General features: G+C 64.4%; 34 protein-coding genes, 2 pseudogenes and 1 riboswitch. Of the genes and pseudogenes, 26 read left to right on the top strand and 10 right to left on the bottom strand.

From position 1 onward, the window contains the following. Positions 1–159 precede the first annotated feature (159 nt). Positions 160–969, bottom strand: coding sequence for a hypothetical protein (locus DYI42_RS13400; protein WP_244867907.1), 810 nt, complete (start codon positions 967–969; stop codon positions 160–162). Between DYI42_RS13400 and DYI42_RS13395 the strand changes: the two genes are divergently transcribed. Together DYI42_RS13395 and DYI42_RS13390 are read left to right on the top strand one after the other, a co-directional pair. Continuing rightward, positions 955–1,578 (top strand): recombinase family protein, encoded by a 624-nt coding sequence (locus tag DYI42_RS13395; RefSeq protein WP_213546495.1) that lies wholly within the window; start codon positions 955–957, stop codon positions 1,576–1,578. The genes DYI42_RS13400 and DYI42_RS13395 overlap by 15 nt on opposite strands. 301 nt (positions 1,579–1,879) lie before the next feature. Continuing rightward, a complete protein-coding gene (locus tag DYI42_RS13390; protein WP_244867906.1) occupies positions 1,880–2,785 on the top strand; it encodes a DMT family transporter in 906 nt (301 codons plus the stop codon). Here the strand turns inward: DYI42_RS13390 and DYI42_RS13385 are convergent. Then, positions 2,772–3,713 carry a LysR substrate-binding domain-containing protein gene (locus DYI42_RS13385; RefSeq protein ID WP_213546494.1) on the bottom strand — a complete coding sequence of 314 codons (942 nt, stop codon included), beginning with the start codon at positions 3,711–3,713 and terminating at the stop codon, positions 2,772–2,774. The two genes, DYI42_RS13390 and DYI42_RS13385, sit on opposite strands and share 14 nt — an antisense overlap. Before the next feature lie 191 nt (positions 3,714–3,904). Between DYI42_RS13385 and DYI42_RS13380 the strand changes: the two genes are divergently transcribed. The 10 genes from DYI42_RS13380 to DYI42_RS13335 all read left to right on the top strand — a co-directional run bounded on the left by DYI42_RS13380 (position 3,905) and on the right by DYI42_RS13335 (position 15,193). Beyond that, positions 3,905–5,407, top strand: coding sequence for an ABC transporter substrate-binding protein (locus DYI42_RS13380; RefSeq protein WP_213546493.1), 1,503 nt, complete (start codon positions 3,905–3,907; stop codon positions 5,405–5,407). Positions 5,408–5,470: 63 nt separating this feature from the next. Beyond that, positions 5,471–6,385, top strand: a complete 915-nt coding sequence (locus DYI42_RS13375; RefSeq protein WP_213546492.1) for an ABC transporter permease — start codon at positions 5,471–5,473, stop codon at positions 6,383–6,385. A 3-nt stretch (positions 6,386–6,388) separates the two neighbouring features. Further along, positions 6,389–7,303 carry an ABC transporter permease gene (locus DYI42_RS13370; protein ID WP_213546491.1) on the top strand — a complete coding sequence of 305 codons (915 nt, stop codon included), beginning with the start codon at positions 6,389–6,391 and terminating at the stop codon, positions 7,301–7,303. Beyond that, complete coding sequence (locus tag DYI42_RS13365) at positions 7,303–8,934, top strand: ABC transporter ATP-binding protein (RefSeq protein ID WP_213546490.1); 1,632 nt, start codon at positions 7,303–7,305, stop codon at positions 8,932–8,934. The genes DYI42_RS13370 and DYI42_RS13365 overlap by 1 nt, the downstream gene beginning before the upstream one ends. Next, positions 8,931–9,881 carry a 2-hydroxyacid dehydrogenase gene (locus DYI42_RS13360; RefSeq protein ID WP_213546489.1) on the top strand — a complete coding sequence of 317 codons (951 nt, stop codon included), beginning with the start codon at positions 8,931–8,933 and terminating at the stop codon, positions 9,879–9,881. Before DYI42_RS13365 ends, DYI42_RS13360 begins: the two co-directional genes overlap by 4 nt. A 7-nt stretch (positions 9,882–9,888) precedes the next feature. Continuing rightward, the gene (locus DYI42_RS13355; RefSeq protein WP_213546488.1) at positions 9,889–10,929 is read left to right on the top strand and encodes a DUF475 domain-containing protein; all 1,041 of its coding nucleotides are present in this window, start codon (positions 9,889–9,891) and stop codon (positions 10,927–10,929) included. Continuing rightward, positions 10,930–11,658, top strand: a complete 729-nt coding sequence (locus DYI42_RS13350) for a FadR/GntR family transcriptional regulator (protein WP_213546487.1) — start codon at positions 10,930–10,932, stop codon at positions 11,656–11,658. A 35-nt stretch (positions 11,659–11,693) separates the two neighbouring features. Then, entirely contained in the window at positions 11,694–12,743 is a 1,050-nt protein-coding gene (locus DYI42_RS13345; protein ID WP_213546486.1) for an Ldh family oxidoreductase, read from the top strand. 495 nt (positions 12,744–13,238) lie between these two features. After that, positions 13,239–13,571: a helix-turn-helix transcriptional regulator gene (locus tag DYI42_RS13340; protein ID WP_213546485.1), complete on the top strand. Its 333-nt coding sequence runs from the start codon at positions 13,239–13,241 to the stop codon at positions 13,569–13,571. Positions 13,572–13,630: 59 nt separating this feature from the next. Beyond that, on the top strand, positions 13,631–15,193 hold the full coding sequence (locus DYI42_RS13335) for a tyrosine-type recombinase/integrase (protein ID WP_213546484.1): 1,563 nt from the start codon (positions 13,631–13,633) through the stop codon (positions 15,191–15,193). 519 nt (positions 15,194–15,712) lie between these two features. Here DYI42_RS13335 and DYI42_RS13330 read toward each other — a convergent pair. Both DYI42_RS13330 and DYI42_RS13325 read right to left on the bottom strand, forming a co-directional pair. Beyond that, positions 15,713–17,077: an MATE family efflux transporter gene (locus tag DYI42_RS13330; RefSeq protein ID WP_213546483.1), complete on the bottom strand. Its 1,365-nt coding sequence runs from the start codon at positions 17,075–17,077 to the stop codon at positions 15,713–15,715. A gap of 88 nt (positions 17,078–17,165) precedes the next feature. Continuing rightward, positions 17,166–17,855 carry a GntR family transcriptional regulator gene (locus DYI42_RS13325; protein ID WP_213546482.1) on the bottom strand — a complete coding sequence of 230 codons (690 nt, stop codon included), beginning with the start codon at positions 17,853–17,855 and terminating at the stop codon, positions 17,166–17,168. A gap of 344 nt (positions 17,856–18,199) precedes the next feature. Here DYI42_RS13325 and DYI42_RS13320 point away from each other — a divergent pair, with 344 nt between their 5' ends. From DYI42_RS13320 to DYI42_RS13310, 3 genes are read left to right on the top strand one after another with little or no spacing between them, the layout of a single operon-like run. Next, positions 18,200–19,303: an ABC transporter ATP-binding protein gene (locus DYI42_RS13320; protein ID WP_213546481.1), complete on the top strand. Its 1,104-nt coding sequence runs from the start codon at positions 18,200–18,202 to the stop codon at positions 19,301–19,303. Continuing rightward, positions 19,300–20,304 carry an ABC transporter permease gene (locus DYI42_RS13315; RefSeq protein WP_213546480.1) on the top strand — a complete coding sequence of 335 codons (1,005 nt, stop codon included), beginning with the start codon at positions 19,300–19,302 and terminating at the stop codon, positions 20,302–20,304. The genes DYI42_RS13320 and DYI42_RS13315 overlap by 4 nt, the downstream gene beginning before the upstream one ends. A gap of 13 nt (positions 20,305–20,317) precedes the next feature. After that, positions 20,318–20,917, top strand: a complete 600-nt coding sequence (locus DYI42_RS13310) for a carbohydrate ABC transporter permease (protein WP_244867905.1) — start codon at positions 20,318–20,320, stop codon at positions 20,915–20,917. A gap of 275 nt (positions 20,918–21,192) precedes the next feature. On the opposite strand, the pseudogene DYI42_RS13305 reads toward DYI42_RS13310, so the two are convergent. From DYI42_RS13305 to DYI42_RS13290, 4 genes and pseudogenes are all read right to left on the bottom strand, one after another. Then, positions 21,193–21,501: pseudogene (locus DYI42_RS13305) on the bottom strand (ATP-dependent helicase); the annotation flags it as partial. 53 nt (positions 21,502–21,554) lie between these two features. Continuing rightward, positions 21,555–22,226: a UvrD-helicase domain-containing protein gene (locus tag DYI42_RS13300; protein ID WP_213546479.1), complete on the bottom strand. Its 672-nt coding sequence runs from the start codon at positions 22,224–22,226 to the stop codon at positions 21,555–21,557. After that, positions 22,223–24,163 carry an ATP-dependent nuclease gene (locus DYI42_RS13295; protein ID WP_213546478.1) on the bottom strand — a complete coding sequence of 647 codons (1,941 nt, stop codon included), beginning with the start codon at positions 24,161–24,163 and terminating at the stop codon, positions 22,223–22,225. Before DYI42_RS13295 ends, DYI42_RS13300 begins: the two co-directional genes overlap by 4 nt. Before the next feature lie 39 nt (positions 24,164–24,202). Next, positions 24,203–25,042: pseudogene (locus tag DYI42_RS13290) on the bottom strand (IS5 family transposase). A 249-nt stretch (positions 25,043–25,291) separates the two neighbouring features. Then, a riboswitch (cobalamin riboswitch) is annotated at positions 25,292–25,493 on the top strand. 119 nt (positions 25,494–25,612) lie between these two features. Between DYI42_RS13290 and DYI42_RS13285 the strand changes: the two are divergent. Both DYI42_RS13285 and DYI42_RS13280 read left to right on the top strand, forming a co-directional pair. Continuing rightward, positions 25,613–26,842, top strand: coding sequence for an aromatic ring-hydroxylating oxygenase subunit alpha (locus DYI42_RS13285; protein WP_213546477.1), 1,230 nt, complete (start codon positions 25,613–25,615; stop codon positions 26,840–26,842). Positions 26,843–26,847: 5 nt separating this feature from the next. Next, positions 26,848–27,924 carry a hybrid-cluster NAD(P)-dependent oxidoreductase gene (locus DYI42_RS13280; RefSeq protein ID WP_213546476.1) on the top strand — a complete coding sequence of 359 codons (1,077 nt, stop codon included), beginning with the start codon at positions 26,848–26,850 and terminating at the stop codon, positions 27,922–27,924. Positions 27,925–27,952: 28 nt separating this feature from the next. On the opposite strand, the gene DYI42_RS13275 is transcribed toward DYI42_RS13280, so the two are convergent. Next, a complete protein-coding gene (locus tag DYI42_RS13275; RefSeq protein WP_213546475.1) occupies positions 27,953–28,396 on the bottom strand; it encodes a MarR family winged helix-turn-helix transcriptional regulator in 444 nt (147 codons plus the stop codon). 105 nt (positions 28,397–28,501) lie between these two features. Here DYI42_RS13275 and DYI42_RS13270 point away from each other — a divergent pair, with 105 nt between their 5' ends. Then, positions 28,502–30,403, top strand: a complete 1,902-nt coding sequence (locus DYI42_RS13270) for an FAD-dependent monooxygenase (protein ID WP_213546474.1) — start codon at positions 28,502–28,504, stop codon at positions 30,401–30,403. Positions 30,404–30,413: 10 nt separating this feature from the next. Here DYI42_RS13270 and DYI42_RS13265 read toward each other — a convergent pair whose 3' ends face one another. Then, on the bottom strand, positions 30,414–31,340 hold the full coding sequence (locus DYI42_RS13265; RefSeq protein WP_213546473.1) for a LysR family transcriptional regulator: 927 nt from the start codon (positions 31,338–31,340) through the stop codon (positions 30,414–30,416). 114 nt (positions 31,341–31,454) lie between these two features. On the opposite strand from DYI42_RS13265, the gene DYI42_RS13260 reads away from it, so the two are divergent. The 8 genes from DYI42_RS13260 (at position 31,455) to DYI42_RS13225 (ending at position 40,656) form a co-directional block, all read left to right on the top strand. Next, on the top strand, positions 31,455–32,456 hold the full coding sequence (locus DYI42_RS13260) for a class 1 fructose-bisphosphatase (protein WP_213546472.1): 1,002 nt from the start codon (positions 31,455–31,457) through the stop codon (positions 32,454–32,456). A 14-nt stretch (positions 32,457–32,470) separates the two neighbouring features. Beyond that, the gene (locus tag DYI42_RS13255; RefSeq protein WP_213546471.1) at positions 32,471–33,343 is read left to right on the top strand and encodes a phosphoribulokinase; all 873 of its coding nucleotides are present in this window, start codon (positions 32,471–32,473) and stop codon (positions 33,341–33,343) included. 13 nt (positions 33,344–33,356) lie between these two features. Continuing rightward, positions 33,357–35,348 carry a transketolase gene (gene tkt, locus DYI42_RS13250; RefSeq protein ID WP_213546470.1) on the top strand — a complete coding sequence of 664 codons (1,992 nt, stop codon included), beginning with the start codon at positions 33,357–33,359 and terminating at the stop codon, positions 35,346–35,348. Further along, the gene (gene gap, locus DYI42_RS13245) at positions 35,349–36,350 is read left to right on the top strand and encodes a type I glyceraldehyde-3-phosphate dehydrogenase (protein ID WP_213546469.1); all 1,002 of its coding nucleotides are present in this window, start codon (positions 35,349–35,351) and stop codon (positions 36,348–36,350) included. It begins immediately after the preceding gene. Further along, positions 36,350–37,561 (top strand): phosphoglycerate kinase, encoded by a 1,212-nt coding sequence (locus DYI42_RS13240; RefSeq protein ID WP_213546468.1) that lies wholly within the window; start codon positions 36,350–36,352, stop codon positions 37,559–37,561. The genes gap and DYI42_RS13240 overlap by 1 nt, the downstream gene beginning before the upstream one ends. A 12-nt stretch (positions 37,562–37,573) precedes the next feature. After that, a complete protein-coding gene (gene fba / locus DYI42_RS13235) occupies positions 37,574–38,653 on the top strand; it encodes a class II fructose-bisphosphate aldolase (protein ID WP_213546467.1) in 1,080 nt (359 codons plus the stop codon). Positions 38,654–38,682: 29 nt separating this feature from the next. Next, positions 38,683–40,146: a form I ribulose bisphosphate carboxylase large subunit gene (locus DYI42_RS13230; protein WP_213546466.1), complete on the top strand. Its 1,464-nt coding sequence runs from the start codon at positions 38,683–38,685 to the stop codon at positions 40,144–40,146. Positions 40,147–40,236: 90 nt separating this feature from the next. Then, positions 40,237–40,656 carry a ribulose bisphosphate carboxylase small subunit gene (locus tag DYI42_RS13225; protein ID WP_213546465.1) on the top strand — a complete coding sequence of 140 codons (420 nt, stop codon included), beginning with the start codon at positions 40,237–40,239 and terminating at the stop codon, positions 40,654–40,656. Positions 40,657–40,733: the final 77 nt, after the last annotated feature.

The raw sequence follows: 40,733 nt of genomic DNA, 5'->3' as shown, positions 1-40,733 counted from the left end.
GGGGAGGGTCGGACCGGCCATGGGGGCTTTCTGCGCACGAAGCCACAATTGCGACCGGGGGTCGGATGCGGGGAAGGGAATGACTGATGGCGCAGCGTGGCCCCAAACCTCTTCCGACCCGAATGAAGCTGGTGACCGACACCGCCCGAGCGCATCGTCTCAATCCGCAGGAGCCGAGGCCTGTGCCGGAGGTACCCACTGCAGCATCCGGCCCAGATCCGAGTCGACGGCTAGGCTGGCTTCCTGCGGCAGGCCGGAGATCCATTCGCGGATTTCGCGGGCCTCCCGACGCAGCTCAATGATCTGCCGGAGGTGAGAGAGGCGCGTCTCCTCGCGTTTGAGGCGGGCCTGTGCGAGCTGTCGCCGGTGCTGCAGGATTTTCCACTGCCTCTCGCGCTCCTCACACTCCTCGCGGCGCACGCGAATGGTCTCTAGAATGAGCTCTATGCCGGCGACTATTTCGGGGACCATCCGTTCCACGCGTTGCGTCTTGCCGTCACCCCACGTCTTCCGCAGGCCGTCCGCCCACGCGTCGATCGAGAACACGAGCTCGCCGGTCCACGCAGTCACATACTCCGGCCAAGGCGGTCGGCTGCCGAACGAAACGCTGTCCCAATCGTTGCGCCGAAGGGACCGTGCCTGTCTCTCTTTCCTCTTCTCCTCCCGAGCGATTTCTTCTGGGGTCGGTACGTATTTCAGCCTTCTCGTTCGTTCGAGCAGGGTGAAGCTGATCTTGTCCGCGCCCTTTTGAACGGACATCTTCTCGCCGGCCGCTGTCAGGCTCAGCCCGACCTCCTCGAGTGTCCGCGCCAACGCGTCGAGGAAGAAGCAAGCCCGTTCGGCGGACGCAGCGCCGACGACCACGCCACACAGGCCTGGCGCCGTGGCGCTGAGGACGCCCTCCTTGTCCGGCTTCCTGGTCCGAAGGAACTTCACCGTTGTCGCCACCGAGGCGTGTGGGTTTTCCATCAGAGGCATTGGGGTTTCTGGCGTCGCCTTGATGGTAGCAGCCCGGACTTCCCGCTCATCGCCCGCTTCACCGAGATCGAGAGCGGCAAGCGCAACGACAGGCCGGAACTGGACCAGGCGCTGACCCTCGCCCGGCTTACCGGCGCTACCCTCGTGATCGCCAAGCTCGACCGCCTCTCCCGCAACGCCGCCTTCCTGCTCACGCTGCGCGACAGCGGCGTCCGCTTCCTCGCCGTCGACATGCCCGAAGCCAACGACCTGACCGTGGGCATCATGGCGCTGGTTGCTCAGCAGGAACGCGAGGCGATCTCCCGCCGCACGAAAGAGGCTCTGGCGGCCGCTAAGGCCCGCGGCGTGAAGCTGGGCAACCCCAACGGCGCCGCGGCCCTCAGGCGGGCAGGGGAGGGCGGTGCGGCGCTTCGAGCAGCGGTCTCTCGCAATGCGGACGAGTTTGCGGCGGGACTGGCGGAGGTGGTCGCTGCGATCCGGGCGGAGGGGCATGTGTCGCTCCGGGCGATTGCCGCGCAGCTCAATGCGCGGGGCATCCTCACCCGGCGGGGCGGGCGGTGGCAGGTGTCGAATGTGAGGGGGCTGCTGACGCGGATTTAAAGCAATAAAAATAGCGATGAATCGTGGAGAGCAATGGTGTTAGGTCTATCTTCGGCCCAAAGCAGGCGTCTGTGCCGAGGGCAGCGAACGGCCGGTGTCCGCCCGCAGGATGAACTGATCGCCGCCGTCCCGAATTAGCTCCACTCAGTCGATCGTCCCGAACCCCGCTTCCGCCAACCACCATGGGCATTCAGAAGGCCAAGTGCGAAGCTCGTCGCGCTGTCAGGACGATGACGGCTTTGACACCGCGCGAAAACTGAAACAGGCTGCGCGGAATCACAGCAGCGTCTTGCGCGCGGAGATGAGGTCAGCCCTGAAAACCGATCCTGGAGTCCAAGGCAGCGACCGGGCCGCCTATCTCGGCGCCTTCTACATGATGGTCGTCTCAGCAATCATGGCGATCGATTCCGTCATTGTTCGCCTGCTCTCGCCCGAGGTTCACCCGTTCATCATGGGCTTCACCCGTGCCGGCTTCGGCCTGCTCGCGGTGCTGCCGTGGATCCTGCGCCGGCGCTCCATGCTCGCAACGCACTACCGCGCGCGGCATTTCGTGCGCGCCGCCCTGAAGCTGGCGTCGCTCATCGCCTTCTTCTACGCCTTCGCCTCGGCGCCGCTGGCCGACGTGACGGCGATCGCCTTCACCTCGCCGATCTTCGTCTTCCTAGGTGCCTGGCTCCTGCTCGGAGAGCAGCCGCGCCGGGCGCGCCTGATCGCAATGGCAATCGGATTTGTCGGTGTTCTGATCGTCGTCAGGCCCGGGCAGGCGGGTGAGCTACCGCCCGGTCTGTGGTTTGCGCTCGCGGGGGCCCTGCTTACGGCGGTGATCCAGCTGCTCCTGAAGGACATGTCTGCGACGGACAGCACCGAGACGCTTGTGGCCTGGAACCTGATCCTGATGGTGCCGATCGCCGCGGTGCCGGCGCTCTTGGTCTGGTCCAACCCGTCGCCTGCGGCATGGGGCTTTCTGGCGCTTCAGGGGGTGATGGGCGCATTCAACATGATGCTGGCCACCAAGGCCTTCTCGCTGGCCGAGGCCTCGCTGATCGCGCCGTTCGATTTCCTGCGCCTCCCGTTCGTTGCGTTGCTGGGGTGGCTGCTGTTTTCCCAGCCGGTCACGGCATCGACCTTGATCGGGGGAACGGTGATCTTCCTCGCCACGCTGCTGATGGCCCGCAGCGCCGGGCGCCGAGTGATCAGTCAAACCTGACGGCGGCCCGCCGTGCCTTGGGGTCCGGCGTGTCGAAGGCTTCGAGGATCGTCCGGCGCAGGCGGTCGTGCATGGGCGTACTGCGGTTCGGCGCGAGATTGAGGTAGAGCGACGAGGTGAACTCGGGCGGGATCTCGATAGATCGAAAGCTCACGTTCTGCATCTGCATGGCGGAGGCCGAGCGCGGGACCAGCGCAACGCCGAGGCCCGCGTTGACGAGCGCCACGATGGTCTGGGTCTGGCTCACCTCCTGCACGATGCGCGGCGCGATGCCCGCGGTGGCGAAGAGCGCGCGATGGGTCTCGCGCAGAAAGCCGCCGCGTTCTGCCGAGAAGCCGATGAACGCCTCGCCGTCAAGATCGGCTGCGCTCACCCGCGCCGGTTCGTGCAGCCGGTGCCCCCCGGGCAGGGCCAGCACGAAGGGCTCGCGCACCACCTGGATGCTCTCGATTTCGCGGTTGCGCCCGGTGGTGCGCGTCAGGCCGAAGTCGAGCCGGCCGGAGTGCATCGCCTCGACGATCTCATAGCTCATCATCTCGATCGGGTCGAAGCGTATGCCGGGCATCTGTTCGCGCAGGGCGGTCACGATGCGCGGCACGAACTCCAGCGCAGCCGACGGCACGAAACCCATCGCCACCGTCCCCACCTCGCCACGCGCGGCCTGGCGTGCGGAGAGCACTGCGTACTCGGCGCGTTGCAGCAGGTCGATGGCGCTGGCCAGAAAGCTGGTGCCCGCCGGCGTCAGCCGCACCGACCGGTTGCTGCGCTCGAGCAGGGTCAGCCCGATTCGATCTTCCAGCAGCATGATCTGCCGTGAGAGCGGCGGCTGGGTCATGTTCAGCCGGGCGGCGGCACGGCGAAAGTTCAGTTCCTCGGCCACGGCCACGAAGCAGCGCAACTGGTGAAGCTCGAATGATCCCTTGGACATGAGACGCGTTCCGCATCGCTTTCGATGCGCCACAATGATACAAGTTATGGATCGTTTCAATCCAAGAATGGAATATACTTAACCAACTCCCCAGGTATCCTTCCATGGATTCAACACGTGTCGGCTGCGGCCGGCACGGGATCGGGGGCAGTCGCGGCGCGATTGCCGGAGGCTTGAAATGGGAGGAAACCATGCCTTTTAAGATCGGTCGCACTTTCGCGGCACTGCTTGCCAGCACCATTGCCGGGCAAGCCTATGCGCAAGACGCTGTCACCGTCGTTCTCTCGGAGGAGCTGGAGAACGTAGAGCCCTGCATGGCCGCGAAGTCGAACATCGGCCGCGTGATCCTGCAGAACGTGTCCGAAACCCTGACCGAGCTGGTGCCCGGCGAGGGCCTACAGCCGCGCCTTGCGACCGCCTGGGAAGACAAGGGCAACGGCACCTGGTCCTTCACCCTGCGCGATGGCGTCACGTTCTCCGACGGCTCCACGTTCGATGCCGCCGACGTGGTGTTCTCGCTGGAGCGCAACAAGTCCGACAAGTTCGTCTGCGAGACCGGCGCCAAGTATTACGGTGGCATGGAGCTGACCACGAACATCGTCGACGATCTGACCGTCGAGATCACGAGCAATCCGCCGCAGCCGATCCTGCCGCTGCTGATGTCGACCCTTGCCGTGCTGCCGTCGGAGGCCAATGCCGACGCCTTCGTGGATCAGCCCGTAGGCACCGGCCCCTACAGCTTCGACGAGTACGCCCGCGGCGAATATATCAAGCTGAGCGCGCGGGATGACTACTGGGGCGAGGCGCCCACGGTGAAGAGCGCGACCTATGTGTTCCGCTCCGAAAGCGCCGTACGCGCGGCGATGGTTGCCGCAGGCGAGGCCGACATTGCGCCCAACATCGCGCTCCAGGATGCGACCAACCCGGAGACCGATTACAGCTATCCGAACTCCGAGACCGTCTACATGCGGCTCGACCTCAACACAGCGCCGCTCGATGACGTGCGGGTCCGGCAGGCGATGAACTACGCGGTCGACAAGGAGGCATTCGTGGGCACCATCCTCGCCGATGGAACCTTGCTCGCCACCGGCATGACCCCGCCTTCCACGATTGGATACAACCACGATCTGACGCCCTATTCCTACGATCTGGAGAAGGCCAAGGAGTTGCTCGCCGCGGCGGCTGCCGATGGTGTGCCGGTTGATGCAGAGATTACCGTGATCGGCCGGCTCGAGAACTTTGCCAACGTCACCGAGACGATGGAGGCGCTGACCTCGATGTGGCAGGAGGCCGGGCTCAACATCAAGTTGCAGATGGTTGAGACGGCGGAGTGGAACGAGTATTACTCCAAGCCCTTCGCCGAGAGCGGGGGCCCGATCGTAGTGGAAGCCATGCATGACAACGCCAACGGTGACCCGGTCTTCTCGATGTTCAACAAGTATGCGTCCGAGGGCGTGCAGTCGGGTGTGACCGATACCAAGCTCGACGGGATGATCGCAGAGGCCACGGCGGCCACCGGTGATGAGCGCGAGAGCCTCTGGAAGGACACCTTCGCCTATGTCTTCAACGACCTCGTGGCGGATGTCTTCCTGTGGCACATGGTGGGCTTCACACGCGTGAACGAGCGGCTTGATTTCGAGCCGAGCATCAAGACGAACTCCGAGCTGCAACTGTCGCAGATCAAGTTCAAGTAACACGACCTTCGGGGGCGGCCCTCCCGCCGCCCCCGAGCCAACGGTTTCGCGCGGGGCGCCGACATGAACTCCTTCCTTGGCAAGCGCGCCATCGCCAGCGCCATCTCGCTGGTCGGCCTCATCATACTGGTGTTCTTCCTGTCGCGGCTGACAGGCGATCCCACCGATCTCTACCTGCCCGTCGATGCCTCGCTCGAGAGCCGTGAGCGCTTTCGCGAGATCAACGGGCTGAACGATCCGCTCTACGTGCAGTTCTTCCGTTATATGGGCGACCTCGTGCAGTTCGACTTCGGAATGTCGATCCGCCGGGCCGAACCCGCGCTGGACGCCGTGCTGAGTGCCTTCATGTGGACGCTGCAACTCGCGCTCATCACCATGTCGCTGGTCACGGTTTCGGCCATCGTGCTGGGCTCGCTCGCGGCCTTCCACGTCGGCGGCTTCTTCGACCGGATCGCGACCTTCTTCTCACTGATCGGCGCCAGCGCGCCTGATTTCTGGGTCGCCATCGTCGCCATCGTGGTGTTCTCCGTGACCCTGGGCTGGGTGCCAACATCGGGCACAGGCACCCTCTGGCACTGGATCCTGCCCATCGGCGTGCTTTTCATCCGGCCCTTCGGCCTGATCGTGCAGATCGTGCGCGGCTCGATGATCACGGCGCTCAGCTCTGCCTACGTGAAGACCGCGCGGGCGAAGGGGGTGAAGAACCGGCCCATCATCTTTGTCCACGCGCTGCGCAATGCCATGCTGCCGGTCATCACCGTGATCGGTGACCAGGCGGCCGCCCTACTGAACGGCGCAGTGGTGGTGGAAACGATCTTCGGCTTCCCGGGCGTCGGCAAGCTGATGATCGACTCGATCCTGCAACGGGATTTCACCGTGGTGCTGGCCGCGATCTTCGTCACCGCTGTTGCAATCTTCGTCATGAACATCCTGATCGACATCCTCTACGCGGTGCTCGATCCGCGCATCCGGTACTGAGCCATGGCCCTCACCGAACAGCCCGTCATTCCCGACGCTCCGCCTGCCTGGATCAGCATCCTCAAGATGCTCTGGCGCGACAAGTTCGCCTTCTGCGCAGCACTCTTCCTGCTGTTGATGATCCTTTGCGCGGTTTTCGGGCCAGCGCTGCTGGAGGGTGTTGCCACCAAGCAGAACCTGCGCGGCCGTAACTCTCCCCCGTTCGATTTTTCGCAGCCCTGGGTGATGTGGCTCGGCGGCGACGCGCTGGGCCGTCCGCTGCTGGCGCGCATCATCGTGGCGGCGCAGAACACGCTAATGGTGGCGACCGGCGCGGTGATCTGCTCGATGATCCTCGGCACCACGCTGGGGCTGATCGCCGGCTACTCCTCCAAGTGGGCGAGCCAGGTCATCATGCGGCTGGCTGACGTGATCATGTCGTTCCCCTCGCTCCTGCTCGCGGTGATCGTGCTCTACATGCTCGCCCCCTCGGTCGGAAACCTGATCGTCGTGCTGGCGATCACCCGGATCCCGGTCTACCTGCGCACCTCGCGGGCCGAGGTGCTCGAGGTGCGCGAACGGATGTTCGTGCAGGCCGCGCAGGTGATGGGCGCCTCGACGCGGCGCATCGTCTTCCGCCACATCCTGCCGGTGGTGTTCCCCACGCTCGTCACCATCGCCACGCTGGATTTTGCCTTCGTCATGCTCGCCGAAAGCTCGCTCTCCTTCCTCGGCATCGGCATCCAGCCGCCCGAGATCACCTGGGGCCTGATGGTCAGCCAGGGCCGGCCCTACCTGACCACGGCCTGGTGGCTCTCGTTCTGGCCCGGCCTCGCGATCATCCTCACCACCCTGTCGCTCAACTTGCTCAGCAACTGGATGCGCACCGCGCTCGACCCGGTGCAGCGCTGGCGACTCGACACCCCGAGGAAGAAGTGATGGCCGAGCACCTTCTCGAAGTTCGCGGCCTCACGGTCGACTTTCACACCGCCCGCGGCGTCGTCCATGCCGTGCGCGACGTGAGCTGGCACCTCGACCGGGGCGAGTGCCTTGCGATCCTCGGCGAGAGCGGCTCCGGCAAATCCGTCTCCGCCAGCGCGGTCATGAACCTGATCGACTGCCCGCCGGGCGAGATCGTCTCGGGCGAGATCCTGTTCGGCGGGCAGGACGTGCTGAAGATGTCCGACGAGGCGCGGCGGCAGTTGAACGGCAAACGCATCGCGATGATCTTCCAGGACCCGCTCAGCCACCTCAACCCGGTCTACACCGTAGGCTTCCAGATCGAGGAGATGCTGACCGCCCACGACACGCCGAAGGAGCAGGCGAGGGCGCGCTGCATGGAGCTGCTGGAGCGCGTCGGCATTCCCGACTTCCGCAACAAGATCGACAGCTACCCGCACCAGTTTTCCGGCGGCCAGCGACAGCGGATCATGATCGCCATGGCGCTCGCGCTGAAGCCCGATATCCTCATCGCCGATGAGCCCACCACGGCGCTCGACGTGACCGTGCAGGCGCAGATCCTCGCGCTGCTGGAGGAGTTGCAGGCCGAGACCGGCATGGGCCTTCTGCTCATCACCCACGACCTCGGCGTTGTGGCCGAGGTGGCCGACCGGGTGGTGGTGATGAACTCCGGCCAGATCGTTGAGGCCGGCAGCGCGGCGGACGTCTACCGCTCGCCCAAGCACCCTTACACCAAGAAGCTCATCGGTGCGGTGCCGGGCAGCGGTGAGATGGCCGCGCCGCTCGACACCGGCATCAAGCCGATGCTGGAGATCAACCGGCTGACCAAGCACTTCGGCGCCTTCGTCGCCCTCGAAAGCGCCAGCCTCACCGTGCTGCCCGGCGAGACGGTGGCCATCGTCGGTGAAAGCGGCTCGGGCAAGTCGACCCTGGCCAAGACCCTGCTGCGGCTGGAAGACGCCACCTCGGGCGAGGCGCTCTACCAGGGCCGCGACCTTGTGACGATTGACGCGCGCGAGCTCTTCGCCCTCCGCCGCGAGATTCAGATGGTGTTTCAGGACCCCACGCAATCGCTCAACCCGCGCATGTCGGTCTATGACATCGTGTCCGAGGCCTTCGCGATCCACCCCGAGATCCTGCCGAAAGCGCGCTGGAAGGACCGGGTGCGCGGGTTGCTCGAGCAGGTCGGCCTGGAGGCTGGCCACATGCACCGCTACCCGCACCAGTTTTCCGGCGGTCAGCGGCAACGGATTGCGATTGCCCGCGCCCTAGCGCTGGAGCCGAAGCTCATCGTCTGTGACGAGGCGGTCTCGGCGCTCGACGTCTCGGTGCAGAGCCAGGTCATCGACCTGCTGACGAAACTCCAGCAGGAGATGGGCCTCAGCTACCTCTTCATCGCCCATGACCTGCCGCTGGTGCGCGACTTCGCGCATCGCGTGGTGGTCATGCAGGGCGGCCGGATCGTCGAGCAGGGGCCGGTGGCCGAAATTTTCGACAATCCCCGCAAGGACTACACCCGCAACTTGATGGCGGCCTCGCTCGATCCCGATCCCGAGGTCCAGGCCGAGCGCCGCCGTGCAAAGCGCCGGATGCAGGAGGAACTGGCATGACCAAAAGCGATGTGCTCGTGATGTACCCGGCTCGCGACAAGGCGATGGCGCAGCTGGAAGAGGCCTACACGCTCCACCGTTACGACGAGGCCGCTGACAAGCCCGCCTTCCTGCGCGAGTTCGGGCCGCGCTGCGAGGCCGTCGTGACCAACGGCCATGCCGCGCTGACCGGCGAGCACCTCGAGCATCTGCCCGCGCTGAAGATCGTCGCCTGCTCCTCCGCCGGTTTCGAGCTGATCGACGACGCGGCGTTGAGGGCCCGTGGCATCTGGCTCACCAACTCTTCCGATGCCCTGCTCGACGACGTGGCCGACACCGCGCTCATGCTGACGCTCGCCGCGCGCCGCCAACTGGTGCCCGCGCACGCCTACGTGCAGTCCGGCGACTGGGGCCGGAAGGGGATGTACCCCCTGCTGTCCTCGATCCGCGGCAAACGGGCGGGCATCGTCGGGTTGGGCAACATCGGCTCAGCCATCGCCGCACGGCTCCTCCCGCTTGGCTGCGACATCGGCTATACGGCGCGCAGCCGCAAGCCGGTGGACCACCTCTATTTCGCCGATGTTCTCTCGCTGGCCACCTGGTCCGACATCCTTGTGGTGATCGTCCCCGGCGGCGAAGTGACCAAAGCCATGATCAACGCCCCCGTGCTGGAGGCGCTCGGCCCCGCCGGCACCCTGATCAACGTGGCGCGCGGATCGGTGGTTGATGAACCGGCCCTCATCGACGCCCTCTCCAACGGCAAGCTGGGCAACGCCGGGCTGGACGTTTATTGGAACGAGCCCAACCCCGACCCGGCGCTGACGTCGCTGCCCAACGTCACCCTCTACCCGCACCACGCCAGCGGCACCGTCGAAACGCGAGATGCAATGGCACAGCTGGTGGTCGACAACCTCGCCGCCTATTTCGCCGGCACGCCGCTCCTCACCCCCGTCTACGCGCTGGGCTGAACCACCGATGGCGCAGTTTCTCTCCACTTTCCGCTGGCCGCTGACCTTCACGGTGGTTGGCCTCCTGCTGTCCTTCCTCCTCGGCTACCAGGCGTCCGGCACCCTCGGCGGGGCGCTGTCGTTCCTGATGATCGGGGGTGTGCTCGCGGTGCTCGAAATCTCGCTGAGCTTCGACAACGCCATCGTCAACGCCAACAAGCTGAAAGACATGGATCCGGTCTGGCAGCACCGCTTCCTGACCTGGGGCATCCTGATTGCCGTCTTCGGCATGCGCATCGTGTTTCCGCTGGCCGTGGTTTCCATCGCCGGGCGGATCGACCCCTGGTCAGCCGTGGTGCTGGCAGCGGTGGAGCCGCAGGAATACGCGCGCATCATGAACGAGGCGCATATCTCCATCGCCGCCTTCGGGGGCACCTTCCTGATGATGGTCGCGCTCAGCTACTTCATCGACGAGGAGAAGGAGGTGGACTGGTTCCGCTCGGTGGAGAAATGGCTGCGCGCCGGGGCCGATATCCGCGGGCTGGAGATCGCCGCGGTGCTCGTGCTGGCCCTCGGCTTCAGCATGGCGCTCTCCGGCCCCAGCGCGATGGACTTTCTCTTCTCCGCGATCCTCGGGCTGGTGACATTCCTCGCGGTGGATCTGCTGGGCCAGGTGCTCGACCGCGCAGATGACGTGCGCGGTCTGGCGGCAAAGGGCGGGCTCGGCGCGTTTCTCTACCTTGAGGTGCTCGATGCCTCCTTCAGCTTCGATGGCGTCATCGGCGCCTTTGCCCTCACGCAGAACCTCTTTCTCATCGCCATCGGTCTCGGCATCGGTGCCTTCTACGTGCGCTCCATGACGATCCTGCTGGTGGAAAAGGGCACGCTGGCCGAGTTCCGCTACCTCGAGCACGGGGCGTTCTATTCGATCCTCATCCTGTCGGTGATCATGTTCCTGCAATCGCTCATGCACATCCCCGAATGGTTCACCGGGCTCATCGGCGCAGGCCTCATCCTCGGGTCGCTCCTGGCATCGATCCGGCACAATCAGCGCGAGCGGAGGGCCTGAATGGTGAGAAACCTGTCCCGCCGCTCCTCATGGCTCAACCGGCTAGCCGAGGAAGTCGCGCGCGCGCTCACAGCCCGGATCGCGGACGGAACGCTCGCCGAGGGCGACGAGATCGTGGATCGTGACGCAATTGCCGGCGAGTTCATCACCAGTCCGGGCGTCGTCGATCGCGCGCTCCAGATGCTGGTGGCTGAGGGGCTATTGCGGCAGGAGGAAGGCGGGGGGCTCGTGGTCGCCAGTCCACCGACAGCTCCGCGCACCTTCGAACTCCCCGAGAATTTCGGCGCCACGCGGCAGGACGTGCTGGCGGTGATGGAACTGCGGATGGGTGTCGAAGTGGTGGCCGCCGCGCTCGCCGCCGAACGACGGGACGACGCGCAGATGGCCGCAATCCTCGCCGCAAGGCAGGGCTTCGAAGAGACGGTCGCGGAAAGCGCGGGGATGGCACAGGCAGACTTCAGGCTGCATCACGCCATCGCGGCGGCCTCCGCAAATCCTTACATCCTCGAGATGCTGGAGTATCTCGGCCCACTCCTGATGCCACGGATGCGCCTCGACCTGCCCGTCTCGGCGCGGGATGGAGACGAGCGACACCTCCAAGCCGCCATGGCGGAACACGCGGCCATCGTCACCGCCATCGAAATCCGCAACCCCGAAGAGGCCCGCGTCGCCATGCGCGGGCACCTCTCCCGCAGCATCGAGTTCCTGCGTGGCCTGACCGGCGCGTGACGGCTGCGGCCTACAAAACCAGAACGGGCGACCCCATGACCAGCATCAGACCCGAAGACTTAAAGCACTTCGTCGCAGCGCTCCTTCAGGCCGCAGGGATGGAGGCCGAAAAGGCTGGGGTCACCGCCGAGGTGTTGGTGGAGGGCGAGATGATCGGGCGCGCCACCCACGGGGTCGGCCTCGTGCCCTGGTACCTATCCGAACTGTCCTCCGGTGCCCTGGCAGGCACCGGCAGCCACGAGGTGATCCGCGACCGCGGCGCCACCTTCGTCTGGGAGGGCAACTGCCTGCCCGGGGCGTGGCTGGTCACCAAGGGCCTGGATCTGGCCGCCGAGCGCGCCCGGCAGTACGGCACGGCCAGCGGCGCCATTCGCAACGCGCACCACACCTGCGCCCTCGCGGCCTACATGCGGCCCTTGACCGACCAGGGCCTTGTGGTTCGCATCACCGCGTCCAACCCCGCCGCCGCCCGGATGGCGCCCTTTGGCGGAACAAGGCCGCTGCTGACGCCCAATCCCATCGCCGTCGGCTTCCCGACCTCCGCTCATCCCATCGTGGTCGATGTGTCCTGCTCGATCACCACCACCACCATGACCCAGACCCTCGCCGGCCGGGGCGAGCGATATCCGGGCCAATGGGCGCTGACGGCCGCAGGGCAGCCAACGGATGATCCGCGCGAGGTCACCGAGCATGGAGGCACGCTGCTGCCCATCGGCGGCACCTCGAAGGGCTACAAGGGTTTCGGCCTCGCCGTCATCGAAGACCTCATGAGCCAAGGCCTGTCCGGCAAGGGGCGGGCCAACACGCCAGCGGGCCCACTTTCGCAAAGCATTTTCCTGCAGGTTTGGGACCCCGACGCCTTCGCCGGAACGGACGCGCTCGTCCTGCAATCGGATCACCTCGCCAACGCCTGCCGCGAAAACCCGCCCGCCAATCCGTCCCGCCCCGTCCGCATCCCAGGAGACCAGGCCGCGGTATTGAGGGAAAGAGCCCTGACCGAAGGCCTGCAAATCCCGGACGAAACGATCGCAACCTTAAATGACGAGGCGAAATCACGTGGGCTGGGAATACTGGCAAACCACTGAGTGATGAGCCATTCTAAACCCACTGGCGATCGCACATCTATGAATCATTGCGAAATCTGGCCACCCCAAAACCGGCCCGCACTGCAGATTTTGCATCAGCCGCAGCTGACGCCCGCTTTCCGCCCGATATGACGTTCCGACGGAAGTTAGACAGGCTGGCTCCGACCTACCATTTAATACCTGTTGGGTGAACCTGCCGGACGATGCGTCGCAGTTGGGTTGGAGAGGGTTAGACCCCAGGCCCATCCCCACCGCCATTTTTTATTTTTAAGATATTGATTTAATTTGAAAATATATGGGGTCGCCGTGTGTAGCCCCACATTGAGCCACACATTTCACACCGCTGGTTGCAGCGCCGAAAAATGGCTTGTCAGGTCGCCTCAGGTCGTTGCATGTTAGCACCATAGGTGAAGGCTACCTGATAAGCCCGCAGTACAACCGCAATTCATAGGCGCAGGATGTTGTCTTGATTGCCCTCGACGAAGGGGATCAAGCATGTCCAATGGTGACTCAAGCAATCACGAACAATTCGATCTTTTTTCGGATGAAATCGACGCGAATAGCGTTGCCGATGTCACCCCGAGCGAAGTGGCCGTTAAGGAGCCGCTCGCCAAGGCCGTAAGTCCTGCGGAGCACGCGCCCGGCGGAAATTATCTTTCGGTAAAGCAAGTTGCAGCCCATTTCGGTGTGTCTTCCGCCACGATCTGGCGGTGGTGCACGAAAGGCGAGTTCCCGAAACCGGTCCGATTTTCCAACAGGGTCACGCGCTGGGCGCGCGTGGATCTGGAGCAGTTCGAAGCCCGCCGTCGAACTCTCGTTAAAGAATGAGCCGCTCGTACAGGAAGGTTCGGCCGATGAGGCATCGAGTCTACTCGGTTCCCCAGGTCATGGAGCTCTACGATGTCTGTCGGAACACGGTATCGAACTGGGTTGGCGATGGGTTGCGCCCCTCTCCGGGTGAGGGGCAACATCTGTTTAGAGGAGAAGAACTGAAACGCTTTCATGAGCTTCGTCGATCCAGAAGCCGTCAGTCACTACGCCACGGGCAATTCAAATGCTTCACCTGCAAGGCAATTTTCTTTCCTGAAGTCGGCTCAGTCGAAATTTTGTCTGGCGCACACCGCGGACTGACGGCATTTGCCGTCTGCCCAAACTGTGAAGTGCGCAACTCAAAGTTCCTGAATGAGGTTGAGTGCGACAAGCTCAAGACGGCTGTCCAAACCCACATCAGCCTGCAAGTCATAGCCGAAGATGAAGCTTGCCCTCCGGCTGGTATTGGGAAGATCCGTTCACCTGGTGACGAGAATGCTGCGGGAAGCGGTGGCTCACGCAACGATCGGACGGTGTTTCACTGGCAGCAATATGCAGTTCGTTACGACGCCAAAACCATCGCGGCGCATCTCGTCTCCATACGGGAGTTCGAGGCGTCCGTCGGGGAGAAGCCGTTTGAAAAGCTGCGCCAAGAGGATGTCGCCGGGTATCGCGATGGCTTGTTGTTGCGCCTGGAGGAGAGCGGCGAGAACGGTCTTTCCTGTTCGACGGTGCGGCACCGGGCATCTCACGTGCGGGCCTTCCTTATCTGGCTCCGCGGTCAAGATGGCTTCCGCAGGCTGAGCGCCAACTTGCCGGGTTACCTCGAACTACCCCGGAAGTTGTCTGCCAAAGCGCTTCCCAAAGCCCGTAGTTATCCTGGTATTGAGGACGCTGCCGCGATGATTGCTGGCATGCCTGTCGGTAGCCTCCGCGAGCGACGGGACCAAGCGATCGCTGCGATGGCCTTTCTTTCGGGCTTCCGAGCGACGGCGCCGACCAATCTCCGGTTAAGACACGTCGAACTGGAGAATGCCCAAGTGATCCATGATGGACGGAGCCTCAAGGGAAAGAACGGCAAGAACTTTGTCGTCAGCTTTTTCCCGCGCACCGAAAGTTTCGAGCGTGTCGTGCGGGAGTGGATCGAAACCATAGTACGGCTGGGTTTCGGAGAAGACGACGCTCTCTTCCCGGATCATCGACAACTCGTCCATAAGTTGAGCCGCCGTCGAAAGATTGAGCCGATGCGGAGCGTAGGCTCGGTTACTCGGGCTTTCAAGGCCGCAAGCCTGGTCGCTCATGCGGACTACAGCCCCCATTGCGCAAGGGACACGCTGGCGGCTCTGGGCGGCCTCATTTGTAAGTCTGCACGTGAAAGAAAAGCGTGGTCTCAGAACCTGGGGCACGAGACGGACGTGATTACCGAGCGATACTACGGCAAGCTGAAGGATGATCAGCGCTCGGGCATCATGACGGAAATGAGAGCGCGGGGAGACTTGATTGATTATGAAAAGGACCTGCTCCTGGACCTGTTCTTCAATCGTTTGGATCGGAACTCTCCAGACTACGTGCGCGCAACAAAACTACAGATCGCTCTGATCCAATCTGAACAAGGCTCATGCCAGGTAGTTGAGCCGTGATGGTAAGGATACATGCGCCAAGCTGTCACGGCTGCCACGAGCGGCAATCGCCTGGTCAAGCCATTCTCAAACCGGCTCAGTTGCGGAAGGCTGGACGTAAGAAGCCAACTCACCGCACCCTTTCAGATTCGAGCGTTCCACACCGCAACCCGGTTGTGCTGAGTAGTTAGTGCCAAACAATTCTAGGCGCCACGGTGATCAGGTCGTTCGGGCGGTTTCGCATCACTGAAGTGCTCCCGGCGTACGGTGCCGGGTCAGGTGTGGTCGAAGAGGTTGTGCATCTCGTTTGGGCCTTCCTGCAAGTCGTAGAGTTCGCCCGCGTCGTTAAGGACTGGATTGCCGCAGTCGGTGCCAAGACGGCCTACATTGGGCTTGGGTCGGACTTGCTACATCTCCCGGCAAGGATCCGCCGCTCCCCTCCGCCGGGCGATAGAATGGTGCGGGTGTGTCGATGCAGATGCCCCAGCCGAATCCAGCACGAGCATCCCAGCTGCCATCAGGCAAAGGCTGCTTCCCGCCTCAATCTTCCATCCGCCCGCTCCTCCAATGCCCCTGCCTGAGGCGTAGGTGGAAGGGGGCAAACTTGATGAGCTCTTCCGCCAACACGAGTGCGAAAACAACCGTCACGGAGGCATCGAGCCAAAGCACCGCCGCGGCGGTGACTGGTACGCGGAAGAGCCATTGCGACCAGACGAAAATGTGCATCACGTAAAGCGTTTCACCGCCCGCGCGGAGGGTGTTGCCGCAGATCGCGTTGGAGCCCTTGGGAAAAGGGAGGAAGATGAGGATGGGCAGAAAACTCAGCAAGGTGGCGCGGGTATCGGGGTGCAGCTCGGGGTAGATCCAGGGGCTGGCGAGACAGATGCCGGTGTAGATCGCCGCAACGAGGCCCGAAGCCACAAAGGAGGTGCGCCAGGCGGATAGGAGAAACCTGTCGAGCACCTCGGCGGCTGTGCTGCGGCCCAGCATCTGACCGATGTGAATGCCTGTGGCCTGCGCCCAGCACATGCCAAAGGTGCCAACCACCTGCACCCAGGGCATGATGATGGTCATTGCGGCAAAGTCATTGACCGGCAGCCGGGCGTAGAGCAACCCGCAGACGCTCATCGCAATGGTCGCGCTGCCGAAGGTGGCGGCAATGGGAAGCGAGAAGGTGAAGTGGCGGCGCAGGCTGGCGGCGTAGGTGCCGTTGCGCCATCCGGGGACGCGCAAAAGAGTCCGGTTGCGATACAGCAGGAGCCCAGCCAAGAAACCAACCTGAATCACCGAGGCAATGGCACTGCCAATCGCGGCGCCGGTAACTCCGAGGTCCGGCGCGCCGAGGTGGCCGTGGATCAGCACCACGCTCACCGCGATGTTCACCGGCACGGCCATCATGTAGCTCAGTGCCGGAAGCCGGGTTTCGCCGCAGCCGTTGAAATGTCCGGTGAGGCAGTGGCCCACCGCCTCTGAAAGGATGACCACGGCGAAAATGCTCAGATAGGCCCGTGCCCCGGAGGCGATTTCGGCATTGTGGGCCAACCCGTCGATCAGCGGTCCGGCGAAAAGCGCAAGCAGCGCAAGGCCCATTGTGACGACGCCAAGGTTAATGGTCAGACCCGACAACAGCGCGGACTTGAGGAAAGCCCGATCACCCGACCCAAACGCCTGCGCGATCCTGATCTGCGTGGCGTTGGAGAAGGCTACGATCAATCCGATCAACAGCCCGGCGATCGAAGCCGAAAGGCCCAGCACCGCCACAGCGCCTTCACCCAGCGACGACACAAGCCAACCGTCGATCACGACGATGCCGTGCAGCATGATGGACTTCAGGGTCAGCGGCCATGCGAGGTGAAAGACGGAGCGGGTTGTGGGCACTGCGGGAGGCTGGGCTTGGGCGCGCATGGCAAACTCTTGTCCGGCAGGGCCGGAGTGCCGCGCGGAGCGGCGGATGGGAGTGGGGGTGTCGCGGTTCGGCTGTGCGCCGCGCCGGTCAGTTGCCGTCGGGGTCGAAGTAGTGGCCGTTGGTGGCCTCTATCGAGGCAATCGTGGCATCCAGCCGCGACAGGTGCAGCTTGCCCGCCGCGACGGCGCTCTCCGCGTCCCCTGCCAGGATGGCCTCCGCGATGGCCTCGTGATCCGCGAGTAACTGAGGCATCCGGTCTTCCTTGGCGAGCCCAAGGGTGCAGAGCCGGTCGACTTTGGCCTTCTCCATCGAGATGACCTCGAAGGCGAAGTCCGCGTCGGCTATCTCACAGAGGGCTTGGTGAAACTCGTAGTCGAGTTCCCCGAACTTCTGATAGTCGCCCTTCTCGATAGCTGTGCGCTGACGCTTGAGGCAGGCGTCCAGAAGCTTCCGTGCTGCCGGGCTGGCGTTGGCCGACGCACGGCGCAGCACCTCGTACTCCACAGCCGCGCGGACGAACCGAGATTTTTCGATTTCGCGCGAAGAGAAGCGCTTTACCTCGGTAGCTCGCTGGGGGCGGATCAGCAGCAGGTCTAGGTTGGCGAGGCGGGTGAACGCATCTCGAACCGGCTGACGCGACACGCCGAATTGGGCCGCGATATCGGCCTCGGATATCCGGTCGCCAGGGCGCAGCCGAAGCGAACTGATCTCATCGAAGAGATGGTCGAAAATCTCATCGACCGTCGTGCGCCGATCGGTTGCCAAGTTGGTTCGCATGCCTCGCTGCCCCCTTTGAGTGATGGATTTATAGTCGCTCACTCCGAACTCGCCAATCGGTGACTGCGGTGTGCTCTCCTCCATAGTGTCCATGTCCCGTGCCTTTCAATTGCGGCGGTGCCTCATGGCGCGCCAGATTCGCTGTCTTTTGACCAGCTGGCGATGTGTGAGTTGCGCGCCGCGCTGTAACTTGCGACTAGTATTGCAGATTTTAGACTAGTATACCAGAAAAATTACTAGTATACCAGATTGTGAGATTGGTCGAATCGTAGCTTTACAGCGCCCGCCGGGGTGCGGCGGTTCGAGGGGAGGCGCGCGGGGACCGCGCAACCGGAGGAGAGCACATGTCGGGAGTTCGGTTGGACCGAATCGTGAAGGCGTATGGCGCCGTGCAGGTGGTGCATGGCATCGACCTTGAGGTGCGGGAAAAAGAATTCGTCGTACTTGTCGGCCCCTCGGGTTGCGGCAAGTCCACCACCCTGCGGATGATCGCCGGGCTGGAGGAGATCAGCGACGGCGATCTCACAATCGACGGGCGCCACGTGAATCGCGTTGCTCCGAAGGACCGCGATGTGGCGATGGTGTTCCAGAACTACGCGCTCTACCCGCATCTCAACGTGGCCGACAATATCGCCTTCGGCCTGCGCATCCGGAAGGAAAAGAAGGAGGCCATCGCCGCCTCGGTGGAGGAGGTGGGCCAGATCCTTGGCCTCACGCCCTACCTGGAGCGGCGCCCGGCCGACCTCTCTGGTGGCCAGCGCCAGCGCGTCGCCATGGGCCGCGCCATCGTGCGTCGCCCCAAGGTATTTCTATTCGACGAGCCACTCTCCAACCTCGACGCCAAGCTGCGCACCCAGATGCGGGCCGAGATCAAGCGGCTGCACAAGCGGCTCGGCGCCACCTCGATCTACGTGACCCACGACCAGGTCGAGGCGATGACGCTCGCCGACCGGATCGTGGTCATGCACGACGGCCGTATCGAACAAATCGGCACGCCGATGGAGCTTTTCCTGAACCCGGCCAATACCTTCGTTGCGGGCTTTCTCGGATCGCCGCCGATGAACATGGTCAAGGCTACCGTGGTGGCGGGCGACAGCGGCCCGGTGGCCGAGTTCGATGGTCAGCAGGTGCCGCTTCAGCCGTTGCCCGCGCTCCAGAACGCAGTTGGAAACGAAGTGATCCTCGGCATCCGGCCCGAGTTCGTGAAGGTCGCGGAGGCCGGCGCGCCGGGATCCATCGCGATCGAGGTCGATCTCGTCGAGACCCTCGGCTCCGAGGCACTGGTGCACGCCAGCTTGCAGGGCGACCCCTTCGTGATCCGCACCGACACGGTGGGGCAGATGGGCATTCTCGACAGCATCGGCGGTTTCACCATCGCGCCGCACCTGGTGCGTGTGTTCGATGCCGAGAGCGGCGAAGCGTTGCCCGGTCAGGTGTTGGAGCAATGAGCAACGATCCGAACTTCACCACCGCGGCCGGGCCCGCTACCGAGGAGCTGATCGTCGATGCCACCGAGGCACAGCGCCGTCGCAAGCCCAGTCGGATTGTGCGGGTGGGTGACCACCTGAAGCGCGAGTGGCAGCTCTACCTGATGCTGATCCCCACGATCGTCTGGCTGCTCGTCTTTCTCTACAAGCCGATGTACGGCCTTCAGATCGCCTTCAAGGATTACTCGATCTTTCGCGGAATCGCGGACAGCCCCTGGATCGGGCTGGAGCATTTTCAAACACTGTTCAACAACGACCAATTCCTGCGCGCCCTGCGCAACACGGTCATCATCAGCTTCTACGGCCTGATCTTCGGCTTTCCGATGCCAATCATCCTGGCGCTGATGTTCAACGAGATCCTAAGGCAGACCTTCAAGAAGACGGCGCAAACCATCGTCTACCTGCCGCACTTCATTTCTTCGGTGATCATCGCGGGCATCGTCATAACAGCCTTCTCGCCCTCGGCGGGCATCGTGAACACCATGCTGGGCTGGTTTGGCATCGAGCCGATCTACTTCCTGACCAAGCCCGAGTGGTTTCGCCCGATCTTCGTGGGCACGGGCATCTGGCAGGAGGCGGGTTTCCAGTCGATCGTCTATCTCGCGGCCATCGCGGGCGTCTCGCCGACGCTCTACGAAAGCGCCGTGGTCGATGGCGCGAGCCGCTGGCAGATGATGTGGAAGATCACGATCCCGTCGATCATGCCGACCATCATCATCATGCTCATCATCCGCATCGGCAACATGCTCGAGGTGAGCTTCGAGATGATCATCCTGCTCTACCAGCCGGCCACCTATGAGACCGCCGACGTGGTGAACACATTCATCTACCGGCAGGGCATCCAAGGCGGGCAATACGACCTCGCCGCCGCTGCGGGCCTGTTCAACGCCGTGGTCGCCTTCGTCCTGGTGATGACAGCCAACACGATCTCCAAGCGCTACTCGCGCACGTCGCTCTGGTGAGGGGGAAAGACCCATGACCAACATGAATCTCTACTCCCGCGGCGACAAGCTCTTCGTGATCGTCAACATGGTGTTGATCGCGCTGTTCACGATCTCCACGCTCTACCCGTTCATCTACATTGCCTCGCTGTCGCTCTCGACAGGCTTCGAGGCGCGGGCGGGCAACGTGGTGCTTACACCTGTGGGCTTCACTATCGAAGCCTACAAGCAGGTGCTCTCCGAGCCACTGTTCTGGTCGTCCTACGCCAACACCTTCATCTACACCATCGGCGGTACGCTGATGAGCCTGGCGTTCATTATCCCGGGGGCCTATGCCCTGTCGCGGCCACAGCTCTACGGGCGGCGTTTCTGGAACCTGATGGTTGCCTTCACCATGTGGTTCAACGCTGGCCTGATCCCGTTCTTCCTCAACATGCGCGACCTTGGGCTGCTCGACAGCTACTTCGGCATCATAATCGGCTTCGCCGTCAACGGCTTCAACATCATCCTGCTGCGCAACTTCTTCGAGGGCATTCCGCAGTCGTTCGAAGAGGCAGCCCGGATGGATGGCGCCAACGAGCTGCAAGTGCTGTGGAAGGTTTTCGTGCCGCTTACCGTATCCTCGATCAACTGATCGAGCCTGTTGCCCTGAGCATAGTCTGCGGAAAGGGCGACGACAGCGTCCCGGCCAACCAGTTCGATCAGCTCCGCCACCAGCGCCGCGAGCGCATCGCGATCGGAATGTTCGATCTGTCCCGCCGCCGCCCTCGCCCGTATGTCCGCGACGAACCGGTCCCATCGCGAGCGGGCTCGATATTCCTGTTCCTCATCGAGACCCTCATTGTAGACGATGGCTTCGAGCAGACGGCGAAACGCTTCCGGTTGTGCGCCTCCCCCGACCACAAGAAGAAAATCGGTGATCACACGAACAACCGGTTCGGAGGCGAAGTCCTGCGTCTGGTCTTCCTCGCGAAACGGAACCTTCCGGTCCCGCAACGCGGCTCGCAACTCCTGACAATAGAGGTTCTGCTGCTTGCTCACCAGCGCCGCGATGTTGGAAGGATCCAGGCTATCATTCTCGATCCATCCCTTGATTGTGTCGGCCAAATGCGAGGCTTCCTCACTGGCATTCTTGAAGTGAGGGATCTCGATCTCGCCATCGTCACCCTGCAATTCGTCGTCATCAAGCGCAGCAGGCGGGTCCATGACCCGCACCATCGCGTTCTGCATCCGGCGAAGTCGCGGCGCAGAGCGGAAGTTCTGATAGAGGTTCAGCGCTTTCGCGTCGAAATCCGCCGCATAGGTCTTGAAGATGCCTTCGAGCGCCCCGCCCAGCCCATGATCCGCTGCTTGGTGTCGCCGACTGCAACGAGCTTCGCGCCTGAGTCGAGGAAGCAGGCTTTGATCAGCGCGTACTGCTCCTTCGTGCAGTCCTGAAATTCGTCCAGAAACACGTGACTATAGGTCTGTCGTATGGCGTTCCTGGCGAGGACGCTGGTCTCAAGAATGGTAACTGCCAATGGCACCATTTCCTGAAAGGTGATGGACTGTCCCTGGACCCGTGCCTGCCCGACACTGTAGTCCGCATCAAGGGCATCGCGCCCGGTGAGCGCCAGACGAAAGCGGTCAATGATGCGCTTGCCGAACGCGTGAAAAGTGTGGCTGTCGAGCCGCGCGGCCAGCTCGGGGCCGCCGCGCTTGCGGACGCGTGCCTTCAGATTGTGGCTCGCATCGACCTTGAACGAGATGGCGAGGATGCGCTTGGGGTAGCGGCACGTGCCGGTGCGGAGGAGAAAGTCCGCCCGCTGCGCCAGAATTTCGGTCTTGCCCGCTCCTGGCCCTGCCGTCAGCGTCAGGTTTCTCTCGGTCTCTGTTGCCGCAAGGAGGGCATTCGGCTCGAGCTTGAGGTTGTCCGATGGAACCCAGCGGTCAACGCGCATCATTCCGGCAACGCCTTCAGGTCGTCGCGGACACGCGCGAGCAACCGCTCGAGGACTTCGGGCATCTCGTCCTTCAGTTCCTCGTCCGTCAGGCTGGCCATCGCCTGGATGTGCCACACGGGCTTGCTGCCCAGCTTGAACCGCCTGTGATAAGCGTCGAAGTACTCGCGCTCGTCATCGTCATATTGGCCGGCGACAATGTCGTGCTTCTTGCCCAGCACCGACTTGAGCGCATCTTCGTCCGGATCCTCGAGCTCCTCGTCTTCCACGCCATATGCGTTTGGGTAGGCGGTCATCATGAGGAAATCGAGATCGAGCGGTGAGGAGAAGAACACGCCGTGTTCTTCAAGGCGGTTGAACCACCCGTCGTCTGCCAGCATCAGTCCCTGCTTACCGTCCCAATTGGGGATTGAATTCACTTGGGTGCCGGTGAACCCCGCCTTCGTCACGTCCCCATATTCCAGTAGTTGCCTGGCGGCGTATTTTATCCGCCCCCACCCGCCCTGAAATCGCGCCGGATCCAAGTCCAGCAGGGTCGCATGAGGGATCCCGAGTCCATGAAGGAGTCGCCAGAAATGGTTGACGTGCCGGCCGCCGAGCGGCACGACCGAAATTGATGCGTCGTCAGCGAGTATCCCCTCGGCCGCCAAAAGCCTCGGAAGCACGACTTCCTCACTGTCACCCTCCCCGAGAACGACGAAGCGCGAGAAATAGAGTTCGGGAAAGGCTTGGACCGCCTCGCGAACGAACTTGTGCGCCTCCGCTTCCTCGGGAAGCTCGATGTGCCTCACGACGGTAGTGCGCTTTTCATCGAGCCGCATGTATCTGACGGCCTCCGGAGGAACGCGGCGCATCAGCGACGGGGAGTGCGTAGCGAGCACCGCCTGCGCATCCTGTCCCCCGGCGAATTCTTCGAGGGCTCGGACGACTCGTCCCAGGTAATGCGGCGATAGGCTGTTCTCGGGCTCTTCCAAGGCGATCAGGGTGAAGACGGCCGGCCGCAGCTTGTCGATGTCAAAGGCATCCGGGAGCTTGCCACTCAGCACATCACTGCCGATCTGGTGCATACCCAGCACGATCGAGAGATAGAGAATCGACTGCTGCCCGTCGCTCAGGCGAGTGAAATCGACCAGTTGCTCGCCGTGGCCTGGGGTGAATTCGACGTTCAGGTGGCGCAGATGGTTTTGCAGTTCGCTCCGACCGAATGAAATCGATGGGTCGGCGAAATAACTGCCTTTATGCAGATTTCCCCACTGATCTGACAATGCGTCCGTCATGCCCTCAATTGCTGCATTGCCGGCAAGGGTCGCACTGATCTCCTCGGTCAAATTGGAGATATTGTCGCGTTCGTCCGCCCAGTCGGCCGAACGCAGTGCGCGGCCCAGCAGCGCATTTGCCGAGTAAGAGATATGGTCCGCAGGATTGCGCCGCGCTGGCAGGTAGTGCACCTGAATGGCATTCCGATCGTGCTTTGCGACCCGGCCTTGCTCCAGCGGGTTCCCTTCAGCATCGACCTTCATGACGTAGGTGAGGTTCTCTTCAATATCCTCGTCCTGGTCGAGCGTAGCATCGAGCCGGAAACGGATCTGCGCTGGCTCATCGCTCCCCATAAGTTGCATATGCGCGAAGTTTCCGGGAACCGCAGGTGCCTCTTTTTTGCCCTTGCCCACCAGCTCGGGAAACTCGAAGTCTGCCTCAATCCAGAGCTCGCGCTCCGCCGGCGCTTCGTCAGGCTCTTCATCATGCGGGATGTGAAAGTCGGACTTCCTGATCTTGCGCTGGGCAGGATCGAGACTGAACAGTCTTGCCAGAGCTTGCAGCACCGCGGTCTTGCCGGCGCCGTTCGGGCCGAGCAGAAATGTCAGGTCGTCCAAATCCAGTTCTGCAAAATCCTTGCAGAACGATCTGAAATTGCTGAGCCGCAAGCGGACAAGTTTCATGATACCCCTCCGTGAGCACTCGCCGCTTAGGCTCAGGACTCATAGCCAGTAGATGACGATAGCGGCGAGAGCGATGGCAGAGAGGAAGACCTTCGGGCATCGGTCGTAGCGCGTGGCAACGCGCCGCCAGTCCTTGAGCCTGCCGAACATGATCTCGATCCGGTTTCGGCGTTTGTAGCGGCGCTTGTCGTATTTGACGGTTGTGTTTCGCTGCTTCCGGCCGGGGATGCAGGCGCGTATCCCCTTGTCTTTCAACGCTTCACGGAACCAGTCGGCGTCGTAGCCGCGATCCCCGAGCAGCCAGTCGACATCCGGCAGACTGTCGCAAAGCGCCCGCGCACCGATGTAGTCGCTGACCTGCCCTGCCGTTACGAACAGGTTGAGAGGGCGTCCCTGGCTGTCGCAGATGGCGTGCAGTTTCGTGTTCATGCCGCCCTTGGTCCGTCCGATCAGGCGGCCGCGCCCCCGTTCGTCGGGGAATTGATCCCCCGGATCAATTCCTGATCCTCCTTACTTAACGCTCAGACTGGACGCCGTGCGGTGGGCCTTCAGGTAGGTGGCGTCCACTGCCCCGGCAGTTGAAACGCAGTTTCGATGAGAGGGGATCATCACAGTCTTCTTCTCGCCGTGCTCGGCGGCCAGGCCCGCCATCATCCGGGCGAAGACACCCTTGTCGCTCCACCGTTTCCAACGATTGTAGAGCGTCTTGTGAGGCCCGTATTCCTTCGGCGCGTCTCGCCAACGCAACCCATTGCGATTGATGAAGATAATCCCGCTCAGGACGCGCCGATCATCGACGCGCGGCTTGCCATGGGACTTTGGGAAATAGGGTTCCAGACGCGCCATCTGCGCATCGCTCAGCCAGAAGAGATCAGACATGTCACCGCTCAGTTTTCGCGCGGTGAATCATGCCCTTCCGCTGAGATCAATGGGTCCTGAGCCTAGGAAACTAGGGGCGCCTTAGTCACAGAGGCAAGCCAACGAGCGACATCGGTTGATCCGGCGGCGGGGCTGGCCGGACCGCCTGACCGCAACGGCGGAGCCGAAGGTGGAACCGGCGAAAAATGGGCCGGTGTCTCTTTTCTCTCGTGCCGCGTCGCAAATCGGTCATACCGGGCTGGCGGGGCGTTCTATCAGGGGGCGAAAGGGTGCGGGTCGCAAGGCCCGAGAATTGGGAAGCCGGTGCAATTCCGGCGCTGCCCCCGCAACGGTGAAGCCCTCACCGGGCGCGGCATGGCCACTGGGCAGGAGGAGCCCGGGAAGGCGCCGCGCTCTGGCCCGAAAGGGCCACGGGCCAAGTCCGGAAACCAGCCCTTCGAGTGACGTCGAACCGCGGGTGGCGGTGATGGCGCCGGACGGGCCGGCTCCTCCCATGCGCCGTGCCCTTCGGCTCCATTCTCCGCCGGTCGCCCCAGCAGGACCGCCCTCGCGCGGCAGGAGAGCAAAACGATGAGCGAGATGATCCGAGAGCTTCTGGCGCGGCGCAGGCCCGGCTATGCCCTCGAACAGCCGTTTTACACCGATCCGGCCATCTTTGCCGCCGACATGGCCACCATCTTCTACCGCGACTGGCTCTTTGCCATCCCCGCCTGCGAGCTGGAGAAGACGGGCAGCTATGTGACGCAGCAGATCGGCGCCTACAATGTGATCCTCGTGCGCGGGGCCGACGGTGAGATCCGCGCCTTCCACAACGCCTGCCGCCACCGGGGCTCGGTGATCTGCAAGCATGAGCGCGGCACCTCGCCCAAGCTCGTCTGCCCCTATCACCAGTGGACCTACGAGCTGGATGGACGCCTGCTCTGGGCGCGCGACATGGGCGCCGATTTCGATGCCGCTGCCCACGGGCTGAAGCCGGTGCACTGCCGCACCCTCGCCGGGCTGGTCTATATCTGCCTTGCTGCCGAGGCGCCTGATTTCGACAGCTTCGCCGACAAGGTGCGCCCCTATCTCGAGGTGCACGACCTCGCCAATGCCAAGGTGGCGCACCAGAGCTCGATCATCGAGAACGGCAACTGGAAGCTGGTGTGGGAAAACAACCGCGAGTGCTACCACTGCGGCGGCAACCACCCCTCGCTCTGCCGCACCTTCCCCGAAGATCCGGTGATCGGCGGCGTTGCCGGGGATGGCAACTTCCCCGCGCCGGTCGAGGCGCATTTCGCCCGGCTCGAAGGCATGGGCGCGCCCTCGCGCTTCCATCTCGAAGAGGGCGGGCAGTTCCGGGTGGCGCGGATGCCGTTGCTGGACGGGGCGCAGAGCTTCACCATGGATGGCAAGATCGCCGTGACCAAACGGCTGGGCCGCATCCCCGCGCTCGATGCCGGCACGCTGCTGCTGTTCAACTACCCCACCACCTGGAACCACTTCCTGAGCGATCATTCCATCACCTTCCGTGTCACCCCGATCTCGCCGATGGAGACCCGGGTGACGACGACATGGCTGGTGCACAAGGATGCTGTGGAGGGCGTGGATTATGACCTCAAGCGCCTCACCGAGGTCTGGACCCATACCAACGACGAAGACCGAGAAGTTGTCGAGAACAACCAGCGCGGCATCAACTCGCCCGCCTACGAGCCCGGCCCCTATTCCGCGATCCAGGAAGACGGGGTGATCCAGTTCGTCGACTGGTATTGCGCCACGATGCAGAACCGGCTGACTCCGGTGCAGATGGCGGCGGAGTAGGCGCGATGAACGACATGAGCCCGATCACCGGCCAGACCTTCTGGGAAGACAGCGAGCCGCTGGAATGCGTCTCGGTCATCCCCGAGGTTCCCAATACGGCGACCTTCGCCTTTCAGGCTCCGTCGGGCGCGATGTTCGATTACCTGCCGGGGCAGTTCATCACGCTGGAGCTTCCCACGCCGCAAGGGGTGATCCACCGGACCTACACGATCTCGTCCTCGCCCACGCGGCCCCGGTCGCTCTCGATCACGGTGAAGGCGCAGGAAGGCAGCCTTGGCACCCGCTGGATGCTCGACCATCTGAAGCCGGGGATGCGGCTGCGTGCCTTCGGGCCGGCCGGGCTTTTCAGCCACATGAACCACCCGGCGAAGAAACACCTCTTCATCTCCGCGGGCAGCGGTATCACCCCGGCGATGGCGATGACCACCTACATGTGGGACGTCGGCATCGAGCCCGATATCGTCTTCATCAACTGCGCCAGGCGCCCCTCCGAGATCATCTTCCGCGAACGCCTGGAGCACATGGCCTCCCGCGTGCCGGGCATCGTGCTGAAGTGGGTGGTGGAAGAGGCCGACCGCTACCGGCCCTGGACCGGCTATCAGGGGCAGGTGAACCAGCTGATGCTGGGCCTGATGGCGCCCGATTACCTCGAGCGCGAAGTGTTCTGCTGTGGCCCCGAGCCTTTCATGACAGCCGTGCGAGAGGCCTTGCAGGGCATGGGCTTCGACATGGATCACTACCACCAGGAGAGCTTCAAGGCCCCGGTGGAAACCGTCGAGGACATCCCCGAGCACGATGACGTGGTGCCCGAAGAGGCCGCCAGGGCCGAGGTCACCTTCGCCCAGTCCGGTGTCACCGCAAGCTGCCACGAGACAGATACGGTGCTGGCCGTGGCCCGCGCCTCCGGCCTCAACATCCCCTCTGGCTGCACCTTCGGCCTCTGCGGCACCTGCAAGGTGAAGAAGGCCAAGGGCGAGGTCCACATGGTGCACAACGGCGGCATCTCGGAGGATGACATTGCAGCGGGCTATATCCTTGCCTGCTGCTCCCATCCCATCGGGGCGGTCGAGGTCGAGGTCTAGTGCCTGCCGCGCTGCGGGGCAGGGTGCTTCAGCCCTGCTCCGTCATCCCCGGGGCGGGGCCGATGGCCTTGCGGGCGAGCGCCAGGAAGGCCGCGCGCTCTTTCGGCTCCAGCCGCTCCAGCACCTCGCTTTGCAACGCGGTCACCAGCGGCAGGATCTCGTCAAACATGGCCCGGCCCGCCTCGGTGGCCCGTACCTCCCGCGCCCGCCGGTCGCGCTTGCTCACCGCGCGCACCACGTAGCCCTTCTGCTCCAGCCGGTCGATCACCCCGCCGATGGTGGCCCGGTCATAGGCGATTGCCGCCGCCACCCCCGCCTGGTCGAGGCCAGGGTGGGCGAGGATCGCGTCCATCGCCGCAAACTGCACCTGCGTCACGTCAAACCCTGCCGCCTGAACGCGGGTCGAGAACACCTGGGTCGAAATCTGGTTGAGCCGCCGGATCAGGTGCCCGGCCATTCCATGCGCCTTCATCCGCACGCCTCCCTGCCTGAGATGGTATGTATACATATTTTTCTTGACGGTAAATGATAAGTGTAGTTATTAACTGCCATCCACAGCGCGGAGGAGGGCAGGGGGATGCAATATTATCTGGATGGGTTTCGCGGGGGCGACCCCGACCTGAGCAACGCCGCCCCGAACCGTCGCAATCGCGGCTCCTTCGCGCCGCTGCCCGACAAGGTCGATGTCTTGATTGCAGGCTGCGGACCCGCCGGGCTCTGCCTTGCCGCCCAGCTCTCGCAGTTTCCGCAGATCGACACTATGATCGTGGAGCCCAAGCCCGGCCCGATCGAGAAGGGGCAGGCCGACGGGGTGAACACCCGCACCATGGAGATGTTCCAGGCCTTCGGCTTCGGCGAGAAGGTCAAGCGCGAGAGCTACTGGGTCAACCAGACGGCCTTCTGGTCGCCCGACCCGGCCAACCCCGCCCATATCCGCCGCATCGGGCGGGTGCAGGACGTGCCCGAGGGCAGCTCGGAAATGCCCCATACCCTGCTCAACCAGGCCCGGGTGCACGAGCTGTTCCTCGACGTGATGCGCAAGTCGCCGTCGCGGCTGGAGCCGGATTATTCATGGTCGGTCAAGGATGTGCAGGTGGATCGGGAGGCCAGTGACCACCCGGTGGCGGTGACGCTGGAAAACACTGGCATCAACGCAGGTGAGACTCACGTCGTGCGGGCCAATTACGTGGTGGGCTGCGATGGCGCCCGCTCCAACGTGCGCCGCGCCATTGGCGGCACGCTCCACGGCGATGCGGCGCATCAGGCCTGGGGGGTGATGGATATTCTCGCCAACACCGACTTCCCCGATGTGCGCCAGAAGTGCCTCATCACCTCGGCCACGGAGGGCAACACGCTGATCCTGCCGCGCGAGGGCGGCTATCTCTTTCGCATGTATGTGGAGCTCGACAAGCTGAACCCCGATGAGCGGGTGGCGCAGCGCAACTTCACCGCCGATCACCTGATCGCCGCCGCCAACCGGATCATGGCGCCCTATTCCATCGACGTGAAAGAGGTGGTCTGGTGGTCGATCTACGAAATCGGTCACCGGCTGACCGACCGGTTCGACGATGCGGGTGAGGACCAAGGCCCCCGCGTCTTTACCGCCGGAGATGCCTGCCACACCCACAGCCCCAAGGCGGGGCAGGGGATGAACGTGTCGATGCAGGACAGCTTCAACCTTGGCTGGAAGCTGGCCCATGTGCTGACAGGGCGGGCCGGGCCGGAGCTGCTGCGCAGCTATTCCGGCGAGCGCCGGGCCGAGGCCAAGCGGCTGATCGACACCGATCACGAATGGTCGCGCATCATGTCGGCCCCGCCGGGGGAGTCCAAGCTGGATGGCGGTGAAATGCCCCGCTTCCAGAAGGCCTTCATCGAGAACCTCATGTTCACCGGCGGCCTCGCGGTGAAATACGATCCCTCCCGCCTGACGGGCGAGGCCACGCATCAGGCCCTCGCGCCGGGCTTCGAGATTGGCCGCCGGTTTCACTCCGCGCCGGTGGTGCGGGTGGCGGATGCGATGCAGATGCACCTTGGCCATGTGGCCGAGGCCGATGGCCGCTGGCGAATCTACGCCTTTGCGGGGGACGAGCCTTCGGGCCTCTACGATCTGGCCAACTGGCTGGGCGGCGCGCCCGACTCTCCCGTGCTGCGCCACACCCGCAAGGGCGAAGATATCGACGCGGTGATCGACCTGCGCGGCGTTCTGCAATCGACCTTCGATCAGGTGTCCTATGAAGAGGTGCCCGCGATGCTGAAGCCCGAGAAAGGCCCGCTCGGCTTGCAGGACCATGAAAAGCTCTTCTGCGTGGATCACAAGGGCGCGGGCGAAATCTTCGAGATGCGCGGGGTCGACAGGGCGCAGGGCTGCATGGTGGTGGTGCGCCCCGATCAATACGTGGCCAATGTGCTGCCGCTCACCGCCCGCCAAGAGCTGTCGGACTTCTTCAGCGCCATCCTGTTGCCTGCCCGGCCAGGCTGACCGGGCTGCGTCAGCCTGGCGCGCTTTCGCCCTGCACCTGCGGCATGAAGGCGGCGCTGTTCTCGGCCAGCCAGTCGCGCACCCGCGCGGCGATGGGCGTTTCATGCACATGCGCCGGGCTGACGATGAACCAGTGCCGGATGATCGGAAAGCCAGGCACATCCAGCGCCACCAGCCGGCCCGTCTCCAGCTCATGCGCCACCGTATGGGCAGAGAGCACCGCAATCCCCAGCCCCGCCATCACCGCCTGCTTGATCGTCTCGTTCGAGCCCATCTCGTAGGTCTCGAAGATCCGGCCCTTGCCGATTTCGTCGAGGAAGCGCTCGGCCATGATCCGCGTGCCCGAGCCTTCCTCGCGCAGCACGAAGCGCTCCTCCAGCAGCTCCGCGCTGCCCACGAGGCGGCGGCGGGCCAGCGGATGGTCGGGCGCGGCCACCAGCACGTGCGGGTGCTCGGCAAAGGTGCTGGCGCCCCCCAGCGGAAGGCGCGGCGGGCGGCCCATGATGCACAGGTCCAGCTCACCCCGCGCCAGCCGGGCGATGGTATCCGTCCGGTTGCCGATCACCAGCTGCACGCTCACGTCGGGCATCGCCTCGCGCAGCAGCGCCACGATCTTGGGGGCGAAATACTTGCCCGTGCTGACCACGCCCAAGGTCAGATTGCCGCACTCTCCTGCGCTCATCGCCTGCATCGTGGCCACCGCGCGCCCGAGTGAGGCGGTCATCTCGCCATAGGCGGTGAGCAGCACTTCGCCCTCCGGCGTCAGCACGTTGCCCTTGCCGCCTTCCCGCGTCAGCAGGGTGACGCCGAGCGCAGACTCCAGCGTTTTCAATTGGTTATGAACTGCGGGGCCGGTCAGCCCGAGCGTGTCGGCGGCGGCGGTGATCGTCTTGTGCCGCTCCACGGCACGCAGGGCGCGGAGCTGTTTGAGCGTCACGAGGTCGAGCGAGGCAAAAATTTTCTTACACTCCTGTCAGAATTTTAAAATTTCCTAACGGTGCGGAACCTGAAACTCAAGTGGCCAAGCACACCGGGTGGAGGAGGCCAGGCGATGCAAGGGAAACTTCAGATCAGCGGCGCGGCCTTACCGCCAGCCCTCGCCCCCGCCATGGAGGCGCTCTGCGCGGTGGCGGCGGACCTGTCGCTCACCATTTCGCGCGGGGCCCTTGGCGGGGCGCTCGGGGCCTCGGTGGGGGCCAACACCGATGGCGACACCCAGAAGGCGCTCGACGTGATGGCCGACGAGGTCTTCATGGCCGCCCTGCGCGGCACCGGCGTGCGCTGGTATGCCTCCGAAGAGCAGGATGGCGTGGCCGAGATCGACGCGGGCGGCGCGCTGGCGCTGGCCATCGACCCGCTGGATGGCTCCTCCAACATCGACGTGAACGTTTCCATCGGCACCATCTTCGGCATCCAGCCCGCCGAAGCGGAGGCGGAGGCCAGCTTCCTGCGGCCCGGAAGCCACCTGCTGGCGGCGGGCTACTTCGTTTACGGCCCGCAAACGGCGCTGGTGGCCAGCTTCGGCGCGGGCGTCCGCATGTTCATCCTCGACCGCGAAACCAAGCGCTTCGTCGAAAGCGCGCCGCCCACCGTGCCCGGCGACGCCTCGGAATTCGCGATCAACGCCTCGAACTACCGCCACTGGTCACAGCCGGTCCGCGCCTATATCGACGATTGCCTTGCCGGGATCGACGGGCCGCGCGGCAAGAATTTCAACATGCGCTGGGTCGCCTCGCTGGTGGCCGAAACCCACCGGATCATGACCCGGGGCGGCATCTTCCTTTACCCGGCAGACAACCGCGAGGGCTACGCCCAGGGCCGCCTGCGGCTGGTCTATGAATGCGCGCCCATCGCCTTTCTCGTCGAGCAGGCCGGGGGCCGGGCGACCGATGGCCTGACCCGCCTGCTGGACCTCACGCCAGAGCACCTGCATGCCCGCGTCCCCTTTGTTTTCGGCACCCCCGACAAGGTGGATCGCGTCACCGCCTACCACGACCTGCCGCCGCAGGACGTGAACGCCCTGTTCTCGAACCGCGGCCTGTTCCGCGCCTGACCTGAAAGCCAGACATGTCCAAGAAACACCCGATCATCTCGGTGACCGGCTCTTCCGGCGCCGGCACCACCACGGTCAAGAGCACCTTTGACCAGATCTTCCGCCGCGAGGGGATCAGCACCGTCTCCATCGAGGGCGATGCCTTCCACCGCTATGACCGCGCGGCGATGAAGGCCGAGCTGGAGAGCCGCAAGGCGGCGGGCGACGAAACCTTCAGCCATTTCTCATACGAGGCCAATGAGTTGGGCAAGCTGGAGGAGGTCTTCCGGACCTATTCAGAGAGCGGCACCGGCCAGACCCGTCATTACGTGCATGACGACGACGAAAGCGCCCGTTACGGTGTGGCGCCGGGCAATTTCACCGAGTGGAAAAGCTTCGACGAGGGCTCGGACCTGCTGTTCTACGAAGGGCTGCACGGCGCGGTGGTGAACGATGAGGTCAACCTCGCCGCCCTGGCCGACCTGAAGATCGGGGTGGTGCCCGTCATCAACCTCGAATGGATCCAGAAGATCCACCGCGACAAGGCCAGCCGGGGCTACACCACCGAGGCGGTGACAGACACGATCCTGCGCCGGATGCACGCTTACGTGCACTGCATCTGCCCGCAGTTCACCGAGACCGACATCAACTTTCAGCGGGTGCCGGTGGTCGACACCTCCAACCCCTTCATCGCCCGCTGGATTCCCACCGCCGACGAGAGCCTCGTGGTGATCCGTTTCAAGAACCCGCGCGGCATCGACTTTCAGTATCTGACCTCGATGATCCAGAACAGCTGGATGAGCCGGGCCAATTCCATCGTCATTCCGGGCGGCAAGATGGACCTCGCCATGCAGCTCATCTTCACGCCCATGGTGGCCCGTCTCGTCAGTGAATCCAAGCGCAGCTGAGGGAGAGGAGCCGATGAACATCCAGACCACGCTCACCATGGAGCGCCAGATGGCCAACGCCATCCGCGCCCTGACGATGGATGCGGTGGAGGCCGCCAACTCCGGCCACCCCGGCGCGCCGATGGGCATGGCCGATGTTGCCGCCGTGCTCTTCAACCGTTTCATGCGGGTGGACCCGGGGGCGCATAAGTGGCCCGACCGGGACCGCTTTGTGATGAGCGCCGGGCATGGCTCGATGCTGGTTTACGCGATCAACCACATGCTGGGCTATGACGACATGGGGATGGAGCAGCTGCGCCGCTTCCGCCAGCTCGGCAGTCGCACGGCGGGCCACCCCGAGTATGGCCATGCCAAGGGCATCGAGGTCACCACCGGGCCGCTGGGGCAGGGGATTGCCACATCGGTCGGCATGGCCCTGGCCGAGCGGATGATGAACGCCCGTTATGGCGACGATCTGGTGGATCACTTCACCTATGTCATCGCCGGGGACGGCTGCCTGATGGAAGGCATCTCCCACGAGGCGATCGACATGGCCGGGCACATGGGCCTGGGCCGCCTGATCGTGCTTTGGGATGACAACGGCATCACCATCGACGGAGGCACCGAGGTTTCCACCTCCACCGACCAGCAGGCCCGCTTCGCCGCCGCAGGCTGGCATGTGCAGGGCGTGGATGGGCATGACACCGAAGCCGTGGCGCAGGCCATCGCCGCCGCCCGCGCCGAGGCGCGGCCCTCGCTCATCGCCTGCAAGACGGTGATCGGCTACGGCGCGCCGACCAAGCAGGGCAGCCATGATGTGCACGGCGCGCCGCTGGGCGCCGAGGAGATCGCCGCCACCCGCAAGGCGCTGGACTGGCCCCATGCCGCGTTCGACATTCCCGCCGATATCCTCTCGGCCTGGCGGGCCGTTGCTGCGCGCGGGCGCGAGGCGCGGCTGGCTTGGGAAAAGCGGCTGAACGCCAGCCCGCAGGCCGAGGCCTTCCGCGCCGCGCACGCGCCAGCGGATGCCCGCGCTCTGGGGGCCGCCATCGAGGCCTACAAGGCGAAAACCTCCGCCGAGGCCCCCAAGGTGGCCACCCGCAAGGCCAGCGAAATGGCGCTGGAGGTGGTCAACGCCACCCTGCCCAACACCGTGGGCGGCTCGGCCGACCTGACCGGCTCCAACAACACCCGCACCAGCGCGATGCGGGCGGTGATGGCGCAGGACTACTCCGGCGACTACATCCACTACGGCATCCGCGAGCACGGCATGGCCGCCGCGATGAACGGCCTCGCGCTGCATGGCGGGTTCAAGCCCTACGGCGGCACCTTCCTCGCCTTCGCCGATTACTGCCGGCCCGCCATCCGCCTCTCGGCGCTGATGGGCGTGCCCGTCACCTACGTGATGACCCACGACAGCATCGGGCTGGGCGAAGACGGCCCCACCCATCAGCCGGTGGAAACCATCGCCAGCCTGCGCGCCATCCCCGGCCTCACCGTGATCCGCCCCGCAGATGCGGTGGAAACCGCCGAGGCCTGGGAAATCGCCATGACCTCCGCGCAGCCATGCGTCCTCTGCCTCTCCCGCCAGGGCCTGCCGTGCCTGCGCACAACCCACGCCGAGCCCAACCGCACCGCGCAGGGGGCCTACCTGCTGCGCGATCCCGCGCGGCGCGACGTGACGCTGATCGGCACCGGCTCCGAGCTGCAACTGGCCGTGCAGGCCGCCGAAACGCTGGCCGCAGAGGGCATCGAGGCGGCGGTGGTCTCCGCCCCGAGCTTCGAGCTTTTTGCCGCCCAGCCAGAGGCCTACCAGGCCGAGATTCGCGGCATCGCGCCGCGCGTCGGTGTCGAGGCCGCCATCCGGCAGGGCTGGGGCGCTTTCCTCGACCGCGAGGATGCCTTCATCGGCATGTCCACCTTCGGCGCCTCCGCCCCCGCGACGGACCTTTACGAACACTTCGGAATAACCGCCGCCGCCGTTGTGCGGGCGGCCAGGAAACTCACCAACAAGGAAGACACCTGAATGACCGTGAAAGTGGCAATCAACGGCTTCGGCCGCATCGGGCGCAACGTGCTGCGGGCGATCGTGGAGAGCGGGCGCAGCGATATCGAGGTGGTCGCCATCAACGATCTCGGCCCGGTCGAGACCAACGCCCACCTCATCCGCTTCGACTCTGTCCATGGCCGCTTCCCCGGCGAGGTGACAACCGGCGAGGACTGGATCGACGTGGGCCGCGGCCCGATCAAGGTCACCGCGCTGCGTGACCCGAAGGCGCTGCCCTGGGCCGGCGTCGACGTGGCGCTGGAGTGCACCGGCATCTTCACCGCCCGCGAGAAGGCCGCGATGCACCTGCAAAACGGCTCCGCCCGCGTGCTCGTCTCCGCCCCCGCCGGGAATGCCGACAAAACCATTGTCTACGGCGTCAACCACGGCACCCTGACGGCGGATGACGTGGTGGTGTCCAACGCCAGTTGCACCACCAACTGCCTCTCCCCGGTCGCCAAGGTGCTGAACGACACGGTCGGCATCGCCAAAGGGTTCATGACCACGATCCACAGCTACACCGGCGACCAGCCGACGCTGGATACCATGCACGGCGACCTCTACCGCGCACGTGCCGCCGCGATGAGCATGATTCCCACGTCCACGGGCGCCGCCAAGGCCGTGGGCCTCGTGCTGCCCGAGCTGAACAACAAGCTCGACGGTGTGGCGATCCGCGTGCCCACCCCCAACGTCTCGGTGGTGGACCTGGTGTTCGAGGCCAGCCGCGACACGAGCGCCGAAGAGATCAACGAGGCCATCCGCACCGCCGCCAACGGCCCGCTGAAAGGCGTGCTGGGCTACACCGACCTGCCCAATGTCTCGGCCGACTTCAACCACGACCCCCATTCCAGCCTGTTCCACACCGACCAGACCAAGGTGATGGAGGGCCGGATGTGCCGCATCCTCAGCTGGTATGACAACGAATGGGGCTTCTCCAACCGCATGGCCGATACGGCGGTGGCGATGGGAGGGCTGATCTGATGCAGGGGCTGCCTTCCATCATGGACGCCGATGTGCGCGGCAAGCGGGTGCTGGTGCGGGCCGACCTGAACGTGCCGGTCGAGGGCTTCCGCGTCACCGACCGCACCCGCATCACCCGCTTTGCCGCGGGGATGCGCCCGTTGCTCGCCCGTGGCGCGCGCCTCGTCATAATCACCCACTTCGGGCGGCCCCGGCCCAACGAGCTTGATCCGCAGTTCTCCGTCGACAAGCTGCGCCCCGCGCTGGCCGAGGCGCTGGGCGTTCCGGTGCGCTTCTCCGATGTCTGCGCCGGCCCCTCTGCGGCGATCCTCACCGAGCAGCTTGCCGAGGGCGAAGTGCTGCTCTGCGAGAACCTGCGCTACCAGTCGGGTGAAACCGCGAATGATCCCGCCTTTGCCGCGCAGCTCGCCCAGCTTGGCGACCTCTACGTGAACGATGCCTTCTCCTGCGCCCACCGCGCCCATGCCTCGACCGAAGCGATCACCCGCTGCCTGCCCGCCTACGCGGGGCCGCTGCTGCTGGAAGAGATCGCGGCGCTCGGCGCGGCGCTGGAAAGCCCGGCGCGGCCCTCGGTGGCCATCGTCGGCGGGGCCAAGGTTTCTACCAAGATCGTGGTGCTGAAGCACCTCGCCGCGCGGGTCGATCACCTCGTGGTCGGCGGCGGCATGGCCAACACCTTCCTCTTCGCGGAGGGCGCGCCGATGGGCCGTTCGCTGCACGAGGCCGATCAGGTGGAGATGGTGGAGGCGATCCGCGAGGCCGCGCGCGCCTCGGGCTGCACCCTTCACTTGCCGACAGATGTGGTGACGGCCCGCGAGTTTCGCGCCATGGCCGAAACCCGGATCGTGCCGGCCACCGCCTGCCCGGCCAACGCGATGATCCTCGATGCCGGGCCGGAGACGCTCGCCCACCTCAAGGCGCTGCTCGGCAATTGCCGCACCATCCTGTGGAACGGCCCGCTCGGCGCCTTCGAGATCCCGCCCTTCGACCGCGCCACCACGGGCCTTGCCCGCGAGGCCGCCGCGCTGACCCGCGAAGGCCGCGCCGTCACCGTTGCGGGCGGGGGCGACACCGTGGCCGCGCTGAGCGCCGCCGGGGTGGCCGAGGTCTTCACCTACGTCTCCACCGCCGGAGGCGCCTTTCTCGAATGGCTCGAAGGCAAGACCCTGCCGGGAATTGCCGCCCTTGCCCAAACCCAAACTGCTGCCTGACCGGAGGAAGCCATGGCGCTCATCACACTCAGACAATTGCTCGATCACGCCGCCAGCGAGGGCTACGGCGTGCCCGCCTTCAACATCAACAACATGGAGCAGGGCCTCGCCATCATGGCCGCCGCCCGCGCCTGCGATGCGCCGGTGATCCTTCAGGCCAGCCGGGGCGCGCGCTCTTACGCGGGCGACATCATGCTGCGCCACATGGTGGAGGCGCTCTCCGAGATGAACCCCGATATCCCCATGGTGCTGCACCAGGACCATGGCAACAACGACGCTACCTGCCTTTCGGCCATCCGCCACGGATTTACCTCGGTGATGATGGACGGCTCGCTTGAGGAGGATATGAAAACCCCGGCGAGCTACGACTACAACGTCGAGATCACCGCCCGCGTCACCCGCGCCGCCCATGCGGTTGGGGCGAGCGTGGAGGGCGAGCTGGGCGTGCTCGGCAGCCTTGAAACCGGCGAGGCGGGCGAGGAAGACGGCTCGGGCGCGGTGGGCAAACTCTCGCACGACCAGCTCCTGACAGACCCCGACCAGGCGGTGGACTTCGTGCTGAAAACCAGGTGCGACGCGCTGGCCATCGCCTGCGGCACCTCCCACGGGGCCTACAAGTTTTCGCGCAAGCCCGATGGCGAGATTCTGTCGATGGAGACGATCCGCCGGATCAACGAGAAGCTGCCCAACACCCATCTGGTGATGCACGGCTCTTCCTCCGTGCCGCAGGCGCTGCAAGACCTCATCAACGCCAACGGCGGCGACATGCCGCAAACCTACGGCGTGCCCGTCGAAGAGATCGAGCGCGGCATCGCCATGGGCGTGCGCAAGGTCAACATCGACACCGATTGCCGGATGGCCATGACCGGCCAGCTTCGCAAGGTCGCGCAGGAGAAGCGCGCCGAGTTCGACCCCCGCAAGTTCATGATCCCGGCGATGGAGGAGCTGGAAGCCCTCTGTCGCGACCGCTTCGAGCGCTTCGGCGCGGCGGGGCAGGCGGGCCGCATCAAGCCCGTCTCGATGGACGAGATGGCCCGCCGCTACGCCAGCGGCGCGCTCGATCCGCAAATCGCCGCCAACAAGGCCGCCTGACACCCAGACCCCCCCGAGGAGGACACCCCATGAAGGACGATGCAAAGACCGTCACCGACGCCAAGAAGCGCTACAGCGCGGGTGTGATGAAATATGCCCAGATGGGCTATTGGGAGCCCGATTACGAGCCGAAGGACACGGACGTGATCGCGCTCTTCCGCATCACGCCCCAAGACGGCGTGGACGAGGTGGAGGCGGCCGCGGCCGTGGCGGGCGAAAGCTCCACCGCGACATGGACGGTCGTCTGGACCGATCGGCTCACCGCCTGCGACAAATACCGCGCCAAGGCCTACCGGGTGGACCCGGTGCCGAACGCGCCCGGCGAGTTCTTCGCCTATATAGCCTACGATCTCGACCTCTTCGAGCCGGGGAGCATCGCCAACCTGACCGCCTCGATCATCGGCAACGTCTTCGGCTTCAAACCGCTGAAGGCGCTGCGGCTGGAAGACATGCGCCTGCCTGTGGCTTACGTCAAAACCTTCCAGGGCCCGGCCACCGGCATCGTGGTGGAGCGCGAGCGGCTCAACTGCTACGGGCGGCCCCTGCTGGGCGCCACGGTGAAGCCCAAGCTGGGCCTCTCGGGGCGCAACTATGGCCGGGTGGTCTATGAGGCGCTGAAGGGCGGGCTCGACTTCACCAAGGACGACGAGAACATCAACTCCCAGCCCTTCATGCATTGGCGCGACCGGTTTCTCTACTGCATGGAGGCGGTCAACCGGGCCTCTGCGGCGACGGGCGAGGTGAAGGGCACCTATCTCAACGTCACCGCCGCGACGATGGAAGAGATGTATGCCCGCGCCGAGTTCGCCAAGTCGCTCGGCTCGACCATCGTGATGATCGACCTGGTGATCGGCTACACCGCGATCCAGTCGATGGCCAAATGGGCGCGCGACAATGACATGATCCTGCACCTGCACCGCGCCGGACATTCCACCTACACCCGTCAGCGCAGCCATGGCGTGAGCTTCCGTGTCATCGCCAAATGGATGCGGCTCGCCGGGGTGGATCACCTGCACGCGGGCACCGTGGTGGGCAAGCTGGAGGGCGACCCGGCCACCACCAAGGGCTACTACGACATCTTCCGCGAGGAATATAACCCGATGGCCCTGGAAAACGGCATCTTCTTCGATCAGGACTGGGCCTCGCTGAACAAGATGATGCCCGTCGCCTCGGGCGGCATCCACGCCGGGCAGATGCACCAGCTTCTGACCTATCTCGGCGAGGATGTGGTGCTGCAATTCGGCGGCGGCACCATCGGCCACCCCCATGGCATCGAGGCCGGGGCCACCGCCAACCGGGTGGCGCTGGAGGCGATGGTCTTTGCCCGCAACGCAGGCCGCGACATCTGGAACGAGGGCGAGGACATCCTGCGCGACGCGGCGAAAACCTGCACCCCGCTCAAGCAGGCGCTCGACACCTGGAAGGACGTGACCTTCGACTACGCCTCCACCGACGCCCCCGATTTCGCGCCCACGCCCGAAGTCTCGATGTAACCCAAGCCGGGGTGCGCCATGAATGCGCACCCTACGCCAACCCCCCGTAGGGTGCGCATTCATGGCGCACCTGTGACAAGGAGACACCTCATGCGCATCCGCCAAGGACAGTTCAGCTTCCTCCCCGACCTCACCGACGACGACATCCACGCCCAGGCCCAATACGCCATCGACAAGGGCTGGGCGGTGTCTGTCGAATGGACGGATGATCCCCACCCTCGCAACACCTATTGGGAGATGTGGGGCCACCCGATGTTTGACAACAAGGACGCCGCCGCCGTGGTGTTCGAGGTCAACGAATGCCGAAAGGAGCACGGCGGCAAGTATATCCGCGTCATCGCTTTCGACGCCTCCCACGGCTGGGAGAGCATCCGCATGGCCTTCATCGTCAACCGCCCCGCCGAAGAGCCCGGCTTCCGCGTCGTGCGGCAGGAGGGCGAGGGCCGCAGCGTGCGCTACACCATCGAAAGCTACGCCGCGCAGCGGCCCGAGGGCCAGCGCTACGCCTGAGGGGCATCCTCGCCCCCTCCGCCCGGGCCGGTCTTTCTCCCCCGGCCCGGGCGGAGGGGGCGAGGATGCCCCTCAGG

The organism is Vannielia litorea (assembly GCF_018424695.1).
GTDB classification, from domain to species: Bacteria; Pseudomonadota; Alphaproteobacteria; order Rhodobacterales; family Rhodobacteraceae; genus Vannielia; species Vannielia litorea_A.
Note: the sequence above shows the minus strand (reverse complement) of the source record. Positions and strands in the feature narration are given on the sequence as shown.

What these genes read in the sequence shown, in the direction of transcription:
- DYI42_RS13400 (WP_244867907.1), bottom strand. Translation starts at nt 969, where the DNA reads ATGGAAAACCCACACGCCTCGGTGGCGACAACGGTGAAGTTCCTTCGG.
- DYI42_RS13390 (WP_244867906.1), top strand. Translation starts at nt 1,880, where the DNA reads ATGAGGTCAGCCCTGAAAACCGATCCTGGAGTCCAAGGCAGCGACCGG.
- DYI42_RS13385 (WP_213546494.1), bottom strand. Translation starts at nt 3,713, where the DNA reads ATGTCCAAGGGATCATTCGAGCTTCACCAGTTGCGCTGCTTCGTGGCC.
- DYI42_RS13380 (WP_213546493.1), top strand. Translation starts at nt 3,905, where the DNA reads ATGCCTTTTAAGATCGGTCGCACTTTCGCGGCACTGCTTGCCAGCACC.
- DYI42_RS13375 (WP_213546492.1), top strand. Translation starts at nt 5,471, where the DNA reads ATGAACTCCTTCCTTGGCAAGCGCGCCATCGCCAGCGCCATCTCGCTG.
- DYI42_RS13370 (WP_213546491.1), top strand. Translation starts at nt 6,389, where the DNA reads ATGGCCCTCACCGAACAGCCCGTCATTCCCGACGCTCCGCCTGCCTGG.
- DYI42_RS13365 (WP_213546490.1), top strand. Translation starts at nt 7,303, where the DNA reads ATGGCCGAGCACCTTCTCGAAGTTCGCGGCCTCACGGTCGACTTTCAC.
- DYI42_RS13360 (WP_213546489.1), top strand. Translation starts at nt 8,931, where the DNA reads ATGACCAAAAGCGATGTGCTCGTGATGTACCCGGCTCGCGACAAGGCG.
- DYI42_RS13355 (WP_213546488.1), top strand. Translation starts at nt 9,889, where the DNA reads ATGGCGCAGTTTCTCTCCACTTTCCGCTGGCCGCTGACCTTCACGGTG.
- DYI42_RS13350 (WP_213546487.1), top strand. Translation starts at nt 10,930, where the DNA reads ATGGTGAGAAACCTGTCCCGCCGCTCCTCATGGCTCAACCGGCTAGCC.
- DYI42_RS13345 (WP_213546486.1), top strand. Translation starts at nt 11,694, where the DNA reads ATGACCAGCATCAGACCCGAAGACTTAAAGCACTTCGTCGCAGCGCTC.
- DYI42_RS13340 (WP_213546485.1), top strand. Translation starts at nt 13,239, where the DNA reads ATGTCCAATGGTGACTCAAGCAATCACGAACAATTCGATCTTTTTTCG.
- DYI42_RS13335 (WP_213546484.1), top strand. Translation starts at nt 13,631, where the DNA reads ATGGAGCTCTACGATGTCTGTCGGAACACGGTATCGAACTGGGTTGGC.
- DYI42_RS13330 (WP_213546483.1), bottom strand. Translation starts at nt 17,077, where the DNA reads ATGCGCGCCCAAGCCCAGCCTCCCGCAGTGCCCACAACCCGCTCCGTC.
- DYI42_RS13325 (WP_213546482.1), bottom strand. Translation starts at nt 17,855, where the DNA reads ATGCGAACCAACTTGGCAACCGATCGGCGCACGACGGTCGATGAGATT.
- DYI42_RS13320 (WP_213546481.1), top strand. Translation starts at nt 18,200, where the DNA reads ATGTCGGGAGTTCGGTTGGACCGAATCGTGAAGGCGTATGGCGCCGTG.
- DYI42_RS13315 (WP_213546480.1), top strand. Translation starts at nt 19,300, where the DNA reads ATGAGCAACGATCCGAACTTCACCACCGCGGCCGGGCCCGCTACCGAG.
- DYI42_RS13310 (WP_244867905.1), top strand. Translation starts at nt 20,318, where the DNA reads ATGACCAACATGAATCTCTACTCCCGCGGCGACAAGCTCTTCGTGATC.
- DYI42_RS13300 (WP_213546479.1), bottom strand. Translation starts at nt 22,226, where the DNA reads ATGATGCGCGTTGACCGCTGGGTTCCATCGGACAACCTCAAGCTCGAG.
- DYI42_RS13295 (WP_213546478.1), bottom strand. Translation starts at nt 24,163, where the DNA reads ATGAAACTTGTCCGCTTGCGGCTCAGCAATTTCAGATCGTTCTGCAAG.
- DYI42_RS13285 (WP_213546477.1), top strand. Translation starts at nt 25,613, where the DNA reads ATGAGCGAGATGATCCGAGAGCTTCTGGCGCGGCGCAGGCCCGGCTAT.
- DYI42_RS13280 (WP_213546476.1), top strand. Translation starts at nt 26,848, where the DNA reads ATGAACGACATGAGCCCGATCACCGGCCAGACCTTCTGGGAAGACAGC.
- DYI42_RS13275 (WP_213546475.1), bottom strand. Translation starts at nt 28,396, where the DNA reads ATGAAGGCGCATGGAATGGCCGGGCACCTGATCCGGCGGCTCAACCAG.
- DYI42_RS13270 (WP_213546474.1), top strand. Translation starts at nt 28,502, where the DNA reads ATGCAATATTATCTGGATGGGTTTCGCGGGGGCGACCCCGACCTGAGC.
- DYI42_RS13260 (WP_213546472.1), top strand. Translation starts at nt 31,455, where the DNA reads ATGCAAGGGAAACTTCAGATCAGCGGCGCGGCCTTACCGCCAGCCCTC.
- DYI42_RS13255 (WP_213546471.1), top strand. Translation starts at nt 32,471, where the DNA reads ATGTCCAAGAAACACCCGATCATCTCGGTGACCGGCTCTTCCGGCGCC.
- tkt (WP_213546470.1), top strand. Translation starts at nt 33,357, where the DNA reads ATGAACATCCAGACCACGCTCACCATGGAGCGCCAGATGGCCAACGCC.
- gap (WP_213546469.1), top strand. Translation starts at nt 35,349, where the DNA reads ATGACCGTGAAAGTGGCAATCAACGGCTTCGGCCGCATCGGGCGCAAC.
- DYI42_RS13240 (WP_213546468.1), top strand. Translation starts at nt 36,350, where the DNA reads ATGCAGGGGCTGCCTTCCATCATGGACGCCGATGTGCGCGGCAAGCGG.
- fba (WP_213546467.1), top strand. Translation starts at nt 37,574, where the DNA reads ATGGCGCTCATCACACTCAGACAATTGCTCGATCACGCCGCCAGCGAG.
- DYI42_RS13230 (WP_213546466.1), top strand. Translation starts at nt 38,683, where the DNA reads ATGAAGGACGATGCAAAGACCGTCACCGACGCCAAGAAGCGCTACAGC.
- DYI42_RS13225 (WP_213546465.1), top strand. Translation starts at nt 40,237, where the DNA reads ATGCGCATCCGCCAAGGACAGTTCAGCTTCCTCCCCGACCTCACCGAC.